Origin of the sequence: Nocardiopsis sediminis (assembly GCF_042650565.1) — a bacterium.
Taxonomy (GTDB): domain Bacteria; phylum Actinomycetota; class Actinomycetes; order Streptosporangiales; family Streptosporangiaceae; genus Nocardiopsis_B; species Nocardiopsis_B sediminis.
On the sequence record NZ_JBHSBH010000010.1, the window covers coordinates 404129 to 447504 of the forward strand.

The 43376-nt window shown below is 72.7% G+C and carries 46 protein-coding genes and 1 pseudogene (1 of these 47 cut by a window edge); 28 read left to right on the forward strand and 19 right to left on the reverse strand.

Translation table 11 applies throughout. From position 1 onward, the window contains the following. Window positions 1-2635, forward strand: the 3' portion of a protein-coding gene (mgtA, locus tag ACFOVU_RS16810) for a magnesium-translocating P-type ATPase (RefSeq protein WP_378534660.1). Its footprint begins 74 nt before the window's first position; only the last 2635 of its 2709 coding nucleotides appear in the window; its start codon lies beyond the left edge, outside the window; the stop codon is at window positions 2633-2635. Here mgtA and ACFOVU_RS16815 read toward each other — a convergent pair. Then, window positions 2613-3464, reverse strand: coding sequence for a universal stress protein (locus ACFOVU_RS16815; protein WP_378534662.1), 852 nt, complete (start codon window positions 3462-3464; stop codon window positions 2613-2615). The two genes, mgtA and ACFOVU_RS16815, sit on opposite strands and share 23 nt — an antisense overlap. Window positions 3465-3863: 399 nt before the next feature. Here ACFOVU_RS16815 and ACFOVU_RS16820 point away from each other — a divergent pair, with 399 nt between their 5' ends. The 4 genes from ACFOVU_RS16820 to ACFOVU_RS16835 all read left to right on the forward strand — a co-directional run bounded on the left by ACFOVU_RS16820 (window position 3864) and on the right by ACFOVU_RS16835 (window position 7571). Further along, window positions 3864-5603: a multicopper oxidase family protein gene (locus tag ACFOVU_RS16820; protein WP_378534664.1), complete on the forward strand. Its 1740-nt coding sequence runs from the start codon at window positions 3864-3866 to the stop codon at window positions 5601-5603. A 269-nt stretch (window positions 5604-5872) separates the two neighbouring features. After that, on the forward strand, window positions 5873-6802 hold the full coding sequence (locus ACFOVU_RS16825) for an Acg family FMN-binding oxidoreductase (protein ID WP_378534666.1): 930 nt from the start codon (window positions 5873-5875) through the stop codon (window positions 6800-6802). A gap of 104 nt (window positions 6803-6906) precedes the next feature. After that, on the forward strand, window positions 6907-7158 hold the full coding sequence (locus tag ACFOVU_RS16830; protein ID WP_378534668.1) for a hypothetical protein: 252 nt from the start codon (window positions 6907-6909) through the stop codon (window positions 7156-7158). 2 nt (window positions 7159-7160) lie between these two features. Further along, window positions 7161-7571 carry an NAD(P)-dependent oxidoreductase gene (locus ACFOVU_RS16835; RefSeq protein ID WP_378534670.1) on the forward strand — a complete coding sequence of 137 codons (411 nt, stop codon included), beginning with the start codon at window positions 7161-7163 and terminating at the stop codon, window positions 7569-7571. A gap of 37 nt (window positions 7572-7608) precedes the next feature. Here ACFOVU_RS16835 and ACFOVU_RS16840 read toward each other — a convergent pair whose 3' ends face one another. Together ACFOVU_RS16840 and ACFOVU_RS16845 are read right to left on the reverse strand one after the other, a co-directional pair. Continuing rightward, on the reverse strand, window positions 7609-8964 hold the full coding sequence (locus tag ACFOVU_RS16840; RefSeq protein WP_378534672.1) for a glutamate decarboxylase: 1356 nt from the start codon (window positions 8962-8964) through the stop codon (window positions 7609-7611). A gap of 178 nt (window positions 8965-9142) precedes the next feature. Beyond that, window positions 9143-9850: a B3/B4 domain-containing protein gene (locus ACFOVU_RS16845; RefSeq protein WP_378534674.1), complete on the reverse strand. Its 708-nt coding sequence runs from the start codon at window positions 9848-9850 to the stop codon at window positions 9143-9145. A 209-nt stretch (window positions 9851-10059) separates the two neighbouring features. Here ACFOVU_RS16845 and ACFOVU_RS16850 point away from each other — a divergent pair, with 209 nt between their 5' ends. Then, complete coding sequence (locus tag ACFOVU_RS16850) at window positions 10060-10644, forward strand: helix-turn-helix domain-containing protein (RefSeq protein WP_378534676.1); 585 nt, start codon at window positions 10060-10062, stop codon at window positions 10642-10644. Between the two features lie 92 nt (window positions 10645-10736). Here the strand turns inward: ACFOVU_RS16850 and ACFOVU_RS16855 are convergent, their stop codons facing one another. Next, window positions 10737-11489, reverse strand: coding sequence for a TioE family transcriptional regulator (locus tag ACFOVU_RS16855; protein WP_378534917.1), 753 nt, complete (start codon window positions 11487-11489; stop codon window positions 10737-10739). A gap of 59 nt (window positions 11490-11548) precedes the next feature. Here ACFOVU_RS16855 and ACFOVU_RS16860 point away from each other — a divergent pair, with 59 nt between their 5' ends. Continuing rightward, the gene (locus ACFOVU_RS16860) at window positions 11549-12751 is read left to right on the forward strand and encodes an erythromycin esterase family protein (protein WP_378534678.1); all 1203 of its coding nucleotides are present in this window, start codon (window positions 11549-11551) and stop codon (window positions 12749-12751) included. Here the strand turns inward: ACFOVU_RS16860 and ACFOVU_RS16865 are convergent. Together ACFOVU_RS16865 and ACFOVU_RS16870 are read right to left on the reverse strand one after the other, a co-directional pair. After that, on the reverse strand, window positions 12729-13109 hold the full coding sequence (locus tag ACFOVU_RS16865) for an FAD-dependent oxidoreductase (protein WP_378534680.1): 381 nt from the start codon (window positions 13107-13109) through the stop codon (window positions 12729-12731). The two genes, ACFOVU_RS16860 and ACFOVU_RS16865, sit on opposite strands and share 23 nt — an antisense overlap. 100 nt (window positions 13110-13209) lie before the next feature. Continuing rightward, on the reverse strand, window positions 13210-13779 hold the full coding sequence (locus ACFOVU_RS16870; protein WP_378534682.1) for a hypothetical protein: 570 nt from the start codon (window positions 13777-13779) through the stop codon (window positions 13210-13212). Between the two features lie 189 nt (window positions 13780-13968). On the opposite strand from ACFOVU_RS16870, the gene ACFOVU_RS16875 reads away from it, so the two are divergent. Beyond that, on the forward strand, window positions 13969-14577 hold the full coding sequence (locus ACFOVU_RS16875; RefSeq protein WP_378534684.1) for a TetR/AcrR family transcriptional regulator: 609 nt from the start codon (window positions 13969-13971) through the stop codon (window positions 14575-14577). Between the two features lie 109 nt (window positions 14578-14686). On the opposite strand, the gene ACFOVU_RS16880 is transcribed toward ACFOVU_RS16875, so the two are convergent. Further along, the gene (locus ACFOVU_RS16880; protein ID WP_378534686.1) at window positions 14687-15463 is read right to left on the reverse strand and encodes a MerR family transcriptional regulator; all 777 of its coding nucleotides are present in this window, start codon (window positions 15461-15463) and stop codon (window positions 14687-14689) included. Between the two features lie 264 nt (window positions 15464-15727). Here ACFOVU_RS16880 and ACFOVU_RS16885 point away from each other — a divergent pair, with 264 nt between their 5' ends. After that, window positions 15728-16963, forward strand: a complete 1236-nt coding sequence (locus ACFOVU_RS16885) for an epoxide hydrolase family protein (protein WP_378534688.1) — start codon at window positions 15728-15730, stop codon at window positions 16961-16963. Between the two features lie 13 nt (window positions 16964-16976). Here the strand turns inward: ACFOVU_RS16885 and ACFOVU_RS16890 are convergent, their stop codons facing one another. Together ACFOVU_RS16890 and ACFOVU_RS16895 are read right to left on the reverse strand one after the other, a co-directional pair. Continuing rightward, entirely contained in the window at window positions 16977-17141 is a 165-nt protein-coding gene (locus tag ACFOVU_RS16890; RefSeq protein ID WP_378534690.1) for a hypothetical protein, read from the reverse strand. Continuing rightward, window positions 17129-17353, reverse strand: coding sequence for an FAD-dependent monooxygenase (locus ACFOVU_RS16895; protein WP_378534692.1), 225 nt, complete (start codon window positions 17351-17353; stop codon window positions 17129-17131). Before ACFOVU_RS16895 ends, ACFOVU_RS16890 begins: the two co-directional genes overlap by 13 nt. A 447-nt stretch (window positions 17354-17800) precedes the next feature. Here ACFOVU_RS16895 and ACFOVU_RS16900 point away from each other — a divergent pair, with 447 nt between their 5' ends. Beyond that, window positions 17801-18844: an NAD(P)-dependent alcohol dehydrogenase gene (locus tag ACFOVU_RS16900; RefSeq protein WP_378534694.1), complete on the forward strand. Its 1044-nt coding sequence runs from the start codon at window positions 17801-17803 to the stop codon at window positions 18842-18844. 67 nt (window positions 18845-18911) lie between these two features. On the opposite strand, the gene ACFOVU_RS16905 is transcribed toward ACFOVU_RS16900, so the two are convergent. Next, window positions 18912-21692: a family 78 glycoside hydrolase catalytic domain gene (locus ACFOVU_RS16905; protein ID WP_378534696.1), complete on the reverse strand. Its 2781-nt coding sequence runs from the start codon at window positions 21690-21692 to the stop codon at window positions 18912-18914. Between the two features lie 293 nt (window positions 21693-21985). Then, the gene (locus tag ACFOVU_RS16910) at window positions 21986-22429 is read right to left on the reverse strand and encodes a winged helix-turn-helix transcriptional regulator (protein WP_378534698.1); all 444 of its coding nucleotides are present in this window, start codon (window positions 22427-22429) and stop codon (window positions 21986-21988) included. A gap of 87 nt (window positions 22430-22516) precedes the next feature. Here ACFOVU_RS16910 and ACFOVU_RS16915 point away from each other — a divergent pair, with 87 nt between their 5' ends. The 3 genes from ACFOVU_RS16915 (at window position 22517) to ACFOVU_RS16925 (ending at window position 26172) form a co-directional block, all read left to right on the forward strand. Next, window positions 22517-23815, forward strand: a complete 1299-nt coding sequence (locus tag ACFOVU_RS16915) for an MFS transporter (RefSeq protein ID WP_378534700.1) — start codon at window positions 22517-22519, stop codon at window positions 23813-23815. Beyond that, window positions 23812-24678 carry a 4-hydroxy-tetrahydrodipicolinate synthase gene (dapA, locus tag ACFOVU_RS16920; RefSeq protein WP_378534702.1) on the forward strand — a complete coding sequence of 289 codons (867 nt, stop codon included), beginning with the start codon at window positions 23812-23814 and terminating at the stop codon, window positions 24676-24678. The genes ACFOVU_RS16915 and dapA overlap by 4 nt, the downstream gene beginning before the upstream one ends. Before the next feature lie 192 nt (window positions 24679-24870). Then, a complete protein-coding gene (locus ACFOVU_RS16925; RefSeq protein WP_378534704.1) occupies window positions 24871-26172 on the forward strand; it encodes a pyroglutamyl peptidase in 1302 nt (433 codons plus the stop codon). A gap of 31 nt (window positions 26173-26203) precedes the next feature. On the opposite strand, the gene ACFOVU_RS16930 is transcribed toward ACFOVU_RS16925, so the two are convergent. Beyond that, window positions 26204-26695, reverse strand: a complete 492-nt coding sequence (locus ACFOVU_RS16930; protein WP_378534706.1) for a mycothiol transferase — start codon at window positions 26693-26695, stop codon at window positions 26204-26206. Further along, window positions 26692-27339, reverse strand: coding sequence for a class I SAM-dependent methyltransferase (locus ACFOVU_RS16935; RefSeq protein WP_378534708.1), 648 nt, complete (start codon window positions 27337-27339; stop codon window positions 26692-26694). Before ACFOVU_RS16935 ends, ACFOVU_RS16930 begins: the two co-directional genes overlap by 4 nt. Window positions 27340-27431: 92 nt before the next feature. Between ACFOVU_RS16935 and ACFOVU_RS16940 the strand changes: the two genes are divergently transcribed. From ACFOVU_RS16940 to ACFOVU_RS16955, 4 genes are all read left to right on the forward strand, one after another. Further along, window positions 27432-28040: a helix-turn-helix domain-containing protein gene (locus ACFOVU_RS16940; RefSeq protein ID WP_378534710.1), complete on the forward strand. Its 609-nt coding sequence runs from the start codon at window positions 27432-27434 to the stop codon at window positions 28038-28040. A 97-nt stretch (window positions 28041-28137) separates the two neighbouring features. Then, entirely contained in the window at window positions 28138-28518 is a 381-nt protein-coding gene (locus tag ACFOVU_RS16945) for a ribonuclease domain-containing protein (RefSeq protein ID WP_378534712.1), read from the forward strand. Between the two features lie 34 nt (window positions 28519-28552). Continuing rightward, entirely contained in the window at window positions 28553-28939 is a 387-nt protein-coding gene (locus ACFOVU_RS16950; RefSeq protein WP_378534714.1) for a barstar family protein, read from the forward strand. Window positions 28940-29112: 173 nt separating this feature from the next. Continuing rightward, window positions 29113-29718 carry a GNAT family N-acetyltransferase gene (locus tag ACFOVU_RS16955; protein ID WP_378534716.1) on the forward strand — a complete coding sequence of 202 codons (606 nt, stop codon included), beginning with the start codon at window positions 29113-29115 and terminating at the stop codon, window positions 29716-29718. A gap of 9 nt (window positions 29719-29727) precedes the next feature. On the opposite strand, the gene helR is transcribed toward ACFOVU_RS16955, so the two are convergent. Then, a complete protein-coding gene (gene helR, locus ACFOVU_RS16960) occupies window positions 29728-31908 on the reverse strand; it encodes an RNA polymerase recycling motor ATPase HelR (RefSeq protein WP_378534718.1) in 2181 nt (726 codons plus the stop codon). 195 nt (window positions 31909-32103) lie between these two features. Continuing rightward, window positions 32104-32688, reverse strand: coding sequence for a helix-turn-helix domain-containing protein (locus ACFOVU_RS16965; RefSeq protein WP_378534720.1), 585 nt, complete (start codon window positions 32686-32688; stop codon window positions 32104-32106). A 91-nt stretch (window positions 32689-32779) separates the two neighbouring features. Here ACFOVU_RS16965 and ACFOVU_RS16970 point away from each other — a divergent pair, with 91 nt between their 5' ends. Continuing rightward, window positions 32780-33796 carry an NAD(P)/FAD-dependent oxidoreductase gene (locus tag ACFOVU_RS16970; RefSeq protein WP_378534722.1) on the forward strand — a complete coding sequence of 339 codons (1017 nt, stop codon included), beginning with the start codon at window positions 32780-32782 and terminating at the stop codon, window positions 33794-33796. 33 nt (window positions 33797-33829) lie between these two features. Beyond that, window positions 33830-34447, forward strand: coding sequence for a class I SAM-dependent methyltransferase (locus ACFOVU_RS16975; protein ID WP_378534724.1), 618 nt, complete (start codon window positions 33830-33832; stop codon window positions 34445-34447). 133 nt (window positions 34448-34580) lie between these two features. Here the strand turns inward: ACFOVU_RS16975 and ACFOVU_RS16980 are convergent. Beyond that, a pseudogene (locus ACFOVU_RS16980) lies at window positions 34581-34743 on the reverse strand (HTH domain-containing protein); the annotation flags it as partial. A 307-nt stretch (window positions 34744-35050) separates the two neighbouring features. Between ACFOVU_RS16980 and ACFOVU_RS16985 the strand changes: the two are divergent. From ACFOVU_RS16985 to ACFOVU_RS17005, 5 genes are all read left to right on the forward strand, one after another. Next, a complete protein-coding gene (locus ACFOVU_RS16985) occupies window positions 35051-36151 on the forward strand; it encodes a winged helix DNA-binding domain-containing protein (protein ID WP_378534726.1) in 1101 nt (366 codons plus the stop codon). A gap of 140 nt (window positions 36152-36291) precedes the next feature. Next, window positions 36292-36879: an ArsR/SmtB family transcription factor gene (locus tag ACFOVU_RS16990; protein WP_378534727.1), complete on the forward strand. Its 588-nt coding sequence runs from the start codon at window positions 36292-36294 to the stop codon at window positions 36877-36879. Further along, window positions 36876-37688 (forward strand): SRPBCC family protein, encoded by an 813-nt coding sequence (locus ACFOVU_RS16995; RefSeq protein WP_378534729.1) that lies wholly within the window; start codon window positions 36876-36878, stop codon window positions 37686-37688. Before ACFOVU_RS16990 ends, ACFOVU_RS16995 begins: the two co-directional genes overlap by 4 nt. 21 nt (window positions 37689-37709) lie before the next feature. Then, the gene (locus ACFOVU_RS17000; RefSeq protein ID WP_378534731.1) at window positions 37710-38471 is read left to right on the forward strand and encodes an SDR family NAD(P)-dependent oxidoreductase; all 762 of its coding nucleotides are present in this window, start codon (window positions 37710-37712) and stop codon (window positions 38469-38471) included. 105 nt (window positions 38472-38576) lie between these two features. Further along, window positions 38577-39590, forward strand: a complete 1014-nt coding sequence (locus ACFOVU_RS17005; RefSeq protein WP_378534733.1) for a hypothetical protein — start codon at window positions 38577-38579, stop codon at window positions 39588-39590. A gap of 76 nt (window positions 39591-39666) precedes the next feature. Here ACFOVU_RS17005 and ACFOVU_RS17010 read toward each other — a convergent pair whose 3' ends face one another. Further along, window positions 39667-40293: a TetR/AcrR family transcriptional regulator gene (locus tag ACFOVU_RS17010; RefSeq protein ID WP_378534735.1), complete on the reverse strand. Its 627-nt coding sequence runs from the start codon at window positions 40291-40293 to the stop codon at window positions 39667-39669. A 42-nt stretch (window positions 40294-40335) separates the two neighbouring features. Between ACFOVU_RS17010 and ACFOVU_RS17015 the strand changes: the two genes are divergently transcribed. Beyond that, window positions 40336-41076, forward strand: a complete 741-nt coding sequence (locus tag ACFOVU_RS17015) for a hypothetical protein (RefSeq protein ID WP_378534737.1) — start codon at window positions 40336-40338, stop codon at window positions 41074-41076. Window positions 41077-41086: 10 nt separating this feature from the next. Then, entirely contained in the window at window positions 41087-41779 is a 693-nt protein-coding gene (locus ACFOVU_RS17020) for an aspartate/glutamate racemase family protein (RefSeq protein WP_378534739.1), read from the forward strand. A 20-nt stretch (window positions 41780-41799) separates the two neighbouring features. Here the strand turns inward: ACFOVU_RS17020 and ACFOVU_RS17025 are convergent, their stop codons facing one another. After that, entirely contained in the window at window positions 41800-42036 is a 237-nt protein-coding gene (locus tag ACFOVU_RS17025) for a DUF3817 domain-containing protein (RefSeq protein ID WP_378534741.1), read from the reverse strand. Between the two features lie 4 nt (window positions 42037-42040). Then, the gene (locus tag ACFOVU_RS17030; protein WP_378534743.1) at window positions 42041-42520 is read right to left on the reverse strand and encodes a hypothetical protein; all 480 of its coding nucleotides are present in this window, start codon (window positions 42518-42520) and stop codon (window positions 42041-42043) included. Window positions 42521-42614: 94 nt separating this feature from the next. On the opposite strand from ACFOVU_RS17030, the gene ACFOVU_RS17035 reads away from it, so the two are divergent. Then, window positions 42615-42956 (forward strand): PadR family transcriptional regulator, encoded by a 342-nt coding sequence (locus tag ACFOVU_RS17035; RefSeq protein WP_378534745.1) that lies wholly within the window; start codon window positions 42615-42617, stop codon window positions 42954-42956. Then, on the forward strand, window positions 42953-43376 hold a 424-nt coding region (locus ACFOVU_RS17040), incomplete at its 3' end, for a permease prefix domain 1-containing protein (RefSeq protein WP_378534747.1). The genes ACFOVU_RS17035 and ACFOVU_RS17040, both read left to right, overlap by 4 nt.

Genomic DNA, 43376 nt, shown 5'->3' on the forward strand with positions numbered 1-43376 from the left:
CAAGGAGGCCGCCCGCCAACCCGCACATGACGTGCTGCGCCGGCTCGGCGTCGTCGTGGCCGACGGGCTGGAGGCCCCTGAGGCCGAGCGGCGCCGGTCGGTCTACGGCCCCAACACGGTCGCCTCGCACCGGGCGCGGCTCCTGCCCGTCCTCTGGCACCAGCTGCGCTCCCCCTTGCTCGCGCTGCTGCTGGTCAGCGCGGTGGTCTCCTACTTCGTCGGGGAACAGGGCAGCGCTGTGATCATCATCGTGATCCTGGCGCTGTCGGTCGGCCTCGGGTTCGCCAACGAGTACCGGGCGGAGCGGGCGGCCCAAGCCCTGCACGCGCAGATCAGGCACTGGGCCGCGGCCGTGCGGGGAGGGCGGGCGCAGACGGTCGACGTGACCGCGCTCGTACCGGGGGACGTGGTCGAACTCCGCCTCGGCGATGTCGTCCCCGCCGACATCCGGCTGCTCACGGTCACCGGCCTGGAATGCGACGAGTCCGTGCTGACCGGAGAGTCGCTTCCGGTCGCCAAGGGCACCGATCCGGTCGGCCGGGACGCCGGGCTCGCCGACCTGTCGTGCTGCGCACTCATGGGAACCATCGTCCACGCCGGAACCGCCACGGGGGTCGTCGTGGCCACCGGCGCCCGGACCGAGTTCGGCGCCATCGCGGCGGGGCTGGACACCCACCAGCTCGACACCGAGTTCTCCAGCGGCCTGCGCCGCTTCTCCCTGCTGCTGGTCTATGTCGCCGGCTGCCTCACCACCGGGATCTTCGCCGCCAACATCATCCTGCACAAGCCCATCGTCGACGCGCTGTTGTTCTCCCTGGCGATCGCGGTCGGCATCACCCCGCAGCTGCTGCCAGCGGTCGTCTCCACCAGCCTGGCCGCCGGGTCGCGGCGCATGCGCAGGCGACGCGTCCTGGTCAAGCGGCTGTCCTGCATTGAAGACCTCGGCAACGTCGACACCCTGTTCACCGACAAGACCGGCACGTTGACCGAGGGGCGCATCGACTACCTGCGGTCGGTACCCGCCCAGGGCCGCGACGGCTCCGCCGTGCTGCGCTGGGGCCTGCTGTGCACCGAGGACGCGGCCCCCGATGCGGGCCCCGCGGTCGGCAACCCCCTCGACCAGGCGCTGTGGGCCAGTGACGGGGCGGCCGCCGAGCGGGACGCGGCCGGCGGGTTCGCCACCGTCGCCGTCCTCCCCTTCGACCATGAGCGCCGCCTGATGTCCGCCCTGGTGCGCACCCCGGAGGGCGAGCCCGTCCTGGTGACCAAAGGCGCTCCGGAGGCGGTCATCGCACGCTGCGACACCGTGTCCCCCGCCGAGCACGCCGCCTTGGACGCCGAATTCGCCGCCGGGAACCGGGTGGTCGCCGTGGCGACCCGTCCCGCCCCCGGCCTGAGTACACCGACCCCCGCTGACGAGCAGGGGCTGATGCTGCTGGGCCTGCTGGTGTTCGCCGACCCGCCCAAGGACGGGGTCGCAGAGGCGCTGCGCACCCTCGACGGCCTCGGCGTCGAGGTCAAGGTCGTCACCGGGGACAACGCCACGGTCGCCGAGAAGGTCTGCCGCGACCTGCACCTGCGCGGCGGCACGACGCCCCTGACAGGATCCGACGTCGACGCCCTGGACGACGCCGCCCTCACCGACGCCATCGCACGCACCATCGTGTTCGCGCGGATGAGCCCCGAGCACAAGGCGCGCGTCGTGCGCCTGCGGCACCGCAGCGGCGGCGGGGTCGCCTTCCTCGGCGACGGCGTCAACGACGCGCTCGCCCTCCACGCCGCCGATGTCGGCATCTCCGTGGACTCGGCCACCGACGTCACCAAGGACGCCGCCGACGTGATCCTCATGGAAAAGGACCTCGCCGTGCTCGCCGACGGGTTCACCGAGGGACGGCGCATCTTCGCCAACACCATCAAGTACATCCTGATGGGCACGTCCAGCAACTTCGGCAACATGTTCTCCGCCGCCGGCGCCTCCCTCTTCCTGCCGTTCCTGCCGATGCTGCCCTCGCAGATCCTGCTCAACAACCTGCTCTACGACACCGGCCAGCTCGCCATCCCCACCGACCGCGTCGACGCCGAGCAGCTGCGCAGGCCCTCGCACTGGGACATCGGCTTCATCCGGCGCTTCATGATCTGCTTCGGTCCCCTCAGCTCGGTCTTCGACGTCCTCACCTTCGTGCTCATGCTGGGGGTGTTCCACACGGCGGCCGAACAGTTCCACTCCGGCTGGTTCATCGAGTCCCTGGCGACCCAGACCCTGGTGATCTTCGCGATCCGCACCCGGCGCATCCCCTTCCTCCGCAGCCTGCCCAGCGTGGCGCTGGCGCTGGCGTCCCTGGGCGTCGTGGCGGCCGGCGCCGTCCTCCTGGCCCCGCCCCTGGCCCGCGTGCTCGGCTTCCAGCCGCTGCCGGGAGCGTTCTTCGCCGCGCTCATCGCCCTGGTAGTGGGCTATTTGGCCCTGGTCGAGGCCGGCAAGGTGCTCTTCTACCGCGCCGCGCGCAACGCGCCGAGCCCGCGGCCGCGCCCCTACAGCCGGCACCGCCACATCCGCCGCCGCGCGTCCCGCTTCAGCACAGCGACCCGGATCCCCCGCCGCCGGGCTGAACGCATCACGCGGAGTGGACGACCATGATCGGGACACGCGCGTGGTGCAGGAGTCCGTGTGCCGTCCCTCCCAATGCCAGATGGGTGAACCCCTGCCGTCCTCGCGCGCCGATCACCAGCAGGCGCGCTTCGGTGCCGGCCTCGAGTAGGCACGCCACAGGGTGTCCCTCCACCGCCTCCGTCAGGTAGGCGACGTCCTCGGCCCTCTCGGCCAGTGGTGCGATATCGCGTTCCAGCCGCCGCGACTCCGAGCCGAGGACCGCCGCCTCATCCAGCGAGGACCGGCGCTCCGGAGTCTCCGCCCAAGGGGCCGGCCAGACGCGGACCGCCCGTACGGTCGACCCGGTGAGCCGGGCGTAATCGAAGGCGACGGCCGCCGCATGCCGTGCGGGCTCAGAGCCGTCCATGCCCACGACGATGTCGGCGTCGTCGGGCCGGAGCGGCTCCGGCCCGACGACGGCAGCGGGAACAGGGGCGTGCACGGCGACCTGGTAGGCGACGGAGCCGATTCTCAGTGCGGCGAATCCGCCGCGTCCGCGCAGGCCGACCGCGACCATCGAAGCGGATGCGGCGCGGCGGAGCAGCTCCGGGGCCGGGGAGCCCTCCACGGTGCTCAGACCGAGCTCGACCTCGGGGTACTCGCCTCGGATGCCTTGGGCCGCTTGCCGCAGATCGGCCTCGGCCAGCGCACGGACGGCGTCCTGCGCGTGGGCGTACACCGCGTCGGCTCCGTAGGGGTCACAGGCCGCGATCAGTTCGACGCGCCAGTTCCGCCGTGACGCTTCGGCCGCCGCCCACTCGGCGGCGCGCACTGCGGTCTCGGATCCGTCCACACCGACGATGATCGACTGTGCCATGGCTTCCTCCCCCTCTCGATGATCCTCGCTCCCGCGCTTCACCGGCTGCGGGCCGAGGTCCCCGTCGGAGGGCCGTAGGTCCCCCGCCCTCGGCCGTCGGTGGGCACCGAGCGGCATCTCGGGTCCACGTCACTCCATCCCTTCGCTCGCATGAGGAGAGATTCCTATGAATCCGACACGAACAGTTTTTCCATCGAATACCTTCAGCGAGAGGCGACCGGATCCGGAATCAAATGCGTATAGTTTTTTGCGCGGGAATTTAAATTCCCTGCCAAGAGGAAATTCGGAGTCAAAATGGCGCAAGATAGCATCAATGTCGCGGATATTCCAAAATACGTGTCTCCCTTGGTCATCCCACCGGCGATGCCCGGCGACAGAGGATCCCGCGACCATGCGCGCATGGTGTACACGATTGGGGCCCGGCAGTTCCAGCAGCAGATCCTGCCCGAGGGCCTGCCTGCGACGACCGTGTGGGGATACGGGTCGGCCGGACGGCCCGAGACCTTCCACTACCCCGGCTACACGATCGAGGCCCGCTACGGCGAACCGGTCACCGTCCGGTGGGCCAACCAGCTGGTGGACGGGGCCCGCCGCTACCTGCCGCACCTGGTGGCCGTGGACCCGACCCTGCACTGGGCCAACCCTCCCGGCGGAGTGCGCGGACGCGATTCCCGCCCGGACTTCACCTCCACCCCCGGCCCCTACACCGGTCCCGTCCCCCTGGTGACCCACCTGCACGGCGGGCGCACGAGCCAGGAGAGCGACGGCTACCCCGAAGCCTGGTACCTCCCCAATGCCACCGACATCCCCCAGGGGTACGCGACGACCGGGTCGTTCTACGACCGGTACAAGGACGAGTTCGAGGCCCGGTGGCAGATCCCGTGGACCCCCGGCACCGCGGTCTTCCGCTACGACAACCGCCAGCGGGCCACGACGCTGTGGTACCACGACCACGCGCTCGGCCTCACCGGGCCCAACGTCTATGCGGGGCTCGCCGGGTTCTACCTCCTGCGCGGCGGCCCCGCGGACCTGCCCCCGGGCACGCTGCCGGGGCCCGCACCCGGCGCCGGCGACGGCGGGGGGCCGTACTTCGAGATCCCCCTGGTCATCCAGGATCGGACCTTCCGCACCGACGGCGGGCTCGCCTACCCCGCCGGCCGCGCGGAGTTCGACGGCTTCACCGGCCCCTACATCCCCGACAGCGACATCCCGCCGATCTGGACCCCGGAGTCCTTCGGGACCGCGATGGTGTCCAACGGCAGGACCTGGCCGGCCCTCGCCGCCCAGCCGCGCCGGTACCGGCTGCGGATCCTCAACGGATGCGGCACCCGCACCCTGATCCTCAAGATCACCTCCGACCCTCTGGCACCGCGGCCGGCCGCACCCGCGCTGCCCTTCTGGCAGATCGGCAACGAAGGCGGGTTCCTGCCGGCCCCGCACGAGACCGGCCGGCTCCTGCTCGCCCCCGCCGAGCGCGCCGACGTCATCGCCGACTTCACCGGGGTTCCCGCCGGTACCGCCCTGTACCTGATCAATGAGGGCCCCGATGCGCCGTTCCAGGGCGGAACCCCCGGCACCGACTTCCCCGCCGCCGATCCGGCGACGACCGGCCAGGTCATGAAGTTCGAGATCGCAGAGTTGTCCGCCCCCGACACGAGCACTCCCCCGGACCGCCTCGAACTCCCGCCGGCCGAGGGGCTGGTGCCGGCGATCCGCTCCCGCCGGCTGTCCCTCAACGAAGAACCCTCCGCGGTCCTGCCCGGCGTGAGCCCGGCCCGGCTCGCGCTCGGCGGTATCGACGCCCAGGGGCGCCCCGTGCCCCGGATGTGGGGGGATCCCGTCACCGAGACACCCCGCTACGGCGACACCGAGGTGTGGGAGTTCCACAATTTCACGGTCGACGCCCACCCCATCCACCTGCACGCGGTCCACTTCGAAGTCGTCGGACGCCAGCCGTTCGGAGGCACCCCCACGGGCCCGGAGCCCGGCGAGGCGGGGTTCAAGGACACCGTGATCGCCTACCCCGACATGACCACGACGGTGAAGGCGACCTTCGATGTGAAAGGCCGGTTCGTCTGGCACTGCCACATGCTCGGCCACGAGGACAACGAGATGATGCGCCCCTACACCATCCGCTGAGGAGCCGGCCGGATCGGCCGGTGGGCACCGCCAGGGCTCCATCCTGCGCCACTCGCACCGGCCGGGTCCGGGGCGTTGCCGGACTCGACGGCGCCTGGGCGCCCACACAGGACCTCGGTACCTGCGGCCACCGCCGTCCGCCCCTGGCGGGCGCATCCGCGTTCCGGTGTTACTGGAGGGTGAGGGGCGGAGCATGCCGCCTCGCCCGAAAGGTACTGGGCCGCGGACGTGCCCCGGCCCTGCCGGCACCGGAAGGGGGCAGGCCGACCATGGCTCGACCCGAGGACGCGTCCACGACGACGGAGCTGCTCCACGATGCGAAACGCGCCGGCGAGCGCGCCCCATCCGTCCACAACACACGCCCCTGGGTCGTCAGCAGTGGCGACGGTGCCATCACGATCAGCGGCGACGTGGACCGGGCACTCTCCGTGGCCGATCCCAGCGCCCGCGAACTCATCATCAGCTGCGGCGCCGCCCTGTACAACATCCGCGTCGCCTTCCGTGCCCACGGCCTTCTCCCGGACGTCGCCGAGCTCCCCGACCCGGACCGCCCCGGCCTGCTGGCCGAGGTGACCCCGGCGGCAACAGCGGAACCGAGCGAGGTCGAACAGGCCCTGTACGAGGCGATCGACCGGCGTCGGACCCACCGCGGCCCGTTCGAAGCCGATCTCGACGATTCCCTGCTGGACGACCTCGGCGCCGCCGCGGCAGCGGAATCGGCCGCGCTGCGGACGGTCACCGATGACAGGCTCATCCACTCCCTCGCGGGACTGGTAACCGCAGCCGAGTACCTGCACCGTTACGACAGCGAAGCCGCCGAGGAGCTCAGCCACTGGGTACGCTCCCCGGACGGCCGTCGGCCGGGCGGGATCCGCGCCGAGGACGTCCCCGCGACATCGGCGGACGAAGAACGACTCTTCCCTGGCCGGGACTACCGCGCGGACATCGCGGGACGCCTCGACACCCACGGGACCGCAACGGGGACCGTCGCCATCCTCGAAACCCAGGCCGACACGCGGAGAAGCCGCCTCGATGCCGGACAGGCACTCGAGCGGGTACTACTCACGGCCACTTCCCGGGGGGCGGGTGCCGCATTCCACACCCAGCCTTTGGAAGAGCCGGGCCTGCGCTCCATCATCGCCGAACGGTTCTGCGACGGCGCACATCCGCAGATGATCATGCGGTTGGGACGGTTGTGACCCCCTCCCTGCGTGCCACCCGCGGTCGGGAGGCCGGTCTCCGATCCACGTTGAGGGATCAGCGCCCCACGGTCCGGTTTCCCCCTGTGAAGGGAGTGAGCACCATGCGGATATCGGTCTTCGAAGTCGAAGAGTGGGAGAGGACGGCCTTCGAGCAGATGAGCGGTGAGCACGAGATCCGGTTCGATGACAGGCCCCTGGGTCCCGAGACGGCGGCCGCGCACCTCGACGCCGACGTCGTCTCCACGTTCATCCGCTCTCGCGCCGACGCTGATGTACTGGGAGGCTTCACCCGGCTCGGACTCAGGTCGACTACGTCGACCTGCCGGCACTGCTCGGCGGCTCCGACGTTGTGAGCGTGCACATCCCCGGCGGCGCGGGCAACCGCCATCTCCTGTCCGCGGAGCAGCTCGCGCTCATGCGCCCCGGAACCGTCCTGATCAACACCTCGCGCGGTGAGGTCGTGGACTCCCGGGCTCTCGTCGAAGCCCTCGCCGAGGGCACCGTCGCCGCGGCCGGACTGGACGTCCTGGAAGCCGAGCCCAAGGTGCGCGAAGAGGCGGAACTGCTGCGTTCGGCCTTCACGCACGACCGCGACCAGGACGCCATCCTCGCCGACCAGATCCTGCTGCGGATACACAACGTCGTGGTCACGCCGCACAACGCCTTCAACACCTGCGAAGCCGTCGGCAGGATCCTCGATGTCACGCGCGCCAACATCGAGGCGTACGCGGCCGGCCGGTGCGAGAACACAGTGCGAGTACGGTGAACCACCGCGCCGACCGAAAGCTCGGGCGCTGCGCCGGTCAGTGGTGGAACCCCGCGCGAGCGGCGTCGTCGCCCGGTCCTGAGGTGAGCTCGCGCAGGCACGACGTCAGGTCGGCGAAGAGGAGGTCCGCCGTGTCCGCGCTGATGCCGCGCCGGATGAGGATCCGCTGGACGACGGTCGACTCGCGCGCGGGCGGCAGAGGATAGGCGGGGACCTGCCAGCCGCGCATCCGCAACCGGTCGGCCAGGTCGAACAGCGTGAAGCCCGCATCGGCGCCGGTCAGCTCATAACAGATCGCGGGCAGCCCGTCCCGGCCGTCGTAGAGGAGCGAGAACGGCCCCAAGCCGGCGATCCGCTCGCCGAGCCGCACGGCGGTGTCCCGGCACCGCTGCTGGATCTCGTGGTAGCCCTCGCGGCCCAGGCGCACGAAGTTGTAGTACTGGGCGATGACCTCACCGCCGGGGCGGCTGAAGTTCAGCGCGAAGGTCGGCATGTCGCCGCCGAGGTAGCTCACCCGGAACACCAGCTCCTCGGGCAGGTGGTGGTCCGATCGCCACACCACCCAGCCCACTCCGAGCGGGGCCAGCCCGTACTTGTGCCCGGATGCGTTGACCGACACCACGCGCGGGAGCCGGAAGTCCCATTCGAGCTCCGGCCGCAGGAAGGGCGCGACGAACCCGCCGCTGGCCGCGTCGACGTGGATCGGGATGTCGAGCCCGGTGTCGCGCCCGATGGCGTCCAGTTCCCGGGACAGGGCCGCCACGGGTTCGTATTCGCAGGTGAAGGTGGTGCCGAGGATCGCGACCACGCCGATGGTGTTGGCATCGACATGGTCTCGCAGCTGGTGGGGGCGCAGCCCGCCGGCGCCGTCCTCCAGCGGCACTTGGCGCAGTTCGACGTCGAAGTAGCGGGCGAACTTCTCCCAGCAGACCTGCACCGGCCCGCAGACCAGATTCGGGCGGCCGTCCCCGTTCGCGCCCCGGCTCTGGCGCCAGCGCCACTTCAGGGCCAGGCCGGCGAGCATCGCCGCCTCGCTCGAACCGGTGGTCGAGCAGCCGATCGTGCTGCGGGAGTCGGGGGCGTTCCACAGGTCGGCGAGGATGTGCACGCAACGCGACTCGATCTCGGCGGTCTGCGGGTACTCGTCCTTGTCGACCATGTTCTTGCCGAGGCTCTCGGCCATCAGCCGGTGGATCTGGTCGTCGGCCCACGTGGTGCAGAACGTGGCGAGGTTCTGCGCGGCGTTCCCGTCGAGCGCGAGCTCATCGTGCACCAGCTGGTAGGCGACGCGCGGGTCCGACGCGCCGGAGGGCATCCGGTACTTGGGCAGCGGGGCGCCGCTCAGCGGCGACGCGTAGATGTCACCGAATCGGTCGGTCCGGTGCAGCGCCATACGGGCCTCCGTGACCTGGGCGACCTTCACACCTGCCCAGGACGCTACCGCGTGCTCTGCTCGGGAAGAGGGGTGCACGGGGTGGGCTTGCCCGAATCCATAACCGTTCCTGCCCTTGCCGCTGCCGGACGGCGCGGACGGAGCGGACGAGAGAAGGGTGGCGGACCCTCGGCGGGTCTCAGACGGTGGCCCGGGGCTGTGCCGGGCTGAGGTAGGACACCGCGGTCTGTTCGGTGTGCGCGGCGAGCAGGTCGCGGAGGTCCCGGGCGGCGGTCTCGAGGAGGCCGGCGTCGCGCTCGGCCTGGACGGTCTCGAGGATGAAGACGACGCGGGTGGAGTCCTCGGTGACGCGGGTGCGGTGGGCGTCGCGGTGGTTCCAGTGGCGGGTCAGCACACCGGCGGCATCGGCGTAGACGACCTCGCCCGGCTTGGGGTGCTCGACGGTGCCGGGTTCGCCGAGTGGGGTGAAGGACTCGGCGCCGTCCGCGTGGCGGATCACGACGTCGCCGGTGACCTGGCCGAGGTCGAAGGCCCCGGCGGGCAGGCCGTGGCGGACGGAGACGGCGTTGTAGGCGTCGACGGCCGGGTTGATGCGCGGCAGGCTCCCCTTCTTGGCGAGGCGGCGGCCGAGCGCGTCGACGCTGGGGCGGATGCGGCGGGGGTTGGTGCCGAAGGCGCGGTAGGCCGTGTGCCAGGACGCGATGCGCGGGTCGGTCTCGTCCGTGGGGTGCCAGGTGCCCTCGGCGACCCGGTGCTCCAGGTCCTTCACCGTGTCGGCGGTACGGGGCCAGGGCTCACGGCCGCGCAGGCCGGCGGCGGTGACCAGGGCGATGAGCGTGCCGGGGAAGGCGTCGGCGACGGCGAGGGCGAGGTGGACGGCGGGCATGGGCGGGCTTCCGTTCCGTGCGGGCGAAGGGCGGCGAGTAAGGGCGGGGAGGCGGGGCGCCCCAGTGGAGGGCGGTGGCGACGGAGCCACCACGGCCGATCCCCTACGATCAGTGCAACGACCAAATGGTACAACAGAACGACCATGCCGGTCGATCGACCGACCGGTCCCTGCATGCGAACGCTCCGGCAACGAAGAAGGTGAGCGGGATGGGCGAGACGGCCGCGGCCCTGCGCACGGTCGCGCACAACGTCCGGGCCGCCCGCGTCCGCGCAGGGCTGTCGCTGGAGGAGCTCGGCCGGCGCGCCCAGGTCAGCAAGGGCGCCCTGGTGGGCCTGGAGAAAGCCCAGGGCAACCCCAACCTGGCCACCCTGGTCCGGCTGGCCGACACCCTGGGCGTCTCGGTCTCGGCCCTCATGCAAGGGCCGCCCGAAGGCCGCGTCCGCGTCGTGGCCGCCGACGCCGTGGCCCCGCTGTGGACCGGGGAGCACGGCGGCGAGGCCCGGCTCATGCTGACGACCTCGGGCCCCGCCCCCGTCGAGGTGTGGCGCTGGCGGCTGGAGCCGGGCGAGGAGTACCCCAGCCACCCCCACCAGGCCGGGGTCGTGGAGACCGTCAGCGTCACCGAAGGCCGCATGACCCTGGTCGTCGACGGCGTCGAGCACACCGTCGACGCCGGGCAGACCGCCACGTTCGACGGCGACGCCCCGCACGCCTACCGGTGCGCCGGCAGCGCGACGTGCAGCCTGATCATGACCGTCCAGCTGCCGCCCGGCCCCGCCTCAACGACCTGACCCGCGGCGCGCCCATCGAACCTGCGGGCGGGCGCGCACACCGCTCCGCCCCGCACCGCCCTACGTGCCGCGCCGGGCCATCGCCCAACGCCTCATCCGCGCTCGCGCAGGTAGGCCTCCAGCTCGGCGGCCCCGGTCAGCATCGCCCGCGCGCGGGCCGACAGCCGGCCGCGCCAGTCGCGCAGGGCGGCCTCCAGCGGCTCCAGACCGCCGGCCGCCCGCACCTGGTCGATCAGCGGGGCGATCTGCTCCAGCAGGTAGCCGCCCCGCCGGAGCTGGTGGGCCAGCCGGGCGTCGCGGACGGCGGCCTCGTCATAGACGCGGTAGCCGGTCACCGGGTCGCGGCGCGGCCGCACCAACCCGGCGCGCTCCCATTTGCGCAGCGTCGCGGGGCGGATCCCGAGCCTGCCCGCCAGCGGCCCGATGAACAGGCCACCAGGGCCCGGCGCCGCGGCCGGCGCGTCGGCCCCCGAACCGGATGCCGACGCCGCCGTGGTCTCCAGGTCGCGCAGGGCGCGCTCCACGGCCTGGAGGGTCCGCCGGTCGTCGAGGAGCTGGGCATGGCTCTCGTCGACGAGCCGGAACGCATCGTCGGCCGCACCCTCGTTCACGGCCCGCATGATCGCCGCCGCCGTCTGGTGGCCGTGGCCGGGCACCAGGGCGACGAACGCACCCAGGGCCGCCGCGTGCAGCGGGGTGTAGGTGCGGTAGCCGTGGGCGGTGCGGTCGGCCGCCGGGAGGATGCCGGCCTCCTCGTAGTTGCGGACCGCCTGCGTGGACAGACCGTGCCCCCGTGCCAGGTCGACCGGCCGGAGCCGATCCGCGCTTTTAAGGTTTCGCCCCATCATTCCCGCCAATCGCGCGCCCAAGTTTCCACCGATAGTTCAACGATACCGTTGAAGCCATGGTCACAGGTATCGAGGACACCGCACACACCGTCGACGCCTCCGCCGTCATGGAGCCGCTGTCGCGGCGGCCGCGGCTGCTCGCCCTGGGCGAGCCCACCCACGGCGAGGACATCCTGCTCGAGGTGCGCAACGACCTCTTCCGGCAGCTCGTCGAGCAGGAGGGCTACCGGTCGATCGCCATCGAGAGCGACTGCATCATGGGGCTGGCCGTAGACGACTACGTCACCTCGGGCACGGGCACGCTCGACGAAGTCATAGAGCGCGGATTCAGCCATGGGTTCGGCGCATCCGCGGCCAACCGCGAACTCGTGCGCTGGATGCGCGCCTACAACGAGGACCGGCCCGCCGACGAGCGGCTCCGCTTCGCCGGGTTCGACGGCCCGCTGGAGATCACCGGCGCCGCGAGCCCCCGCCACGCCCTCACCGAACTCCACGGCTACCTCGCCGACCGAGTGGACGCCGCCCTGCTCCCCTGCACCTCCGAAACGCTCGACCGCCTGCTCGGCGCCGACGACCAATGGACCGAGCCCGCCGCGATGATGGACCCGTCCCGGTCGGTGGGGCGCTCGGCCGAGGCCGGCGAGCTGCGGCTGCTCGCCGAGGACCTGGTGGCGCTGCTGGACGAGCAGGCGCCGCACCTGATCGCGGCCACCTCGCGTCAGGAGTGGGACCGGGCGCGCCTGTACGGGCGCACCGCCACCGGCCTGCTGCGCTACCACTTCTGGATGGCCGAGACCGCACCGTCCCGTATGGCCCGGATGCTGGGCGTGCGCGACGCGATGATGGCGCGCAACCTCCTGGCCCTCGCCGAGCAGGGTCCGGCACTGGTGCACGCCCACAACGCCCACCTCCAGCGGGACAAGAGCACGATGCAGATGTGGGAGGGCCGGGTGGAGTGGTGGAGCGCCGGCGCGCTCGTCGACGCCCACCTGGGCGCGGGCTACGCCTTCGTGGCCACGGCCCTCGGCACGATCCGGCACCACGGGGTGGACACCCCGCCCCCGGACACCGTCGAAGGACTCCTCCACGCGCTCCCCCAGGACCGCTACGTCGTCGACCCCCGCCGCCTGTCGGCTGTCCTCGCCGATACGCCGCCCGCCCGCCGGGTGTCGCCCTACTACGGCTACGCCCCGCTGGACCCGGCCCACCTGCCCCGCATCGACGGCTTGGTCTTCATCAAGGACGCCCCGCAGGGCTGACCGCCGAACGGCCATCCCAAGGGGGCGTCGCCGCATGCACCAGCTCGGCCACGTCCTGGCCCACGAACGTCGCGCCGACGAGCACGCCGCGGCCCTCGTCGACGACGATCATCGTGTCGTCCACGGTCACTCCCGCCGCCGGGTCGAGGCCGACCGCCTCCAGACCGAGCTCGCCGGTGTTCGGGCGGCGTCCGGTGGACACCAGCAGCGCCTCCGCGGCGAACGCGGTGCCGTCGTCCAGGACGACCGAGGCGATCCCGTCGGCGCCGCGGACCACCCGCACCGGCGTGACGCCCAAGCGCACGTCCACGCCCTGCCCGGCCAGGGCGGCGGAGAGGCCGGATTCGACGATCGCCACGCGCACCCGCGCCGGGCCGCGTGGTCGGCGACGTTCTCGCCGACCGGGCCTGCGCCCACGACGATCAGGTCGTAGTCGGTCCCGTGCTCACCGGTGCCGGTCATGACGCCTTCTTTCGCAGCAGGATGCTCAGACGGATGGCGGAGATCAGGAAGAAGACGCCACCGACGGCGGCGTAGCCGCCGACCCCCGCGATGTCGCCAGAGCCCTGGAGCCCCTGGGTCAGGAAGGCGCCGCCGGCCAGGACGGAGATGGCGCCGCTGAGGATCTGCGGCACCTGGCCGCCGGAGCGCCGCTGCCGGACGGCGGCGACGAGCTGGGGGATGCCCGAGCCCACGGCCCAGGCGCCCCAGACCGCGAGGGCGGTGGCGGGGGACACCGTGGACGCCCAGCCGAGCGCGACGGCCACGGCCACGCTGACGACCACGTTGACCCACTCGGCGGCCTCGGGTGCGCCGGGCGCGCGGTGCCGAGACCGCAGCTGCCACAGGACGGCGGCGGCGTCGAAGAGCGGGTAGACGACCAGGAGGGCAGTGAGCACCGGCCCCTGGGCCCCCGCGGTCGCGAACACGAGCGCCGCCCAGGCGACGGCAAAGGCGAAGCGGGCGAAGTACAGGCGGCGCAGCGCTTGGCCGAACTGCGTCGGCGCGGTCGTATCGGACACGGTCATGATGTCTCTCCTCCGTGGGGGGTGGGGAATGTCAGGCGGTGGTGGCGACGACGGGCACGTTGCCGCGGGTGGCGGACATGATCGTTCCTCGACCGCACCAATGTAGAGTTACTAGTTCGTCTACTTCGAGAACCCTAGACTGCTCCCAGCGCCGGTGCAACCGGTCGGACCAGAACAGGAGCACGCGACATGCACGCCGATATCACCGAACCGGTGAAGCGCAAGCTGTCGGGATCAGTGACGAGAGCGCGCATACTCGCCGCCGCGAACGAGCTCTTCTACGCCCAGGGCATCCGTGCGACGAGCGCCGACCGCATCATCGAGCAGGTCGGGATCACGAAGGTCACCTTCTACCGGCACTTCCGGACCAAGGGCGATCTCGTGGTCGCGTACTTGGAGGAGCAGGCCGCCGCGGAGCGGGAGTGGCTGGCGGGCACACGCCGCGAGGGCGACCCGGTGGGGTCGCTGCGCGCCCTGGCGACCGACATCGGCGCAGCAAGCTGTAGCCCGGGGTTCCGGGGGTGCGCGTTCATCAACGCGGCGGCGGAGTTCTCCGACCCGGAGGACCCGGTGCGCGCGACGGTCGACGCGCACCGCGCGTGGATGCTCGGCGAGTTCGCCGACATCGCGGCGGAGGCGGGCGTGGCGGACATGGACGGCGCCGCGAGGCAGCTGATGATCCTGCGTGACGGCGCGATGGTGAACGGCTACCTCGGCGAGGCCGAGACCGTCGCGGCATCCCTGGCGGCCGCGTTCACCTCGATCCTCACCGCGGCGGGCGGAGCCGCCCCCCGCTGACCCCGTCCCATCGACTCACGCGACCGAAGCACCGCACCCCGAGCCCCTGTCCTGGAACGGCGAATTCCGCCCACACCACCACGTCAAAGACCCGGCCCCCGTACCGCGGCTACTCGCGCCCGGCCACGCGCTCGAGTCTGGTCCAGCCGGTCCAGCCGCGCTCCGTCAGCAGCTCGATCAGCCGACGGGCCGGTGGCACGGTCGCGAATGCCAGTGCGTCTATCAGGTGGGCGAACGGTGGTTCGATGCCGGTGTCGTCCACGTGGTCCTCTCCCCGCTCGCCGGCCAGCCGGGTGAGGTAGGCGGCCAGCCGGTCGGCCAGTTCGACCAGCTTGGGGTCGTCGCCGGTGTGGTCGAGGGCCCGGCCCAGGGTGCGGTAGAAGTCGATGACCTGGGGGTCGGCGAGCTGCTCGTGCTTGCGCGCCATCCACTCCGGGACGCGTCCGGGTGCGTGCGCGGCCAGCGGGATCCAGCCGTCGCGCTCGGCCCGGACGATGCGTTCGTCGACCCCGAGCGCCCGCAGCCGGTCGAGGAACCCGACCACCTCCGCAGGCAGCGCCAGGCCGTCCCCGGAGGCCAGGCGGGCGATCCGCTCGCGGTGGCGCTCGCGCTCTCGGATCTCGGCGCGCAGCCGCTCGTCGATCGCGGCGACCGCCGCGGCGAACTCCTCCTCGTCAGCTTGGAGCAGCTCGCGCACGCGCGCCAGCGGGACGCCGGCCTCGGCGAGGGTCCGGATCCTGATCAGCTCGACCACGGCGTCGGCGCCGTACCTGCGGTATCCGGAGTGGTCGCGCTCGGGCTCCGGCAGCAGCCCCTTGGCGTGGTAGTGCCGCACCGCGCGCACCGTCACTCCGGCATAGGACGCCAGCTCGCCGATGGTCAGCATCAGACCACCGTGCTCGGTGATGACCCACCCCCGGCGACTGTGAGGAGGCGGTCATGGTTCGTCCCGGCGCCGGTCCGCATCGCTCCCTCTCGACCATGGGAATCAGTGCTCTGGTCACCGTATCCAGGGTCGAGCAGCAGCAGCGGCAGCGATACAGCGCCGGCGCGCCTGCTCTAAAGTTGCATGTCGGAGCAGTCGAGAGATGCCGTCACCCCCGGCGTGACCCCGGGGCTTTCTGCAAGATGCCTGGTGAGGAACGACGCGATGAGCACCCCGCACGCTTTCCCCCTGAAGCCCGTTCCGATCCACGTCTCCGACGAGGTCCTCGACGACCTGCGCGCCCGCCTCGCATCGACCCGTGCCCCGCTGGACGAGGGGAATGAGGACTGGACCTACGGCGTCCCCGGCGGCTACCTCCGCGAGCTGGTCGCCTACTGGCGGGACGGCTACGACTGGCGCAAGGCCGAGGCCGCCATCAACGTCCACGAGCACTACCGGGTGAGCGTCGCCGGTGTTCCGGTGCACTTCATGCGCAAGCCCGGACGCGGCCCCCGGCCGATCCCGTTGATCCTCACCCACGGCTGGCCGTGGACGTTCTGGCACTGGTCGAAGGTGATCGACCCGCTCGCCGACCCGGCCGCGTTCGGCGGTGACGCCGCCGACGCCTTCGACGTCATCGTGCCTTCGCTGCCCGGCTTCGGTTTCCCCGGCCCGCTCACCGGCTTCCCGGACGTCAACTTCTGGAAGGTCGCCGACCTCTGGCACACGCTGATGACCGAGACCCTGGGGTATGAGAAGTACGCCGCCGGGGGCTGCGACATCGGCGGGATCGTCTCCAGCCAGCTCGGCCACAAGTACGCCGATGAGCTGTACGGCATCCACATCGGTTCCGGCCTGCCGCTCGACTTCTTCAACGGCCCTCGGGCCTGGGACTTCGCCCGGAACCGGCCCCTGACCGACGACCAGCCCGCCGATATCCGCGCCCGGATCATCGAGCTGGACCACCGCTCGGCGTCCCACCTCACCGTGCACATGCTCGACGGCGCCACCCTCGCCCACGGGCTGAGCGACTCACCCGCCGGCCTGCTCGCCTGGCTGCTGGAGCGCTGGAACGCCTGGAGCGACAACGGCGGCGACGTCGAATCCGTCTTCACCAAGGACGACCTGCTCACCCACGCCACGATCTACTGGGCGAACAACTCGATCGCCACGTCGATGCGCTACTACGCCAACGCCAACCGCTACCCCTGGGCCGCCGCCCACTACCGCACCCCGGTCGTGCAGGCCCCGGTCGGCCTCACTTTCGTCACCTACGAGAACCCGCCCGGCATCCACACCGCCGCCGAGCGCGTCCAGGCGTTCAGGACCGGCCCGCAGGGCGCCTGGTTCAACCATGTCAACGTCAACGCCCACGACCGGGGCGGCCACTTCATCCCCTGGGAGAACCCCGACGCCTGGGTGAACGACCTGCGCCGCACTTTTCACGGCCGTAGGCCGTGAACGCCCTCCGCGGTCACAGGAGCCAGTCGCCCGCTGTGGGGCCTTTGGCCACGGGGACCGGCGGGGGCAAGGGGCCGGCGTCCTCGGGGGCCAGGCCGTCGGGGACGCCGGCGAGGTAGCGCCGCCACCCCTGGCTGCCGGGGTCCATGGTCCACAACGTGCTTGTCAGCATGGCCATGATCCGGGGCAGGTCATCGGGGACGAGGTCGGTGCGCAGTCGGCCGGGCGCTGTCGCCCGTGTTCGCGCATGCGATCCAGCAGTCCGCGCATCGCCATCAGATCGAGGCTGCGGATGTGCAGAGCGACGATGCAGATGAAGGACACGGGCTCGGTCTCCTTCTCGAGAACGCGTACCCGCACACCGTGCAGCCGCAATTCGGCCGCGAGCATCGCGCCGGTCGGCCCGCGGAAGGTCGCGTCGCGGCCAGCGGGTCCGTACAGCCGGGGCTGTACCCATCGCGTTTTGCGCAGGTGGCGGCGGTGGCCGACGGGCCCGCAAACGTAATGGGACGGGCTCAGGGCGCCGAGAAACCTCAATCTTGGTTTGACTACCGATAAGGTTCACTTATCGGTAGTCAGGAATCCAGCCCCCCGGGGATCTCCGTGCCACCGTCATGGCCTATTACGTTATTACTTAACGTTTTCAGTCCAACGAAACGATATGGAGTAGGCCGGCCTGCCCCATCGGAACGGTCCGCTCAGGGCAGGGAGGTCGAGCCTGTCCCCCCGATAAGCGCGACCTTCCCCGTGCGCCCCGGCCGCAGTTGCATGGGAGGCGGCACCATATGAACTTCCCAGGTCGGGGTCGCCCCGGCGGGAACAAGCAAGGGGGATCGCATGCCCACAGTGAACGCCTACGCGGCCACCTCGGCCACCGAGCCGCTCATTCCGGTCACGATCGAGCGCCGCGACGTGGGGCCCACGGACGTCCTCATCGAGATCGCCTACGCCGGCATCTGCCACTCCGACATCCACACCGTCCGCGGGCACTGGGGTCCCATCACCTACCCGCAGGTGGTGGGCCACGAGATCGTCGGCGTGGTCCGCGCGGTCGGCTCACAGGTGACCCGGCACAGGGTCGGCGACCGGGTGGGGGTGGGCTGTGAGTCCGGCTCCTGCGGCACGTGCGAGCAGTGCCTCAAGGGCGAAGAGGTGTACTGCCTCAAGGGCAACCTCCAGACCTACAACGGCCTCGACGCCGACGGCACCATCACCCAGGGCGGCTACTCCCAGGCCATCGTCGTCGACGAGCGCTTCGTGCTGAAGGTGCCCGACTCCCTCGACCTGTCCAAGGTCGCACCCCTGCTGTGCGCGGGCGTCACGCTGTACTCCCCGCTCAAGCACTGGAACGCCGGCCCCGGAACCCGGGTCGCCATCATCGGCATGGGCGGCCTGGGCCACATCGGGGTCAAGCTCGCCCACGCGCTGGGCGCCGAGGTGACCGTGCTCTCGCGCACGCTCGACAAGAGGGAGGACGGCCTCAAGCTCGGCGCGGACCACTACTACGCCACCGAGGACCCGGCCACGTTCGAGAAGCTGGCCGGCGGGTTCGACCTGATCCTCAACACCGTCTCGGCCGGGCTGGACTACAGCGCCTACGTCGACCTGCTCGCCGTGGACGGCACCCTGGTCATCCTGGGGGCGCCGACCGAGCCGGTCCAGGTCCAGGCGATGCCGCTCATCGCCTGGCGGCGCAGCATCGCGGGCTCGGCCAACGGCGGCATCCCCGTCACCCAGGAGATGCTCGACTTCTGCGCCGAGCACGACATCCTGCCCGAGACCGAGCTCATCAGCGCCGACTACATCAACGACGCCTACGAGCGCGTGCTGGCCTCCGACGTCCGCTACCGGTTCGTCATCGACGCCGCGACGCTCGCCTGAACGCCGGCCGCCCTCGGGGCAGGCGCACGCGCCTGCCCCGAGGGCCGGGACCTTCGACGCGCCCGGCCTAGTCCACGACGAACCGCCACGCCCCGGACCCGACCGTGTAGACCGCGTAGCCCGCGCGCTCCTCCACGAACTCGGCTTCGGGCGGGGCCGCCACCTCGTCGGCATCCTGGCCGAGGAGGGGGACGTGGACCTCACCGGTGGCGTTGGGGGGCACGACGACCTCCTGTTCCAGGTCCCCGTCGCCGTCGCGGCGCCAGCTCGACGCGGCCTGGCCCCGCACCGTTTCGGTGGCGGCCTCGGCGCGGTCCAGGTCCTGAGGGAGGTGGGGCTTGAACCGCACGGTGGCGTAGCCCGGCTCGGCCGGGGTGATCCCGGCCAGGTCGGCGTACATCCAATGGCCGATGGAGCCGAAGAAGTGGTGGTTGAGGGAGCGGGTGTCGGCCTGCCAGTGCTCTTGGAGCGAGGTGTTGCCGAGCTCGACCCAGTAGCCCCAGCTCGGCTCCTCGGTCTGGGTGGCCACCGCGTAGGCGACGTCGATCCTGCCGTGGTGGGACAGCACGGGCAGCAGGTAGCGGGTGCCGATGACCCCCGTGTTCAGCCGGTCGCCGCGGTCGCGGATGTCGGCGACGAGGTTGTCCACGACCGCCTCCACGTGCTCGTCGGGGACCAGGCCGAAGGCCAGCGGCAGGATGTTGGAGGTCTGCCGGTACTCATCGACCCCGGGGGTGCGGTACAGGCCGGCTTCCTCGTCGAGGAAGGCCCGGTTGAAGTCCGCGCCGATCTGGTCGGCCCGGTCCCGGTAGAAGGCCTCGTCGTCGGGCCGGTCGAGGATCTGGGCGATCTCGGTCAGCTGGCCGGCCATGAGGTGGACGTGGGCCGTCGCGCTCAGCACCGGGCCTTCCGGCGGCTCGCCGCCGGGGGCGACCCAGTCGCCCAGGCCGTAGGGGTAGAGGCCGTCCTCGTCCACGCGGGCGTCCACCCACGAGAAGTACAGCTTCATCGCGTCGTAGTACCGCTCCAGGACCCGCACGTCGCCTTCCATCTCGTACAGGTTGAGCGCCATCGTGAACAGGGCGATGTCCCATTCGGGGGTGGGGCCGTGGACGGCGGGCCACCCGGGGGCGCCTTCGTAGCTCCAGCCGGAGGTGGGGACGATGGTGGGCAGCTCGCCCGAGGGCAGCTGGGAGTCCAGGATGTCGTCCAGGTACTTGCGGTGGAACCGGCTCATGTCGAACTCATAGCTCGCGGTGGTGGCCGTGAGCTGCGCGTCGCCGGTCCAGCCGGCCTTCTCATAGACCGGGGTGTCGGTGGGGATGTGCTGGTGGTTGTTGAGCAGGGCCCGGCGGGTGTTGCCGCGGATGGTGTTGAGCAGCTCCGAACCGCTGTCGAAGTGGCCGATGGACGCGAAGTCGTTGTGCGTCCACCTGCCCTGGAGGGTGCCGGTCGTGGGGGCCGAGGGCAGCCCGCGGACCTCGACGAACCGGAACCCCTTGTAGGTGTAGGAGGGCTCCCAGGTCTGGGGCCCCGCGCGGTCCCCGAGGGTGTAGAGGTCGGTCTGGGCCCGGGGGACGGTGTGGAAGTCGTCGTACTGGGGGATCGAGACGAGGCCGTCGTCGCCGAGCCGTTCGCCGTAGCGCAGGGAGACCTCGGTGCCGGCGTCGCCTTCGACGCTCAGCCGGGCCCATCCGGCGATCTGGACGCCGAGGTCGAAGACGTACACCCCGGGTTCGGGCTCGGTGATCTCCACGGGGGTGATGGTCTCGGCGACCCGGACGGGTTCGTGCGGCCGTGCCCGCAGCTCGCCGCCGGGTCCCGGGGTCGTTTCGGCCCGGTCCCAGTGCGCCGCGCCGTCGTAGCCGGGCGTGCTCCAGCCGGGCTGCTCGCTGCGAGCGTCGTAGGTCTCGCCGACGAACACCTCGTCGTAGCGGGTGGGCCCCTCCAGGGAGGTGGTCCAGTCCTCGCCGGAGGCGACGGTGCTCGTGGTGCCGTCGGGGTGGGTGATGACCAGCAGGGCCCGCAGCTCGGGGTCGGACCACCAGGGCGCGGTGTTCCAGTTCCAGGCGTTCTCCGTGCTGATGCCGTAGAACCCGCGGCCCAGTTCGACGCCGATGGCGTTGGCGCCTTCGGCCACCAGGGCGGTGACGTCGTGGCTCACGTAGAACGCGGTGTCGCTGTAGTCGGTCTGGCCGGGGTCGAGCACGGCCGAGCCCACACGTTCCCCGTTGATGTGCGCGACCGAGTAGCCCAGGCCGCTCAGGTACAGGCGTGCCTGCTCGACCGGGCCGCCGGAGTCGAACTCGTAGCGGAACCGCGGTGCGGCCGGATGGTCGGCTTCGGGGACGCCGGGGTCTTGGGGGCTGTCAGGGTTGCCGATCCATGCGGCGCCCTGCCAGTCGGCGTCGTCGAGCAGGCCCGTCTCCCACCAGGAGGGGGAGCTCCACTCGGTCCAGGCGCCGCCGGCGTCGCGGATGCGCACGCGCCAGTGGTAGCGGGTGGCGGGCTCCAGGTCGGGGCCGACGTAGGCGATGTGGGCGGAGGCGCCGGATTCGACCGTGCCGGGGTCCCACACATCGGCGTCGCCGTCGAGCAGGGCGCTTCGCGAGCCGGCCACCTGGATCTGGTAGGCGCTCTGGCGCACCCCGGGGTGCTGCGATTCCAGCCGCCACGACAGGCGCGGTTGCGCGACGTCGATCCCCAGGGGGTCCGGGGCGTCCTCCACGCGCAGATCGACGGGTGCCGCATCGGTCGACGCGGCGACCGGCGGCGAGCTCATCGGGGCCACGAGTAGTCCTAGGGTCAGCAGGAGGGCGAGTGCGATCAGTGGCGGTCGGTGGGACATCGGCTCTCCCGTCAGCGGGGGGATGGGGGCGCCGTCCTCGGCCGCGGCACCGGGAGCGGCGGCTCCGCGGTCCTGCGTCCATGCGGTGCCCGGTCGAGTCGGCGTGCACCAGCGGGAATGGAATGGTTGAAACGTTTTACCAGTCGCAGGGAACCTAACGCCGCGGCTCCGGCGCCGTCAACCCCGTGAGGTGACCGCGGTCACCATCGCCGGATGGGCGGGCCGCCCTCCGCCGACCCCGCTCGCCCGGATCCGGACCCCTGATGGTCGCGGCCCGGGCGGGCGCCCTGTGTTCAGACGACCCTCTCCACACGGGTGGTATCGGTGGTCACGGGGGTGCCGTCGTGGCCCCGGGGGCGGAGTTCGGCGAGGGGGCGCCCCTCGGCGTCGGTGAGGCGTGAGCGGGGCTCGCCGTCGGTGAAGGCGTGGCGCTCGCCCCACTGCCTCAGCGCCACGATGGCGGTGAACAGGTCCTTTCCGGCCCCGGTCAGCTCATAGACGTGCCGCCGGCCGCTGGGGCTGGTGCTCAGGATGCCGTGGTCGACGAGCTTGCGGAGCCGGTCGCTGAGGATGTTGCGGGCGATGCCGAGGCGCCGGTGGAACTCGGTGAAGGACGCCGGGCCGTCCATGGCGTCGCGGACGATGAGCAGGCTCCACCGGTCGCCGACGAGATCGATCGTCCGGGCGACCGGGCACGTGGGATCGGTCCACTCGCGTCCGGGTTCCCTCTCCGCCATCGGACCCCCTCTCTATTGGTTGCACTTTGAAACCATTGTGCCCTAGTCTCCAATGGTTTCATTTCGAAACCAAACGGGGGTGTGGCGGTGACAGGGGTGACGGGCGCCCAGCGCAGCGTCCTGGCCGTGGTGTGTGCAGTGGCGGTGTCCACGGTGTACGCGATCCAGCCGGTCCTGAAGGCCGCGGGAGCCGAACTGGGCGTGGCGCCGGAGTCGCTGGGGTGGCTGGCCGCCGCCGGCCAGTTCGGCTACCTCGCGGGCCTGATCCTGCTGGTGCCCCTCGGCGATGTGGTGAACCGGCGGCGCCTCATCACCGGCCACCTGGTGGCGGTCGCCGTGGGCGCCGCGACCGCCGGCCTCGCCCCGAACGGCCCGATCGCGGTGGCGGGGCTGGCGACCGCCGGGTTCTTCGCGGTCGTGGTGCAGGTCGCCGTGGCCTATGTCGCCGCCGTCTCCGCACCGGGCGAACGGGGGCGCAACATCGGCGCGGTCACGTCGGGGGTGGTGATCGGCATCCTCGGGGTCCGCGTCATGGCGGGCACCTTGGGCGACACGGTGGGCTGGCGCGCCGTCTACCTGGTGCTCGCCCTGCTGTGCGCCGCGCTCGCCGTGGCCGTCCGCCTGGGCCTGGCCCCCGACCCCAGAACGTCCCAGGGGCGCTACACGCAGGCGATCGGCACGATGGCGCAGCTGGTGGCCACCGACCGGCTGTTCCTCGGCCGCGGCCTCATCGCCTTCTTCCTCTTCGCGTCCTTCGGGACCCTCTGGAGCGGCCTGGCCCTCCCGCTCGGCGCCGAGCCGTGGTCGTTCGGCACCACCGAGATCGGCCTCTTCGGACTGGCGGGCCTCGCCGGAGCCCTCGGGGCCGCCCGCGCGGGACGGTGGGCCGACCGCGGCCACGCCCAGCCGGTCAGCGGGTGGTCCCTTGCGCTACTGGCCGCATCCTGGCCGCTCATCGCGCACACCGAGCCGACCCTGTGGCTTCTGGTCGCCGGGATCGTCCTGCTGGACTTCGCCGTCCAAGCCGTCCACGTCGCCGGCCAGCACCTGCTGACCACGGCGCACCCGGACCGTGCAAGCAGCGTCATCGGCGCCTACATGGGGTTCTACTCGCTGGGATCTGCCCTCGGAGCCGTCACCTCCGCGTGGTTGTACACCACCTGGGGCTGGTGGGCCTCCTGCCTGGCCGGCGCCTCCTTCGCCCTGCTGGGCCTCGCCGTGTGGGCGCATCACCGGTCCGTGCGCTCCCCCGCCCCCACAAGGCGGCCCTCCGCGACGCGGACGACGCCCACCTGGGCGACCGCTGACCGCGACGAAAGTGGGGCGGCCTTGCCGGTCGAAAGGCCGGAGCGATACAACGATTATCGAAAGGACGGTCACATATGACGGATTCAAGCGAGGCACCGCTAGGGGCGGTGCTGACGGCGCTGGTCACCCCGTTCGATGACGGCCTGCGGGTCGACGAGCAGGGGTTCGTGTCGCTGTTGCGGCACGTGCTCGCCAACGGGTCGGACGGTGTGGTGGTCGCCGCGACCACCGGGGAGCCGGCCACCCTGAGCAACGCCGAGCACCTCCGGCTGATCGAGCTGGCGTGCGCCGAGCGGCCGGACGGGGCGAGCGTGATCGCCTCCACGGGCTCCAACGACACCGCCCAGGCCTGCGCGATGACCGAACGCGCCGTCGAGCTGGGCGCCGACGCGGTGCTGTCGGTGGCGCCGTACTACAACCGGCCCAACCGCCGCGGCCTGGTGCGCCACTACACCGAGATCGCCAAGGCCGCCTCCGGCAAGCCCGTCGTGCTGTACAACGTCCCCACGCGCACGGGGATCGACCTGAGCAACGACCTGCTCGCCGAACTGGGCCAGGTCGAGCACATCGACTACGTCAAGCAGGCGAACAACGACAACCTCGCCCTCGTTGACGGGCTCGGCCTGTACGCGGGCAACGACGACGTCCTCGCCCGCACCCTCGACCTCGGCGGCTGCGGGGGCATCCTCGTGGCCAGCCACGTGGCCGGGCCGCTGATGCGGCGCATGGTCGACGAACCCGATCGGCGCGCCGAGATCGACGCCCGGCTGCGACCGCTCTATGAGGCGCTCTCCGTGACGACCAACCCGATCCCGATCAAGGCCGCGCTCAACCTGCTCGGCCACCACGTGGGCGGCTCGCGCCTGCCCCTGGTCGAAGCCGACCACGCGGAAACGGAGGTCGTCCGCCAGGGGCTGGTCGCGGCCGGGCTGCTCCAGTGACCCGGTGAGCGGCGGGGCCGCCGCGACGCCGTCGCCGGCCCGGCTCCCTGCCATCCGTCGGCCGTGGCCGCCACGGATGCCGACCTTCGTCGGTGGACTTCTCGCCCCTGCGGGCGATGTCCTGGTCCGGGCCGATCTCTAGCCTGGTGTCGCACCGGAAGATCGAACGTCTGGGAAGAAGAGGACACCCCGTTGAGCACATCGAACGTAGGCAGTGGAGCCGGCGCGCGTCTCCAGCAGGCGGCCCCTCGCGTCGCGGCGTCGGCGCTCATCATCGCGCCCGTCATCGCCCTGGGCGCCCCGGCGCAGGCCGATGAGGCGACCGGCTGCCTGGGCGAGGACGGCGCCACCGTCGAAGAGGAGCTGATCGCCGAGGAGATCCCGCAGGAGATCCTGCGCAGATCCGGGTTCGCCTCCGCCGTGGACCGCTTCACCCGGGACCTGTGCGAGGCCTCCGGCGTGGACGACGCGGGCGCCATCGTCGAGCGGCACGGCGACGCGCTGTGGCGGGCGGCGGTGGAGCGCGTCCAGGAGACCGGGGACGTCGACGGCGACCTGAGCGCCGGGGACGACCGGCCGCTGTACTGGGCGCGGCTGGGCATGACCTCGGCCCTCAACCGCTGGCAGCCCGACTTCGAGCTGGGCGAGGCCGATCGCGCCGCGCTCGTGGCCGACATGGACCGCCGCTCCCGCGGCCAGGACGACGCGGACTTCCCCGACGTCCCGGGGCGCTCCGACGTGCGCCGGGTCGTCGTGACCGGGTTCGACCCGTTCCAACTCGACTTTGACATCCGCCAGGCCAACCCTTCCGGCGCGGCCGCCCTCGCCCTGGACGGGGCGGTGATCGAGACCGACGAGGGCACCGCGGTCGTCGAGGCCATGCTCTTCCCCGTGCGCTGGCGCGACTTCACCGATGGCATGGTCGAGCAGGCCCTCCTGCCCCACTACACCGGTGACCGGCCGGCCGACGCGGTCATCACCGTCAGCCAGGGCCGGCCGGGCCAATTCGACCTCGAGGCCCACAACGGCGCCTGGCGCGGCGGCGCCCCCGACAACGAGTCGGTCGGCACCGAGGAGACGGTCCCCATCCCCGACGGCGTCCCCACCGTCACCCCCCAGCCCCAGTGGTCGGACTCCTCCCTGGACCGCGCGGCCATCGTCGAGGAGACCACCGGGGAACCGTTCCCCGTGATCGACAACACCGAGGTGACCGAGATCCCCGCCGGTGAGACCGAACCGGTGGTGCGCCCCGACGGGCCCACCCCGGGCTCCGAGGCGCGGGCGGGCGGCGGAGGCGACTACCTCTCCAACGAGATCGCCTACCGCAACACCCTGCTGCGCGACGCCACCGGCCGGGACGTCCCCGCCGGCCACGTGCACACCCCGATCCTGGAGTTCGGATCCGGCGAGACCGTCACCGACCCCGAGTTCGAGGAGAACCGCGCGACGATCGTTCGCCAGGTCGAGGACATCGTCGCGGCCGCCGTCCGGTAGCGGCGCCCGGGGTGGCGGGCCTCCCCCGCGGTCAGCGCCCGGTCGTGCCGTCGGCCAGCTCGCGCAGGATGTCGGCGTGGCCGGCGTGCCGTGCGGTCTCCTCGATCAGGTGCACCAGCGTCCAGCGCCGGGACGGCGCCGGGCGGCCGGGCCTGGCCGGGCGGGGGCCCGCTGCGGTGAGGTCGTGCCAGGACGCGATCTGCGCGTTCGCCGCAGCCGTGGTCGCCCGATAGGCGGCGAGGACGGCCGCGGCCGTCTCACACGGGGCGGGGCGGAACGTCGCCGGCCAGTCGGTGACGCCGTGGCCCAGCAGCCAGTAGCGCTCCACATGGGTGAGGTGGACGACCAGCCCGAGCAGGCTCGTCCCCGACGGCACGCCGGGGGCGCGGACCTGCGTCTCGGGGACGCCCTCGGCCTTGGCCACGACGCCGGCGCGCAGGTAGTCGAGGAAGCCGGCGAGCACGTCCTTCTCGCCGGGCCCGGTCGAGGGCGGCCCGGTGTCGCGTTTCGTCCGCGCGCTCATCGGCGCCCCTCCGGGTCCGCCCCGGCCCGGCGGATGACCAGCACGTGGTCGACCACGGTCGCGGTGCTGCCGTCGGGGCCGGCGGCCCGTCGTTGCGGGGTGTCGGCGCGTTCGATCGTCCATTCGGCGGGGGCGAGCCCCAGCTCCGCGGCCACCTCCCCGGGCGTGGGGAAGTGGTGGCCGGGGTCGGCGGGCCAGGACCACGGTGCGGTGGAGCCGTGGTCGACCACGGCGAGCCGGCCGCCCGGGGTGAGCGATGCCGCGGCGGTCCGCAGCACGCGGGCGCGGTCCAGGGCGAACGGGGTGTGCAGGTACTGCGCGGAGACCAGGTCGAAGGTGCCGGCGGGGACGCCGTCGGCGAGATCGGCGCGCACCGCGGTGATGGGGGCGCCGGTGCTCTCGGCCCGCTGCCGGAGGGCGTCCACGGCCGCGGCGGCGATGTCGACCGCGGTGACCCGCCAGCCCCGGCCGGCGAGCCAGAGGGCGTCCCCGCCCGCCCCGCACCCGAGGTCCAGCGCGGTGCCCGGGGGCAGCGGGCCGGCGATCTCGGAGAGCAGGGGGTTCACCTTCGCCGCCGGTGACCCGGCGGTGCGTGTGCGGTAGCGCTCGTCCCAGAAACGGGCGGCTCGATCGTGCGTGCTCATGCTGTCTCTCCTCGGGTGGCCGGTCGCGCACCACCCTCGCGTGAGCCCCGGAAAACGGCACGGGAACTTGCCGCTATGGCAAGATCAGGCGTGTGGCGGATGAGGCGGATCAGGTGCTGGACGCGGTCGGCCCCCGGCTGCGCGCCCTGCGCAAGCGGCGCGGACTGACCCTGGCCGAGGTGGCGGCGGCGACCGGGGCCTCGGAGAGCACCCTGTCGCGGCTGGAGAACGGCGGCCGGCGGCCCACGCTGGAGCTGCTGCTGCCGCTGGCCCGGGTGTACGGGGTGCCGCTCGACGACCTCGTCGGCGCCCCTCGAACGGGTGATCCGCGGGTCCACTTGCAGCCGATCCACCGCCACGGCATGACGTTCGTCCCGCTCACCCGCCGGGCGGGCGGGGTGCAGGCGTTCAAGATGCTGATCCCGGGCCGCCCCGAGCCGGCGGAGCCGACGCCGCAGACCCACGGCGGCTACGAGTGGGTGTACGTCCTCAACGGGCGGCTGCGGCTCGTGGTCGGCGACCGCGACCTCGTGCTGTCGCCCGGGGAGGCCGCGGAGTTCGACACCACGTGGCCCCACTGGCTCGGATCGGCCGACGGCCACCCCGTCGAGACCCTCGTCCTGTTCGGTCCGCAGGGCGAGCGGGCCCACGTGCGCGCCCGCCCCAGCCGTCGGAGCCGCACCGCCGAGGCCGACGCATGAACGGGGTGGCGTGATCGTGGCCGCCCCGCCTCGTTCGCGAGAAGTTCCCTTCGGCGGGGATTGACGCGGGCGGGACCGGACCCGCTCAATGTTGTGTATGCGATTCTCCCCCCGGATCACACGTATCGGCAGTGCCTCCCTCCTCCTGACGGCGTTCCTCGTCGGCGGCGCGACCGCCCCGGCGCAGGCCGACGTCGGCAACGTCTGCTACACCGCGCTGCCTCCCGAAGCGCACGACACCCTCGACCTGATCGAGGCCGGCGGCCCCTACCCCTACCCCCAGGACGGCCAGACCTTCCAGAACCGGGAAGGCCTCCTCCCGCCGCAGGAGACCGGCTACTACCGCGAGTACACCGTCGAGACGCCCGGCTCCCCCGACCGCGGCGCCCGCCGCATCGTCACCGGCGACTCCGAGCAGGAGGACTACTACACCGCCGACCACTACGAATCCTTCCGGCTGGTCGACTACGACTGCTGACCCCCCAATCGGAAAGTCCGGATACCCTCCGCTCATGACAGCGACCTACGTGATCGAGGGCCGCGAGGTCACCAGCCTGGACCGCTTCTGGCAGGTGATCGGCGAGGCCGTGAACGGCCCGGGCGGCTATTTCGGCACGAACCTCGACGCGTTCGCCGACTGCCTGAGCGGAGGGTTCGGCACCCCCGACGACGCCGACTTCGTCATCGAGTGGCGCGACCACGAAGCCTCGCGCCGGGCCCTGGGCCACGCCGAGACCGTGCGCCAGCTCCGGCTGCGCCGAGACCGCGCCCACCCCGCCAACCGCACCGCCGTCCAGGCCCGGATCGACCGGGCCGCAGCGGGCCAGGGGCCCACGGTGTTCGACTGGCTGGTCGAGATCATCGAGGAGAAGGCTCCCGGCAGGCTCCGGCTGGAGTAGCGGGCACGCGGCCGCACCGGAAGGCCGCACCGCACCCGTCGGCGGCCGGTGGCCACCGGCGCGGGCCGCGCGATTCCTCGAACCGGGCACCCTCCCCGCCGCCGTTCCGGTGCTTTCCCCGCCCCGGATGGGTAGCCGGTCCCGCGACGACCGGTCGAGGAGGGGAGGCCGCCGTGATCGGTGTCCGGGACATCGGGCCCAACGAGGCCGGCACCGCCGCCCGCGTCCTGGCCGGGGCCTTCGCGGACGACCCCGTCATGGCCCGGCTGGTGCGCCCCGCCGCGCGCAACCGGCGGGCCAAGCTCACGGAGCTCTTCCGCGCGGCGGTCCTGTCGTCGCGCCCGCAGGACGTTGACGTCGCACGGCGCGACGGCTCCGACGAGATCCTGGGCGTGGCCGTCTGGCGGTCGCCCGCCGGGGGCGGGCCGCTGCTGCGTGCCGTGCCGGCGCTGCTGCGCGCGGCCGCGGTGCTGGGCCCGGGATCCCTGCTCGCCCTCGCCCGCTACGACCTCGCCGTCCGCCCCCATCTCCCCCCGCCGCCCTACTGGCACCTGGTCGACATCGGCGTCTCCGCCACCGCCCGCGGCGAGGGGGTCGGCACGGCGCTCCTGAACCACCGGCTGGGCGTGATCGACGCCCGCGGCGAAGCGGTGTTCCTGGAGGCGACCACGCCCGAGAGCCGGCGGCTCTACGAGAGGTCGGGGTTCCAGGCGTGCGGCGCCCTCACGGGTGTGACCGCCGGCGCCACCGCCATGCTCCGCCCGGCCGCGCCGCGCTGACCGCCGGCTTCAGGGGCTGGTCAGGATGACCAGCCCCTGGGTCGCCCGGGTCATCGCCACGTAGCGGTCGACCGCCCCTTCGATCCCCGCGCCGAACCTCTCCGGGTCGACGAGCACGACGAGATCGAACTCCAGCCCCTTCGCCAACTCGGGGGTCAGCGACCGCACGCGCGACGTCGCCGGGAACGCGGGGTCGCCGATGACGCAGGCGATCCCCTCGGCGTGCCCGGCGAGCCAGCCGTCGAGGACCGCGCTCAGGTCCGCGACGGACCCGTGTGCGACGGGGATGCCGCTGCTGCGGATGGAGGCCGGCACGTTGGCGTCGGGCAGCGAGGCGCGGATGACGGGCTCGGCCTCCGCCATGACCTCCTGCGGCGTCCGGTAGTTGATGCTCAGGGAGGCCAGGCCGATCCGGTCGAACCCGGCCCGTTCGAGCCGGTCCCGCCACGACTCGGTGAACCCGTGCCGGGCCTGGGCGCGGTCGCCGACGATGGTGAAGCTCCGCGACGGGCAGCGTTGCAGCAGCATCTGCCACTCCGCGTCGGTCAGTTCCTGGGCCTCGTCGACGACGATGTGCGCGAACGGGCCGGCGAGGGCGTCGGGGCCGGCGCCGGGGAGTGCGGCCTCGTCGACGAGGCTGTCCTGGAGGTCGCGTCCGCGCAGCATCGTCACCGCGCCTTCACCGTCGTCGTCGGCCTGGAGCAGGTCGTCGATGACGCCGGCCATGCGCTCGCGTTCGGCCGCGGCGGAGGCGTCGTAGCGGCGCTTGCGGCGCGCGGCCCCGGGGTCGCCGAGCCGGCGGCGGGCCGCGTCCAGGAGCGGCAGGTCGGACACCGTCCAGGCGTGGGGGTCGGAGCGCTGGAGCGCCCGGATCTCGTCGATCTGGAGCCAGGGGGCGCATTTGCGCAGGTAGGCGGGGACCGTCCAGAGGTCTCCGATGATGTCGGTCGGTTCGAGCAGCGGCCAGGCGCGGTGCAGGGCCGTCATCAGCTCCGTGTCGCGCAGCAGCGACCTGCGCAGCAGGTCGGGCGAGACGTCGTCATCGTCGTGCCGGTCCGCCAGGATCGCGGCCAGCTCCGCCAGGATCTGGTCGCGTGCCTCGTTGTGCGGGGTGCCCGGTTCCACGGCGTCGAACGCCTCGGCCCAGTCGCCGGCGCTCAGCCGGACGTCGAACAGGTCGGTGGTGACCGTCATCGCCCTGGTGGGCGGCTGCTCGTAGAACCTGACGGCCGCCTCGACCGCCTTCACCAGGTCCGCCGATGACTTCAGGCGGGCGACCTCGGGGTCGGCCTCGGCCGCCGCGGCGGCCCCTTCGGGGACGAGGTCGCGCAGGGTGGAGGTCTGCACGCCCTCCTCGCCGAGGCTGGGCAGGACGTCGGCGACGTAGGCCAGGTAGGGCTGGTGGGGGCCGACGAACAGCACCCCGCCGCCGCGGTGGCCCAGGCGGGGGTCGGAGTAGAGGAGGTGGGCGGTGCGGTGCAGGGCGACGACGGTCTTGCCCGTCCCCGGGCCGCCGTCGACGACCAGTGCACCGCTGGAGCCCGCGCGGATGATGGCGTCCTGGTCGGCCTGGATGGTGCCGAGCACGTCGCGCATCCGGGCCGACCGGTCGGCGCCCAGGCTGGCGATGAAGGCGGACTGGTCGTCGAGGGCGGCGTGCCCGTCGAATCCGTCCTCGGTGAACACCTCGTCCCAGTAGTCGCCGATCCGGCCGCGGGTCCAGCGGTATCTGCGGCGGCTGGTCAGGCCCATGGGGTTGGCGTGGGTGGCGGCGAAGAACGGCTCGGCCGCGGGGGAACGCCAGTCGAGCAGCAGCCGGCGCCCGTCGCTGTCGGTGAGGCCGAGGCGTCCGATGTAGACGGGCTCGGGGTCGTCGGCGGCGACGATGCGCCCCAGGCACAGGTCCAGACCGAAGCGGCGCAGGGCGCGCAGGCGGCCGGTCATCCGGTGGACGTCCAGGTCGCGGTCGAGCGCCTCCCGGCCCTTGCCGCCGGGGGACGCGCGGCGGGCGTCGAGGCGGCCGGACAGGTCGGCGATCGAGTGGCGGAGGCTCTCGTCGATGGCCGCGAAGTGGGCGTCGTCGGCGGCGATCAGTTCCGGGTCGGCTTTGGCACTGAGGTGGCCGGGGAGGTCGAACGCGCTGGTGGCGGGGTGGTTCACGTGGTCTTTTCTGTCGTGGGTCCTGGTCACGATCGACGATTGTGCGCCACGACCGGGGTCTTGCCGCAAGCCCCGGGGTGCGCTATACGTTGAGAGTGGAGGGGAGTCGCCGGAGCCCTCCCCCTTCTCACCCGCGACCGTCCGTCCTCGATGGACGGTTTTTTCGTGCCGCCGCGCCGCTCGCCCTTTCCCGTGCCCACCGGTGGGCGGCCCCGGACCGGGCCGTCAGGAGGGCCGGTAGCGGGCCCTGGTGTGGAACCGTTCGCCCTGCGGGCCCAAGATGCTCAGGAACTCGACCGGGTGTGCGTCGGCGTTGCCGAACCAGTGCGGCAGGTGGGTGTCGAACTCGGCGACCTCGCCCGCGGCCAGGACGAGGTCGTGGTCGCCGAGCACCAGGCGCAGCCGCCCGTTGAGGACGTAGAGCCAGTGGTAGCCCTCGTGTGAGCGGGGGTCGGGTTCGAGGTCCTGGGGGCCGGGCCGCAGGACGTGCTTGCGCGCCTGGAGCCCGCCGGGTTTGCGGGTGAGCGGGATGACGGTCATGCCGTTGTGCGTGATGGGGCGGGCATAGACCCGCGGATCGCCGCTGGCCGGGGCGCCCACGAGTTCGTCGAGCGGCACCTGGTAGGCCTTGGCCAGGGGGAGCAGGAGTTCCAGGCCGGGTTTGCGGTGGCCCGACTCCAGGCGGGACAGCGTGCTGACCGGGATGCCGGTGGTCTCCGACAGTGCGCTCAGGGTGGCGCCGCTGCGGCGGCGCAGCTCGCGCAGGCGCGGTCCGACCGCGGACAGCACGGCGTCGAAGTCATCGCTCATACCGCCACTGTGCCCGCATTTTGCTGTTTCCGCAAAGAATTTTGTCGTTCGGCGGCGGGTGGCGGCAGGTTGGGTGCCGGAGGTGGTCGATATGACCCGAGACGGTATTCGGTATGACGTGGTGGTCGTCGGCGGCGGGCCGGCGGGTTTGAGCGGTGCGCTCGTGCTGGGCCGGGCCCGGCGGTCGGTGCTGGTGGTCGACAGCGGTGAGCCCCGCAACGCGCCGGCGGCGCACATGCACGGTTTCCTCTCCCGCGACGGGGCCGCGCCGGGCGACCTGCTGGAGGCGGGGCGGCGGGAGGTGTCCGCCTATGGGGGCGCGTTCGTCACCGGCCGGGCGCTGTCGGCGTCACGGCAGGGCGGCGGGTTCGCGGTCGGGCTCGACACCGGGAGCACCGTGTGGGCGCGGCGGCTGCTGGTGGCCGGCGGGATCACCGACGAACTGCCCGATGTCCCCGGCCTGGCGGCGCGGTGGGGGCGCGACGTGCTGCACTGCCCCTACTGCCACGGCTGGGAGGTCCGCGACCGGCCGATCGGCGTCCTGGCCACCGGCCCGATGAGCGTGCACCAGGCGCTGCACTTCCGCCAGTGGACCGGCGACCTCACCCTGCTGACCCACACCGGCCCCGCCCCCGCCGGCGAGGAGCGCGAGCAGCTGGCCGCGCGCGGCATCGCGGTCGTCGAGGGCGAAGCGGCCGGCCTGGAGACCGCCGGCGACCGTCTCGCCGGTGTCCGCCTGCACACCGGCGAAACCATCCCCCTGGACGCCCTGGCGGTGGCACCACGTGCGGTCCCGCGCGCCGAGGTGCTGGCCGCGCTCGGTGTGGAGCCCACCCCGCACCCGCGCGGCATCGGGGCCTACATCACCGCCGACGCCACCGGCCTGACGTCGGTCCCGGGGGTCTGGGTGGCGGGCAACCTCGCCGACCTCACGGCGAACGTCCTGGCATCGGCCGCGTCCGGCTCCACCGCGGCGATGGCGATCAACGGCGACCTCATCGCCGACGACACCCGCCGCGCCGTGCAGGCCCGGCGCGACCCCTTCTCCCGGGAGGCCGAGGCCCGCCTGTGCGAACGGGTCATGGGCGACCGGCGCCACGGCATCTGACCGCACCCACCCCCATCACCCGAGGCAGGGACCATGGACGCACAGTACTGGGATGACAAGTACGGCAGCCGCGAGCGGTACTTCAGCGGCAACCCGAATGGGGTGCTGGTCACCGAAGTCGCCGGCGTCTCGCCGGGGCGCGCGCTCGACGTGGGGTGCGGTGAAGGCGCCGACGCCCTGTGGCTGGCCCGGCGCGGCTGGCGGGTCACCGCGGCCGACATCTCGCGGGTCGCCCTGGAGCGGGCCGCCTCCGCGGGAGCGGACGTGGCCGGCCGCGTGGTCTGGACGCACGCCGACCTGACCACGGCTCCGCCCCCGGCCGGAGCGTTCGACCTGGTGAACGCCGAATACTTCCCGCTTCCGCGTCGGCCGGACCACGCGGCGCTGCGCGGCCTGCTCGCCGCCGTCGCGCCGGGCGGGACCTTCCTGTTCGTCGGCCATGACCTCGCGGATCTGCCGCCGGTCCACGAGCTCGGCGTCGATCCGCGCGACTACTACCGGCCCGCGGAGATCGCCGGGCTCCTCGATGAGGAGTGGACCGTCCTGATCGACGAGACCCGCCCGCGGACCGCTCCCCCGCCCGCGGGCACGCACCACGTCCGCGACACCGTCCTGCGGGCCCGGCGCACGGGGATCGCCACGGCGGGCTGACCGTCCCCGGTCCTGCGGGTCCCGCCCGGTCCGGTGACGGAGACGGCCCGCGATCGGACATCGGACCGGGCGCGGCGCGGCGGGTGGCCCGCCCGCTGCCGGGCGTAGCCCCCGTCCGGGCCTTTGGCGGTCACGATGGGATAGCCGAGTTCGCGCAGGCGGTCGACGCCGCGGCGCACGGTGCGCGGGCTGACGTCCAGCCGCTCGGCCGGCAGCGTTCCCGGTCTGTCCCGGCGCGCTTGGAGGAGGGACGGCAGGGCCAGCAGTCGTGCCGAGGTCCTCTGCACGTTCCGCATCCTGGCGGAAGCGGAAGAAGAGGACAGAACCTGGCCGCTACCGCTGCGACCGTGGTCGCGCACCAGGCAGCACGTCCACCCAAGGAGCGATCGTGTCCGTCACCACCACGACCCACCTCAACTTCCGCGGCGACGCGCGCGCGGCGCTGGAGTTCTACCGGTCCGTCTTCGGCGGCGACCTCGACGTCGTCAGTGAATACAACGCGTAGCACACCCCGCCATGGGCGGGCGGGAGCGTGCCCCCCGCCCGCCCACAGTGGACCCGGCCGATGCCCCGACCCCGACCGAACGCACGACAGGTGAACCGATGCCCGTACTCACGACCCGCGCGCTCAACCGCGCGACGCTCGCCCGGCAGCTGCTGCTCGAGCGCGCCGATATGCCGGTCTTCGACGCCGTCTCCCACCTGTGCGGCCTGCAAGCCCAGGAGCCGCAGGAGCCGTTCACCGGGCTCTGGTCGCGGCTGCACGCGTTCGACCCGGCCGCACTCGACGCCCTGATGACCGGGCGGCGTGTGGTGCGGACCCACCTCATGCGCCGCACCGTCCACCTGCTCACCGCCGACGACGCCGTGGCCTGGCGGTCCCGCCATGACGCCATGCTGCGCCAGCGCGTGCTCGGGGTCTACCGCCGCGAGCTGGCCGGGGTGGACCTCGGCGAGCTCGCGGCGGCGGGCCGGGCGGTGCTGGCCGACGGCGAGCCCCGCTCGATGCCCGAGCTCGCGCGGGCGGTGGCCGATCACTGGCCGGACCCGGGGCCCCGGGCGCTGGGTGAGGTGCTGGTCGCCGCCCTGATCCCGATGGTGCAGCTGCCACCGAGGGGGCTGTGGCGCGCGAGAGCGGGGGTACGCTACCTGCCGCTCGCGTCGTGGCTGGGGCGCGCGGCCGACCCGCCCGCTCCTGAGGGCGCCGATCCGGTCGGCGAGGTGCTGGTACGGCGCTACCTGGCCGCGTTCGGCCCGGCGGCGACGGCCGATCTGCGCGCCTGGTCCGGCCTGGCCGGGCTGCCGGCCGCGGTGGCCGCCATGCGCGGAGAGCTGGTGGCCTTCCGCGACGAGCGCGGGCGCGAACTGCTGGACCTGCCCGACGCCCCTCGCCCCGACCCCGGCACCCCCGCCCCGGTGCGGTTCCTGCCGGCGTTCGACAACGCGCTCCTCGGCTACCACGACCGCGGGCGGATCGTCGACGACGCCCACCGCGGCCTGTCGGTCGCCGGCGAGCGCGTCGTGCTGGTCGACGGCCGGGTAGCCGCGACCTGGGACGTCGACGCCGACGCCGTGTCCGTCACCCCGCTGCGCGGTCTCTCCCGGGCCGACCGCGCCGATGTGGCCGAGGAGGGGCGGGCACTGGCGTCGTTCCTCTCCGATGGCGAAAGCGACCGTGTGCGGATCGCCGCCTCTCCCCGTTGACCGCGCCGTTCGCGCTCCGGTCCAACGGGCACGGGCCGCCTGCGATCGGTTCCCACTGCCGGGCTTTCGGGGCGCGCGGACACGGGGCGACCTGACCGGAATCGCTTGACAAATTCATTTGTCAAAGATTTGCTGGGGGCATGCAGGACATCGAAGTGATCGCCGACCCCGCCGCCGCCGTCGCGGCGCTGGACCCGGTGCGCGCCCGGCTGCTCGCCGAGCTGCACCGGCCCGCCTCCGCCGCGACGCTCGCGGCGCAGGTGGGGCTCACGCGGCAGAAGGTCAACTACCACCTGCGCCAACTGGAAGCGCACGGCCTGGTGGAGGTGGCCGAGACCCGCACCTGGGGCGGGCTCACCGAGCGGCTGCTCGTGGCCACCGCCGCCGGATACGTCGTGGCGCCCGAACCGCTCGGCGCCCGGCCCGCCCCGGCGCGCGACGGCAACCGGCTCTCGGCCGCCTACCTGATCGCGCTCGCCGCCCGGGCCGTCCGCGAGGTCGGCGCGCTCGCCCGGCGCGCCGCCCGCGCGGGACGGCCCCTGCCCGTCTTCGCGCTGGACACCGAGATCCGCTTCGCGAATCCGCAGGACCGCGCCGCATTCGCCGACGAACTCGCCACCGCCGCCGCCCGCCTCGCGGCCAAGTACCACGACGAGGACGCACCGGACGGCAGGTGGCAGCGCCTCCTCGTCGCCGTCCACCCCCGCCCCAAGGACGCCGGCGCATGAGCGACGACGGCGACCCGCACGCGCACGCGCACGTCACCCGCTCCGAAGTGGAGATCCCCGCCACCCCCGGCGAGGTCTGGCAGGCGATCACCACCTCATCCGGCAGCGCGGCCTGGTCCTTCCCCGCCGACATCGAACCCCGCGTCGGCGGCGCCGTGCACATCCACCGGGAACCCTTCGGCCCCGACGCATCGGCCACGGTCACCGGCTGGGAGCCGCCGCACCGCTTCGCCTACGAGGAGCGCGCGGCCGCGCCGGCCCCCGCGATCGCGACGGAGTTCCTCATAGAGGCCCGCGAGCAGGGCAGCTGCGTGGTGCGCGTGGTCAGCAGCCTCTACGCCGAGGGCGAGGGCTGGGACGACATCGCCGAGGACACCGGCACCGGGTGGGGGATGGCGCTGCGGGTCCTGCGCTCCTACGCCGCCCACTTCCCCGGCCGGCCCGCGGCCCGCCTCGACCTCACGGTGCCCGTCGGCGCACCGCCCCGGGCCCGCGCCGAGGTGAGCGCCGCCGTACACGAAGCGCTGGGGCTGACCGGCCGCACCGCGGGCATGGCGTTTCGCACCCCGCAGGACGCGCCGCCCCTGAGCGGGGTGATCGACCACCTCGGGCCCGCCTTCGCCCTGCTGCGCGCGGAGCGGCCCTGCCCCGCGCTGTTCGCCGTCTCCGCCTTTCCCATGGACGCCGCCACCCTCTCCGTCAACGTGACCGGACGCCTCTACGGCCCCCGCGCCGACGCCGTCGCCGCATGGCATCGCCCGCTGTGGAACGACCTGCTCACCCGCCTGGCCGCCGCGGCCCGGACCTGACCGACCGGAAGGACATCCACCGTGTTGCTCGAAGCCAAGAACGCCATCGTCTACGGGGCCGCCGGCCAGGTCGGCACCGCGCTGTCCACCGCCTTCGCCCGCGAGGGCGCGAAGGTCCACCTCGTGGGCCGGACCCGCGCGACGCTCGACGGCCTCGCCGACCGTATCCGGGGCGAGGGCGGGCGCGCCGAGACCGCCGTCCTCGACGCCCTGGACGAGGCCGCGGTCGATGCGCACGCCGACGCGGTCGCGGCCGAGTCGGGCGGCGTCGACATCTCCGTCAACGTCATCGACATCGCCGACGCCCAGGGCACTCCGCTGGCCGAGATGTCGCTGGAGGACTTCGAGCGGCCGGTCCGCATCGCGACCCGCTCGACGTTCCTCACCACGCGGGCCGCAGCCCGGCACATGGTCCGGCAGCGGTCGGGCGTCATCCTCACCTTCGGGGGCGACGGCGGCGGCGAGCCGATCCGCGACTACTCCATCGGCGGCCTCCAGGTCGCGCTCGGCGCGGTCGACGTCCTGCGGCGTCAGCTGGCGGCGGAGCTGGGGGCCTACGGGGTGCGGGTCCTGGCGCTGCACACCGGCGGGATCACCGAGGGGCTGCCCGAGGACTTCTCCGGCCGCGAGGCCATCACCGACATGATCGTGGGCAAGACGATGCTCAAGCGGGCGGCGACGTTCGCCGATGTGGGCAACGCGGCCGTCTTCGCGGCCTCCGACCTTGCCCGGTCGATGACCGGCACGTCGCTCAACATCACGGCCGGCGCCGTCACCGACTGAGGCCGCATTCCAGTTCGACCCGGTGCGACGCCCGGGAGGCAGGGCGTCGTCCCCGGGTGCTAGCGTCCGCTGCACCCTGCCGAAGTGATCACCCGCGGAGGTCCCATGACGGACGCCTTCTCCCCCATGCCCGAGCTCAACCTCCTCAAGGAGTTCTACGACACCCACGACGACTTCTTCGCCAACGGCTTCGAGATGTACAACTACGGCGCAGAGCACGTGGAAGGGCTGATCAACTTCGCCCAGGCCAACGGCAGCGGGTCGACGTACGACATCTGGCGCAAGGACGACCGCGCCGACCTGGCGACGCTGCCGGTCGTCGCGATGGGCGACGAGGGCGGCGTGCACCTCGTCGCCCGGGACTTCCGGGAGTTCCTCCGCCTGCTCGCGTCGCTGCCCACCGACCACGAACCCGACATCGACTGGGGGTCCTTCGGCCTGCGCGGCGGCGATGACGACGATGACGACGAGCCGGTGGACAACCGCCTCTACCTCGCCTGGCTGGAGCAGATGTTCGGCCTCACGCCCGCCGACGACTGGGCGGAGATCGTCGACGCGGCCGAGGCCGAGTTGGCGCGGGAGTGGGCCGTCTGGATCCACCCGCGCATCCCGGATGCGGTCTGGTCACCGGTCCACGAACTGAACCTCCTCGCGAGGTTCGACAACCTGGTGTACGGCGGATTCGCGAACGGCTTCTGGCTGCTCGACGCCTACGGCGAGCGCGGGAAGGTGGACAACCCCGGGCTCACCGGGGATCTGGCGCCGTTCGCCTCCACCAACGAACGCGACACCTACTACGCCGTGTGGCGCTGCGACGACCGCGCCGACCCGGCCGAACTGCCCGTCGTGGCGCTGGGAGCGACGGCGGGCGTCGGTGTCGTCGCCCGGAACATGCGGGAGTTCTTGCAGCTCATCGCCGGCCTCACCGACGCGGATATCCGGTGCGACGCGGCCGGCGTCGACCTGCGCGCCTGCGAACCGGCCCCCAATCGCGGGAAGCTCGTGTCCTGGCTGGAGGAGACCTGCGGCCTGCGCCCCGCCGAGGACCCGGCCGCCGTCATCGCGGCGGCCCAGGCCGAGCTGGGCGAAGGACCGATGGCCCGGCCCGTCCAGGGCTGAGCCATCCGGGCGGATGCGGGACGGCGCTCCGCCCAGGCCGGCCGGCGCGCCCGCGCCGGCCGGCCTACCGCCCCTCTCAGCCGAGGAGTTCGCGGACGAGGGCCCCGTTCCACCACTGCTCGACCCGGCCGGGCGGCCAGCCGCGCTCGGCGGTGAGGGTGGTGTAGACGTCGATGTTGCACAGCGCCGCATAGACGTCGACCGCCTCGCGCACGTCCATGCCCGGCCGCAGGGTGCCGGCCGGCCAGGCGGAGAAGACCTGGATGCGGGTCTGGTCGCCGCGGCGGCGGGCGTCGGAGTAGGCGGTCGCCAGCTCGGGCTCGGTGCGCCCCGCTTCGCGCACCAGGGTGATGACGTCGCCCGCGTGCTCGTAGAGGCGCCGGTCGTAGGCGGCCATCGCCGCGAGCTGCCGCGGAGGGTCGGCCTCGGCCTGATCCAGCTCGGCGAGCATCCGCGGGATGCCGGCCGACAGGTCGGCGGAGTCGGCCAGCGCGAGGGCGAGCCCGGTCTTGCTCCCGTACGCCGAGTACACCGTCGGCACGGACACGCCTGCTGTGCGCGCCACGTCGCGCACGGTCGTGGCCGCCCACCCCTGGGCGACGAAGAGCCCGCGGGCGGCGCGGGCGATCTCGGCCCGCGTCTCCTGCGCCTGCGCGGTGCGGCGCAGCGAGTCGTAGCGGCGCTTGCCTGTTGCGTCGTTCATGGCCGTTCCCGAACCTCTCGTTCCGTTCGATATATTCAATATATGCCACGTAAAACAGAAAGAGGTTCGGTGGCCGCGGCCGCCATGCCCTTCTCCCGGGTCTGCGGTATCGCCGCCCTCGGCTTCGCCGCCCTGATCGTGCTCGCCAACGTCATCGCCGTGCCCGCGGGGCTGCCCCACTCCGGCGCCACCCCCGCTGACGTCACCGCCTTCTTCGGGACGCGCGGGGACATCATCGGCGTCTCCTCCGCGCTCACCCCCGCTGCCTGGGTCCTGGCCACGCTGTTCGGCGCCGGCGCGGTGGCCGCGGTCCGCCGGTCCGAGAGCGACCGCGGAGAGGCGTGGTCGCTGCTGGGCTTCGCCGGGCTGGTGATGCAGAACTCCGCCTTCGCGGCGATCATCGCGCTGCGGCTCGCCCTCACATCCACGGCCCCCGACGACGGAGCCACGACCGCCGGGCTGTGGGCGCTGCACGACGCACTGTTCACCCTCAACGGCACCTTCCTGGCCATCGCCCTCGTCGGCCTCTCGACCGGCGGACGCCGCTCCGGCCTCATCACCACCTGGCACTTCGCCCTCGGCCTGCTGTCGGCCACCCTGATGTTCACCTCGGCCACACTCACCCCGTTGGTGACCGAACACGGCGGCCCATTCGGCCTCCTCGGCCTCACCGGCTGGCTCCTGTGGGTCGCCTGGATCACCGCCTACGGCATCGCCCTCATCCGTCGGCCCGGCCACCGCAGACCGTCGACCGCCGTTCGGGCCGCGCTTGGGCGTGTGTGACAGTGGGCGGATGAGAACCATCGGATTGATCGGCGGCATGAGCTGGGAGTCCACGGCCGAGTACTACCGGCTGTTGAATGAGCTGACGCGCGAGCGGCTGGGTGGGCTGCACTCGGCGAAGTGCGTGCTGTACTCGGTCGACTTCGCCGAGATCGAGCGCTTGCAGGTCGAAGGGCGCTGGGCGGAGGCGGGCGAGGTACTGGCCGACGCGGCGCGGGCGGTGGAGGCGGCCGGGGCGGATCTGGTGGTGATCTGCACCAACACGATGCACAAGGTCGCGGACACGGTGGCGTCCGCGGTCTCGGTCCCGCTGCTGCATCTGGCCGACGCCACCGCGCAGGCCGTCACAGCGGCGGGGCTGGGCAGGGTCGGGCTCCTGGGGACCGCGTTCACGATGGAGCAGGACTTCTACCGCGGGCGGCTGGCCCGGCACGGGCTCGATGTTCTCGTTCCCGGCGCCGACGGGCGGGCGCTGGTGCACCGGGTGATCTACGAGGAGCTGTGCCTGGGCATCGTCAAGGAGGAGTCACGCGCGGCCTATCGCGAGGTGATCGGGGATCTCGTGGCGCACGGCGCGCAGGGCGTGATCCTCGGCTGCACCGAGATCGAGCTGCTGATCCGCCCGGAGGACAGCCCGGTCCCGGTGTTCCCCACGACCCGCCTGCACGCCACCGCGGCGATCACCGCGGCACTCGACGACTGAACCGGCGTCCCGATGCCCGCTCACCGGCGGGCCAGGTTGAGGGCGATCAGCCCGCCGATCCCGGGGATGAGGGCGCACCAGCGGGCGGCGCGGGACGGGGCGGCCGCCAGGGTGGTCGCGATGACGGCCAGGTAGGCGGTGCCGTGGATCGGGCCGGTGAGGGAGGAGACCGCCGGGGCGTGCACGGTGAGGAGGTTGGCCAGCAGGACCACGAGGGAGGCGGCCTCGATTGCGGCGGCCGCCCGGAGCGCGCGCACGGGCTCATACCCCCGTCGTGGAGCCGGGGCGGACGATCATGAGGACGACGACGATCGCCCAGAGGAGGTTGAACGCCCCGGTGAGCCCGCTGAGGCGGGCCGCCCCGCGGCGAAGGGCGTCGCTTTCTGCGGCCTCCTCGGGCGGTGCGAGCATGCGCTGCTGGTGGGGCAGGATCGCCAGCGCGAGGATGCCGGCGGCGACGGCGGTCAGCAGGATCGACACGAGCAGCCAGGCGTCGGTGAGGACGCCGAGCTGCGCGCCCGTGGCGAGGCCGAAGACGGGGACGGTGATGCCCACGACGGCGTAGCCGCGGCAGATCCGGTGCAGCAGCGCGGCGACCCCGGCGGCGCGTTCGTCGGGTTCGGCGCCGCCGGTGGGTGCGGCCTGGCGCGCGTAGCGGGGGAACAGGGACGCGGCGACGGCGATCGGCCCGATCGTCAGGATCGCCGCGATGACGTGCACGGACAGCAGGAATGCGGCCACGGTGGCCCTCCAGGTATGGATATGTTGGCTGCCAATAGATTTGCTTCCAACATTGATACACCATCCGCGACGCAGGTAGGTAGGCTGTCTACCTATGAGGGCGGATGCGGTGCGAGGGCACCTGGACGGGCTGTTGCTGGCCGTGCTGGAACCGGGACCGCTGCACGGATACGCGATCATCACCGCGGTCCAGCAGCGCAGCGGCGGCGCGCTCGAACTGCGCACGGGCACGATCTATCCGGCGCTGAACCGGCTGGAGCGGATCGGGCTGCTCGCCAGCAGCTGGGAGTCGGTCGGCGACCGGCGGCGGCGCTGCTACCGGCTCACTGAGGCGGGCCGGCGCGGCCTGGCGACCGAGCGCACGGCATGGCAGGAGTTCACGGCCGCGATCGGCTCGGTCCTCAACCCCTCTGCTGCACCCCGGACCGCCTCGTGACCGCCCTCAGCAGGCAGGCCGACCCCATCGACGCCCACGTCGCGGAGCTGTCGGCCGTCCTGCACGGGCCGGCCCGGGCCAAGGCGCGGATGGTCGCCGAGATGCGCGACGGCCTGGCCGACGCCGCGGCGGCGCACGTCGCAGCGGGCATGGCCGCGGAGCGGGCCGCCCGCGAGGCGATCCGCGGGTTCGGGACCGTCGAGGAGGTCGCGCCCGCCTGCCAGCACGAACTGACCATGGCCCAGGCCCGCCGCACCGCCGCGGCCGTCGCCCTCGCCGCCCCCTTGGTGATGGCCTGCTGGTATCTGATCGTCAGCGCGGGCCCCGACACGGGGTGGCCGCCGCCGCGTACGGCCCTGCTGCCGGCCGGCGCCACCATCGCCGCCGCAGTGCTCGCCACGGCGGCGATGGCCGCCACCG

Bases quoted from the DNA above. Each gene is read 5' to 3' on its own strand.
- ACFOVU_RS17005 (WP_378534733.1), top strand. From the start codon at position 38,577: ATGACGGACGCCTTCTCCCCCATGCCCGAGCTCAACCTCCTCAAGGAG.
- ACFOVU_RS16970 (WP_378534722.1), top strand. From the start codon at position 32,780: ATGACCCGAGACGGTATTCGGTATGACGTGGTGGTCGTCGGCGGCGGG.
- ACFOVU_RS16985 (WP_378534726.1), top strand. From the start codon at position 35,051: ATGCCCGTACTCACGACCCGCGCGCTCAACCGCGCGACGCTCGCCCGG.
- ACFOVU_RS16975 (WP_378534724.1), top strand. From the start codon at position 33,830: ATGGACGCACAGTACTGGGATGACAAGTACGGCAGCCGCGAGCGGTAC.
- ACFOVU_RS16965 (WP_378534720.1), bottom strand. From the start codon at position 32,688: ATGAGCGATGACTTCGACGCCGTGCTGTCCGCGGTCGGACCGCGCCTG.
- ACFOVU_RS16820 (WP_378534664.1), top strand. From the start codon at position 3,864: ATGGTGTACACGATTGGGGCCCGGCAGTTCCAGCAGCAGATCCTGCCC.
- ACFOVU_RS16830 (WP_378534668.1), top strand. From the start codon at position 6,907: ATGCGGATATCGGTCTTCGAAGTCGAAGAGTGGGAGAGGACGGCCTTC.
- ACFOVU_RS16875 (WP_378534684.1), top strand. From the start codon at position 13,969: ATGCACGCCGATATCACCGAACCGGTGAAGCGCAAGCTGTCGGGATCA.
- dapA (WP_378534702.1), top strand. From the start codon at position 23,812: ATGACGGATTCAAGCGAGGCACCGCTAGGGGCGGTGCTGACGGCGCTG.
- ACFOVU_RS17020 (WP_378534739.1), top strand. From the start codon at position 41,087: ATGAGAACCATCGGATTGATCGGCGGCATGAGCTGGGAGTCCACGGCC.
- ACFOVU_RS16945 (WP_378534712.1), top strand. From the start codon at position 28,138: ATGCGATTCTCCCCCCGGATCACACGTATCGGCAGTGCCTCCCTCCTC.
- ACFOVU_RS17035 (WP_378534745.1), top strand. From the start codon at position 42,615: ATGAGGGCGGATGCGGTGCGAGGGCACCTGGACGGGCTGTTGCTGGCC.
- ACFOVU_RS17010 (WP_378534735.1), bottom strand. From the start codon at position 40,293: ATGAACGACGCAACAGGCAAGCGCCGCTACGACTCGCTGCGCCGCACC.
- ACFOVU_RS16870 (WP_378534682.1), bottom strand. From the start codon at position 13,779: ATGACCGTGTCCGATACGACCGCGCCGACGCAGTTCGGCCAAGCGCTG.
- ACFOVU_RS16935 (WP_378534708.1), bottom strand. From the start codon at position 27,339: ATGAGCACGCACGATCGAGCCGCCCGTTTCTGGGACGAGCGCTACCGC.
- ACFOVU_RS16855 (WP_378534917.1), bottom strand. From the start codon at position 11,489: ATGGGGCGAAACCTTAAAAGCGCGGATCGGCTCCGGCCGGTCGACCTG.
- ACFOVU_RS16815 (WP_378534662.1), bottom strand. From the start codon at position 3,464: ATGGCACAGTCGATCATCGTCGGTGTGGACGGATCCGAGACCGCAGTG.
- ACFOVU_RS16885 (WP_378534688.1), top strand. From the start codon at position 15,728: ATGAGCACCCCGCACGCTTTCCCCCTGAAGCCCGTTCCGATCCACGTC.
- ACFOVU_RS16880 (WP_378534686.1), bottom strand. From the start codon at position 15,463: ATGCTGACCATCGGCGAGCTGGCGTCCTATGCCGGAGTGACGGTGCGC.
- ACFOVU_RS16890 (WP_378534690.1), bottom strand. From the start codon at position 17,141: ATGGCCATGCTGACAAGCACGTTGTGGACCATGGACCCCGGCAGCCAG.
- ACFOVU_RS16905 (WP_378534696.1), bottom strand. From the start codon at position 21,692: ATGTCCCACCGACCGCCACTGATCGCACTCGCCCTCCTGCTGACCCTA.
- ACFOVU_RS16825 (WP_378534666.1), top strand. From the start codon at position 5,873: ATGGCTCGACCCGAGGACGCGTCCACGACGACGGAGCTGCTCCACGAT.
- ACFOVU_RS16990 (WP_378534727.1), top strand. From the start codon at position 36,292: ATGCAGGACATCGAAGTGATCGCCGACCCCGCCGCCGCCGTCGCGGCG.
- ACFOVU_RS16895 (WP_378534692.1), bottom strand. From the start codon at position 17,353: ATGCTCGCGGCCGAATTGCGGCTGCACGGTGTGCGGGTACGCGTTCTC.
- ACFOVU_RS16845 (WP_378534674.1), bottom strand. From the start codon at position 9,850: ATGCCCGCCGTCCACCTCGCCCTCGCCGTCGCCGACGCCTTCCCCGGC.
- ACFOVU_RS16950 (WP_378534714.1), top strand. From the start codon at position 28,553: ATGACAGCGACCTACGTGATCGAGGGCCGCGAGGTCACCAGCCTGGAC.
- ACFOVU_RS16840 (WP_378534672.1), bottom strand. From the start codon at position 8,964: ATGGCGCTGCACCGGACCGACCGATTCGGTGACATCTACGCGTCGCCG.
- ACFOVU_RS16930 (WP_378534706.1), bottom strand. From the start codon at position 26,695: ATGAGCGCGCGGACGAAACGCGACACCGGGCCGCCCTCGACCGGGCCC.
- ACFOVU_RS16910 (WP_378534698.1), bottom strand. From the start codon at position 22,429: ATGGCGGAGAGGGAACCCGGACGCGAGTGGACCGATCCCACGTGCCCG.
- ACFOVU_RS16850 (WP_378534676.1), top strand. From the start codon at position 10,060: ATGGGCGAGACGGCCGCGGCCCTGCGCACGGTCGCGCACAACGTCCGG.
- ACFOVU_RS17015 (WP_378534737.1), top strand. From the start codon at position 40,336: ATGCCACGTAAAACAGAAAGAGGTTCGGTGGCCGCGGCCGCCATGCCC.
- ACFOVU_RS16900 (WP_378534694.1), top strand. From the start codon at position 17,801: ATGCCCACAGTGAACGCCTACGCGGCCACCTCGGCCACCGAGCCGCTC.
- ACFOVU_RS16995 (WP_378534729.1), top strand. From the start codon at position 36,876: ATGAGCGACGACGGCGACCCGCACGCGCACGCGCACGTCACCCGCTCC.
- ACFOVU_RS16860 (WP_378534678.1), top strand. From the start codon at position 11,549: ATGGTCACAGGTATCGAGGACACCGCACACACCGTCGACGCCTCCGCC.